This is a genomic window from Mesorhizobium sp. B2-6-4 (assembly GCF_006441495.1).
Taxonomy (GTDB): domain Bacteria; phylum Pseudomonadota; class Alphaproteobacteria; order Rhizobiales; family Rhizobiaceae; genus Mesorhizobium.
Window position 1 is genome coordinate 337,664 of record NZ_VFUE01000002.1, and the last position, 54,949, is coordinate 392,612.

Consider the following 54,949-nt stretch of genomic DNA (forward strand, 5'->3'; position numbering starts at 1 on the left):
GTCCTCAACATCCAGATCGTCAACGCATCGCTAGCCGACATTCAGGGCGCCATCGGCGCGGGCATCGATGACGGCGGCTGGATATCGACCGCCTACCTGGTGGCCGAGATCGTCGTCATTCCGCTCACCGGCTGGCTGTCGCGGGTCTTTTCCATCCGCGTCTATCTTCTGGCCAATGCAATCCTGTTTCTCGCCTTCTCGGTTGCCTGCGCCTTCGCGCAAAACCTTCAGCAGATGATTGTTCTGCGTGCTTTGCAGGGCTTTTGCGGCGGCGTGCTGATTCCGGTCGCCTTCACCATCACCATAACCCTCCTGCCGAAGGCGAAGCAGCCGATCGGATTCGCCCTGTTCGCGCTGTCGGCGACCTTCGCACCAGCCATCGGGCCGACAATCGGTGGCTATCTCACCGAGAACTGGGGTTGGCAGTTCATCTTCTATGTCAACTTGGTCCCCGGCGCGCTGATGGTCGGCATGCTGTGGATGTCGCTCGAAAGGGCGCCGATGCAGCTCTCGCTGCTGCGCCAGGGCGACTGGGCCGGGATCATCACCATGGCGATCGGGCTCGGCTCCTTGCAGACTGTGCTCGAGGAGGGCAACAAGGACGATTGGTTCGGCTCGCCTTTCATCGTGCGGCTGTCCATGATCGCCCTCGTCGGCCTCTCGCTTTTCCTGTGGATCGAGTTGAGAAGCGAAAGGCCCTTGCTTAACCTCAGACTGTTCGCCCGCTGGAATTTCGGGTTCTCCATCCTGGCCAGCTTCCTGCTCGGAATTGCGCTCTACGGGGCGGTGTTCATCCTGCCCGTCTATCTCGCGCGCATCCAGGGTTACAACGCTCAGCAGATCGGCATGGTGCTGGCCTGGACAGGCCTGCCGCAACTGGTGCTGATCCCGCTGGTGCCCCAGTTGATGAAGCGTTTCGACATGCGCATTATCGTTGCCTTCGGCTTTGCGCTGTTCGCGGCGAGCAATTTCATGAACATCGAAATGACGGCGGCCTACGCGTCGGAGCAGTTCTTTTGGCCGAATGTCGTCCGAGCCGTCGGTCAGGCGCTGGTCATGGTACCCCTGGCTGCGGTCGCTACGGCCGGCATCCAGCAGGAGAATGCCGGCTCTGCCTCCGCATTGTTCAACATGATCCGGAATCTCGGCGGCGCCGTCGGCATCGCCATGCTGCAGACTTTTCTGACCAAGCGCGAGCAGTTCCACTCCAACGTGCTGGTGCGGTCGGTGTCGCTGTTCGAAGAGAGCACTCGCGCGCGCATCGAGCATCTGACCCGGTACTTCCTGGCGCATGGCGCCGGCGATCGCGCAGCCGCGATGCACAAGGCCGTCATCGCCATCGGACAGATGGTGCGCAAGCAGGCTTTCATCATGGCTTTCAGCGACGCGTTCTATCTGCTCGGAGCAGCCCTTGTCGTCGCGTTCTTCGCCACGCTGCTGTTGCGCAACCCGGGCCATATCGAGGCGGGTGGCGCGCACTGAAAGATCGGAAAGAAGAACTACAATGATTTCAATCCCGAACTACGCCAGCGCGGCCCCGGAATGTGAGTCTGTCACGTGCACCGCCAGGAAACTCAGCAAATTTCGAATGCTTGGCAGAGACTGTGCCGTTCCAAGTAGGGCACTTTAGCCCATAGTGCGATTTTGGCACCGGCTGCCGCCGTCTTGCCAAAACCGGCTGAATTCCGAAAATCAAGCCAGTGGCGTCGCGCTGGAAACGCCTGGAAGTCTATTGATTTCAATAGGATAAAATGGCGCGCCCGAAGAGATTCGAACTCCTGACCCCCAGATTCGTAGTCTGGTGCTCTATCCAGCTGAGCTACGGGCGCGCATCAGGTCATGCTTTCCATGACCCCGCGATCCGATCCTCGAGGACCGGCCGCGAATGTGTGCAGTTCCCTAGCGACTGAATTCGCGAAAAGCAAGCCGATCCGGCAAAAGTTTTGTCGTCGATGCGTCATCCGCTGGATCCGGCCGGAAATCGGGTTGTTCGAAGCGGCATTCAGGGCGAAGGGGGCCGGACCGGTTTGCGGGCGAAACAGCGCCCAAGCCTGTCAGGCCGGGCGGCGCAGCCCGTTGCGGGCCTGGTCGAGCCGCACCGGCTGGTCGGGAATGGTGACGGCGAAGGTGGTGCGCCCGCCGATCGATTCGACCAGCTCCACCGTGCCGCCATGCGCGCGGATCAGTTCATGCGCGATCGCCAGACCAAGCCCGGTGCCGCCGCTGCGCGCAGAGCCGCGGAACGCCGCGAACAGGTTCTCGCGCGCCTTCGGCGGCAGGCCGGGACCGGTGTCGGTCACGACGATGCGGCTGACGCTGCCCATGCGCTCGGCCGAAACCGCCAGCCGGCGCACCACGGCGCTCTCCGTGTCCGCCGCCATCGCCTGCACGGCGTTGCGGCACAGATTGGTGAGCACGCGGAACAACTGGTCGGAATCGGCGTCCACCTCGAACGCCTTTTCGACCGCGTTGATGAACTCGATGCCTTCCTCGATGTCGAGCAGGCCGTGCACGTCCTCGACCAGCTGGCGCAGCCGCACGCGCCGGCGCGAAGGCGGCGGCTCCTGCGTACGGCCGTAATGAAGCACGCCTTCCGAGTAGGAGACCGCACGGTCGAGCGCACGCAGGAGCTTCGGCGCGAAGGCCTGCACGGTCGGATCCTTGACCTGGCGCAGGCGGTCCGAAATTAGCTGCGCCGAGGCCAGGATGTTGCGCATGTCGTGGTTGATCTTCGACACGGCGAGGCCGAGGTCGGCCAGGTGCTTCTGCTCGGTCAGCATCTTCTGCAGCCGCTCCTGCATCTGCGACAGCTCGCGCTCGGCCACCCCGATCTCATCGGCGCGAGCGGCGGGATGAATGATCCGGCTGGGGTCGTCGGGGGCCTGCGAGAAGGACAGCATGGAGCGCGTCATGTTGCGGATCGGTCCGATCATGATCAGGTCGATCGCGGCATAGACCAGCATGGCCGTGAACAGCGAGATCAGCAGCGAGACGAAGGCGACGTTGCGCGAATAGATAAGCATCGCCTTGCGCAGGCTGTAGTCCGGCATGATCAGCTCGAACTCCTTGTCGCTGTCGCCGACCGGCCCGAAGACGCGCAGCATCCGGTCGCCGCCGAAAAACAGCGTGTCGAGCGCGCCGGTCATGCCCTTGACCATGCCGACGCTGGCGAGGTCGATGTGCTCGTCGACCTGCGGCGGCATATCGGCCACCACAAGCAGCCGCGACACGCCGCCGTCGCGCACCGCGATCGCCTTGGCGCCGATCGCCATAAGCACGTCGTTCTGCGCCGTGCGCGACAGCGAGGTCGGTTCGCCCTGCACCAGCACGATCGATACGGCAGCGGCGGTACTCAGCCGCTCCTTGAGCCAGGCCAGCCGGTAGCTGGCGATCCAGGGCAGGAAGATGAGCACCTCGGCCAAAAGCACGAAAACGATGGTCAACAGCAGCAGTTTTGTCGACAGGCCGCGCGACAAGGGTACGCTGCGGACGGCGGCTGGCGCTGGTCCTGTCCCTTCCTCGGCGTGCGTGGTTTCGCTCATGCGGTCCTGTCTTCACAATCGCTTGATCAGCCCAGATTAGGCGATTGCGGCTTTTTTGCCAATTTCCCCCTTGGTCGGAGAGATATAATTGCCGCCGAAAGTGCGCATCCCGGGCCCGGCGACACCGGCCCGGCACCGGCCCGGCACCGGATTGACTTCCAAAACCCTTCTTTCTATAAGCCCGCTCACGCTTGGGCCATTCGTCCCGGCGCGGTTTCGATCGCGCCAAAGCCGGCCCGGCAAAGCTCCTGTTACAGAGTGACAGAATCAAGAAGGGCCGCACCCCGCGGTATTAAAACAAATGAAGCGTACCTACCAACCGTCCAAACTCGTCCGCAAACGCCGGCACGGTTTCCGTGCCCGCATGGCCACCAAGGGTGGTCGCGGCGTCGTCGCAGCTCGCCGCAACCGCGGCCGCAAGCGGCTCAGCGCCTGAGCGAGACAAGATCGTTGCCCGCAACCGGCAAGCCAGTGGGACAAAATCCCAAGCGGCTTCTGAAACGCGCGGAATTCCTGGCCGTCCGCCGTGGTGAAAAACGTCGCGGGCGGTTTTTCCTCGTCGAGGTCCTCGACCGCGGCGACGGCGGCGCGCCGCGCGTCGGCTACACCGTCACCAAGAAGGTCGGCAACGCGGTCGTGCGCAACCGCGTCAGGCGGCGGCTGAAAGAGGCCGTGCGCACCCATGCGGCCGATGACATGATGCCCGGCAATGATTATGTCATCGTCGGGCGCGATGATGCGCTCCGCGCCCCGTTCGGCCAGTTGAAGGTCGAACTCTCCCGCCGACTTCGCGGAACACGATAGGCCAAGGGCTCTCGATGGAAAACAACCGAAACTTCTTCATCACCATCGCGCTGTCGGTGCTGATCCTGACCCTGTGGCAGGTCTTCTACATGAACCCGCGCGTCGAACAGCAGCGCGAGGCGGCGCGCGTCGAGCAGCAGCGCGTGGAAGAGCAGAAGAAGGCGGCGGAGACAGCCAATCCGGGCGCGGCAACGCCGGCACCGGCCGGCACCGCTCCCGGTGCCATCCCCAACGCGCCCGGCGGAGACACCGTCACCGCGGCCAGCCGCGACCAGGCGCTGGCGGCTTCGAAGCGCGTCAAGATCGACACGCCGAGCCTCGAAGGCTCGATCAACCTGACCGGCGCCCGTCTCGACGACCTCAAGCTCAAGCACTACACCGAAACCGTCGACAAGGATTCGCCCAAGATCGAACTGCTCAACCCTTCGGAGTTGCCCAGCGGCTACTTCGCCGAGATCGGCTTCGTCGGCAACGACAAGACGGGCACGGTACCGGGCGCGGATACGGTGTGGAACGTCGAAGGCAATCCGACGCTGACCCCGTCGACGCCGGTGACGCTGACTTACACCAGTGACAAGGGGCTGACCTTCAAGCGCACCTTCTCTGTGGACAGCGACTACATGTTCACCGTTTCCGACGAGGTGCGCAATTCGGGTTCGGCCCCGGTTACGCTATCGAATTACGGCCGCGTAACGCGCTACGACAAGCCGGCAGTCGCCAGCACCTACGTGCTGCATGAAGGCCTGATCGGCTTCACCGGTGCGGAAGGCCTGCAGGAACACAAATACGCGTCCATCGAGAAGGACAAGGAAGTCAAGCCGGGCAAGTCGACGGACGGCTGGCTTGGCATTACCGACAAATACTGGGCGGTGACGGTGGTCCCGAGCGAGAAGCAGCCGTTCCAGCCGCGCTTCGGCTATTTCGTGGACGGCCGCCACCGCTACCAGTCCGACTTCCTCACCGACCCGATCAATGTCGAGGCCGGCCAGTCGGCAACCGTCGAGACCGAGGTCTTCGCCGGCGCCAAGGAAGTCGCCAAGATCAATGCCTATGCCGAAGACCGCCACATCAAGCGGTTCGACCTGCTGATCGACTGGGGTTGGTTCCACTTCATCACCAAGCCGATGTTCTGGCTGATCGACACGCTCTACAAATTCCTCGGCAATTTCGGCCTGGCGATCCTCGCCACCACCGTCATCGTCAAGGCCATCTTCTTCCCGCTCGCCAACAAGTCCTACGCGTCGATGGCGAACATGAAGAAGGTGCAGCCCAAGATGCTCGAGATCCGCGAGAAATACGCGGACGACAAGATGAAGCAGCAGCAGGCGATGATGGAGCTGTACAAGACCGAGAAGATCAATCCGCTCGCCGGCTGCTGGCCGGTGGCATTGCAGATCCCGGTCTTCTTCTCGCTCTACAAGGTGCTCTACATCACCATCGAGATGCGCCATGCGCCGTTCTTCGGCTGGATCCAGGATCTGGCCGCGCCCGATCCGACCTCGATCTTCAACCTGTTCGGCCTTGTTCCGATCACGCTTCCGCACATGCTGATGATCGGCGTCTGGCCGCTGATCATGGGCGTCACCATGTTCCTGCAGATGCGCATGAACCCGACGCCGCCGGATCCGACGCAGGCCGCCATCTTCACCTGGATGCCCGTCATCTTCACCTTCATGATGGCTGGTTTCCCGGCAGGCCTGGTCATCTACTGGGCCTGGAACAACACGCTGTCGATCCTCCAGCAAGGCGTGATCATGAAGCGCCAGGGCGCCAAGATCGAACTGTGGGACAATCTGCTAGCGCTGTTCCGCAAGAAACCGTCGCCAGCGGAATAGAGGCGCCGGCTCACGATTTCAAAAAACCCCGGCTCGTCCGGGTTTTTTCTTGTGCGCCGGCATCGGTCCACGTCTGCCCGCGATGGGCGAAACTGCAAACGCGCGGCACCGTCCGATCCGGCAAATGCGCTTGTCCACCATCGAAGACTCGCTCCCGGGGCGATTGGTGCTATACGGCGGATTACGCTACTTTGACGAGGTGTGCGCCGACGCGGGACGCGTCCGCCAGCCAATTCCCGGACGAACCGCCATGACCGGACCCAATCCCGACATCAAGCACCCGATCCCGATGCACACGCGCGTCGGCTTCCTCAAGGCGCTGGTGAGCGCGCCCAACATCGAGATCGGCGACTTCACCTATTATGACGATCCGGAAGGGCCGGATAAATTCGCCGAGAAATGCGTGCTGCACCACTATTCCTTCATCGGCGACAGGCTGATCATCGGTAAGTTCTGCGCCATCGCCGAAGGTGCCCGCTTCATCATGAACGGCGCCAACCACGCCATGTCCGGTTTTTCAACCTATCCGTTCAACATTTTCGGCCATGGCTGGGAAAAGGGTTTCGACCCCGTCACATGGTCGAAGGAGGTGCGCGGCGACACGGTGGTCGGCAACGATGTCTGGATCGGCATGGAGGCAGTGATCCTGCCGGGGGTGCAAATCGGACATGGCGCCATCGTTGCGGCGAAGTCCGTGGTCACGCACGACGTGCGGCCCTATGCCATCGTCGCCGGCAACGCGGCCAAGGTCGTCAAGATGCGTTTCGACGACAGGACGATCCGGCGGCTGCTGGCGGTGGCTTGGTGGGATTGGCCGGTGGACAAGATCAGCCGCAACCTCGATGCCATCAGGGGCGCCGATATTTCTCTTCTGGAGACAGCAGCTTGAACGCTCAATACAGCACCACGATCGGCACGGACCTGTTTACCCGCGGGTGGATCTTCATCCGCGGTGTGCCCGCCATGAAGTTCCTGCCGCCGGAAGGGCCGCCGGAAATCGCCTTTGCCGGCCGCTCCAACGTCGGCAAGTCGTCGCTGATCAACGCTCTGGTCAACCAGAAGGGCCTGGCGCGCACCTCCAACACGCCAGGGCGCACGCAGGAACTCAATTATTTCGTGCCGGACGGATTTTCGGGGGAGGGCGCCGACCTGCCGCCAATGGCATTGGTCGACATGCCGGGCTACGGCTATGCCACCGCGCCCAAGGAAAAGGTCGACGATTGGACGAAGCTGGTCTTCGACTATCTCAAGGGCCGTGTCACGCTGAAGCGGGTTTATGTGCTGATCGACGCCCGCCACGGCATCAAGGCCAAGGACGACGAGGTGCTGTCGCTGCTCGACAAGGCGGCGGTTTCGTACCAGGTCGTGCTGACCAAGACCGACAAGATCAAGGCCGCCGGCGTGCCGCGGCTGATTGAGGAGACGCTTGCCAAGATCAAGAAGCGACCGGCGGCGTTTCCTTTCGTGCTGGCGACGTCATCGGAAAAGGCCGAGGGCCTGGAGGAGCTGCGCGCCGCGATCGTGCTCGCGGCCAATGGCGGCTAGCGGCACAAAAAGCCGGGTTAAGCCTTCGCCTCCAGGGCGATCATCTTGTGGCTTTCCTCCGCGGCAAGCATTTCGGTGCCATAGGCCTTCAGGAACATGTCGACGCCCGACCTGACGATATGGTCGATTTCGTCCTGGTTCGGAGCCTTGGCGCGATAGGCGAAGATGCACTGCCGGAAAAGACCGGCCAGGCAGAGTTCTGTGAACTGATAGGCGGCAAGGTCGACATCGTCGATCTTGAGCAGGCCACGGTCGATGGCGGCCTTGAGGAAGGTCACGACCTTGTCGTGGCCGCGTTTGGGGCCGCGTTCGTAAAACCGCGCGCCCATGTCGGGTATCCTGTCGGAGGCGCCGATCACCGTGCGCTGGGCCTGGATGACCTTGGCCGAGGTGATCTTCATGGACAGGACCTTGCCGAATTTCACCAGCGTCTCGCGCAGGTCGTCGGCACGGTCGAGCACGTCATACATGTTCTTGAAGATCGTGCCGCGCTCTTCCTCGATCAGCGCCTCGAACAGCTCTTCCTTGTTGGCGAAGTAGACATAGATGGTGCCTTTCGAAACGCCGGCTTCCCGCGTGATGTCGTTCATCGAGGCCGCCTCGAAGCCCTTGTCGATAAAGACCCGGCGGGCGCCATCGATGATCTGGCTGCGCTTGACCGGATCCTGTCCGGCTGCCGGGCGGCCGCGGCGCAAGCCGTCCAGCAGGTCGCCGCAATTGTCGTTTTCGACGTCGGGCGTTGTGTCGGCCATTAAAGTCACACCTCGAAAATAATTCGAACCAAGCGGTTCGATTGCCTCTTGATATGGTCCTCTTTAGGCGCTATGTCAACGGCCGGATCGAACCGAACGGTTCAGTATTATAACTTAGAGAGATGTCATGTCCTCGAACGCGCCGTCCACCGCCGAAGTCCGTCCTTTCCCCAACGCCAAGGTCGCCCCGGCGACGGAAGCACCGGAAGTTCCCGTCCACCCAGTCGCCGCGCCGCCTCTGGCGGAAACTCCGGCGAAGAAGAAGCGTTCCGTGCGCTCTTTCCTGCTGCCGATCATCGGCGTCGCACTGCTCGGCGCCGGCGCCTGGTACGGCTACGATTACTGGACCACCGGCCGTTTCATGATTTCGACCGACGACGCCTATGTCCAGGCCGACATGGCTTTCATTTCGCCCAAGATCTCCGGCTATGTCGATCAGGTCAAGGTCAGCGAGAACCAGCAGGTCAAGGCCGGCGATCCCCTGCTGACGGTCGATGACGGTGATTACAAAATAGCGGTCGCCCAGGCCGAGGCGCAGATCGCCACGCTGGCCAGGACGCTCGATCGCATCGATGCGCAGACCAAGGCGGCGCAGGCCTCCTTGCAGCAGGCGCAGGCCGCCAAGACCGCCGACCAGGCCGCGGCGGCCAATGCCGCGCGCGCCCAGCAGCGCGCCGCGCAACTGCTCAAGACCCATGTCGGTACGCAGGCGCAACTCGACGACGCCCAGACGGCGCTCGACCAGGCCAACGCCGCTCTCGTCGGCGCCGACGCGCAGATCGCCGCAGCACAGGCCAATATCGGCGTGCTGGAGGCGCAGCGTGCTGAATCGGCAAGCACGCTGGCATCCTTGCAGCTCAGCCGCGACAAGGCCGCGCGCGACCTGTCCTTCACTGTGCTCAAGGCGCCCTATGACGGCGTCGTCGGCAACCGTTCCGTCGAGCAGGGCGACCTCGTGAGCCCCGGCCAGAAGCTCGCCGTCATCGTTCCGATGAACAAGCTCTACATCGTCGCCAACTTCAAGGAGACCCAGCTTGCCCGGCTGGTGCCCGGCGAAAAGGTCAGGATTTCGGTCGATGCCATCGACGGCGAGCCCATCGAGGGCACTGTTTCCTCGCTGGCGCCGGCCTCGGGTGCCGTGTTCTCGCTGCTGCCGCCGGAAAATGCCACCGGCAATTTCACCAAAGTGGTGCAGCGCGTCCCGGTCCGCATCGACGTGCCGGCCGATGCGCTGAAGAGCGGCAGACTGCGCGCCGGCTTAAGCGTCGTTGTCGCCGTCGACAGCCGCACCGCGCCGGCCGCGATCAACTGAGCGCGCTCCGGGGAGCAACGCCATGGCCACCGCAACCCTGACCGCAGGAGCGCCGCCGGCGAGGCCGGCTGTGCCTGACACCATCTCGACGCGGCGCGTCATAGCCTTCCTGGCGATGGTGTTCGGCATGTTCATGGCCATCCTGGACATCCAGATCGTCTCGGCCTCGCTGGCCGAGATCCAGGCTGGCCTGAGCGCCAGTTCCGACGAGATCCCTTGGGTGCAGACGGCCTATCTGATCGCCGAGGTGGTCATGATCCCCCTGTCCGGCTTTCTCAGCCGGATGCTGTCGACGCGTGTTCTGTTCACAATTTCGGCGGCGGGTTTTACCGCTGCAAGCGCGCTCGCCGCGACCGCCACCAACATCGACCAGATGATCGTTTACCGCGCCATCCAGGGTTTTATCGGCGGCGGCATGATCCCCAGCGTCTTTGCGGCCGCCTTCACCATCTTCCCGCCGTCGCGCCGTGCCGTCGTTTCGCCGATGATCGGCCTGGTGGCCACCCTGGCGCCCACCATCGGTCCGACCGTCGGCGGCTATATCAGCCACGCAATGTCCTGGCACTGGCTGTTCCTCGTCAATGTCGTGCCCGGCATTCTGGTGACGACGGCGGCCTGGTCGCTGATCGACTTCGACAAGCCCAACCTGAAGCTGTTCTCGAAGTTCGACTGGTGGGGCCTTGCCGGCATGGCGGCGTTCCTCGGCTGCATGGAATATGTGCTCGAGGAAGGCCCGAACAATGATTGGCTGCAAGATCAGGCGGTGTTCATCTGCGCCGTCGTCATGACCTTCGGCGCGGTGCTGTTCTTCTGGCGGGTGTTCACCGCCGAGGAGCCGATCGTCGATCTCAAGGCGTTCAGCAATATCAACTTCGCCTTCGGCTCGCTGTTCTCCTTCGTCATCGGAATCGGCCTCTACGGTCTCACCTATCTCTACCCCGTGTTCCTCGGACGCATCCGCGGCTACGATTCCATGATGATCGGCGAGGCACTGTTCGTCAGCGGCCTGGCGATGTTCTTCACCGCGCCGGTCTCGGGCATCCTGTCGAACAAGATGGACCCGCGCCTGATGATGATGATCGGCTTCTTCGGCTTCGCCACCGGAACCTGGTGGATGACGCATCTGACCGCCGACTGGGATTTTTACGAGCTGCTCATCCCGCAGATCCTGCGCGGCTGTTCGATGATGCTGTGCATGGTGCCGATCAACAACATCGCGCTCGGCACGCTGCCGCCCGAGCGGCTGAAGAATGCGTCGGGCCTGTTCAACCTGACCCGCAATCTCGGCGGTGCCGTCGGCCTCGCCCTGATCAACACGGTGCTGATCGACCGCAACGCCTTCCACTATGCAAGGCTCTCCGAGCACGTACAGTGGGGAAGTGCGGCCGCGCAGCAGAAGCTGCAGAACATGACGCTCAATTTCGAGCAGACCGCCGGCCTGGACGCGGCCAGCGCGGCGATCTCGAAATTGTCGGGCATGGTCCAGCAGCAGGCGGCGCTGCTGTCCTTCATGGACGTGTTCTACATGCTGACGGTGCTGTTCGCGACGCTTGGCCTGTTCACCATGATGATCCGCAAACCGGCGGCCGCCGGCGGTGGCGGCGGCGGGCACTGACACCGGGAGAAACGGTTTGCGTTCGGTAATGCGCTGAAAGCAAGGAAACACGGGCAGCCGTTTCGGGAAGCTCCCCCAGTCCACGCCCGAAATGACTGACCGCTAAAAAACTCCGGGTCGCAAACCCGGAGTTTTTTCATATCGCGGCCGCATGGTCTCAGGCTGTGGCGGGCTTGAAGCTCAGCGCCACGCCGTTGATGCAGTGACGCAGCCCGGTCGGCGGCGGGCCGTCGTCGAAGACATGGCCCAGATGGCCGCCGCAGCGGCGGCAGTGGACTTCGGTGCGAGTCATGCCGAGCGACCGGTCCTGCGTCTTGCCGACGGCGTTGGCGATCTCCTGCCAGAAACTCGGCCAGCCGGTGCCGGAATCGAACTTCGTCTCGGAGGAGTAAACCGGCAGGTCGCAGCCGGCGCAGGCGAAGACGCCCTTGCGGTGCTCGTTGAGCAATGGGCTGGTGCCGGGATATTCGGTGCCTTCCTTGCGCAGCACGTCGAAGGCCGCGGGAGACAGGATCGCGCGCCATTCGGCATCGGTCTTGGTGACTTCGAAGGTCTCCGCCGCACGTGCATCCTGCGATCCGCCCATGCGCAGCAGAGATGCCGTGCCGGCGACCACGCCGATGGCGGCGGCGCCGCTCAAGAGAAAGTCGCGACGGTTCATGGCCAATCCTCCTGCTATCTGTTTGCCACATTCAACGCTCGGCTGAAAATCAAAAGCCGTTGAGGGCCGAACGTTACCCGCACCAGCCTCCTGGTTGGAGCCACAGTGCGCAGCGGACGCCTGCCGGCGCAACGCGGAGCCGCGCACCGGCAGGAGAGCCTTGCTGCCTGTTCGCCGGCAGCGAGCCGTTCGTTACATCTTCGGCAAAAGAACCTTGTCGATGACGTGGATGACGCCATTGGACTGCCTGACGTCGGCAATCGTCACATGGGCGACGTTACCGTTCTCGTCCGTGACGGTGACCTTGCCCTTGTCGGCCTTGAGCGTCAGCTCGCAGCCGCCGGCGGTCTTGACCACATGCGCGCCGCCATCGGCCTTGGCCATCTTGGCGACGTCGGCGGCCATCGCTTTCGCCGCGATCACATGGCACGTCAGGACCTTGGTCAGCTTGTCCTTGTTCTCGGGCTTGAGCAGCGTTTCGACCGTGCCGGCCGGAAGCGCTGCAAAGGCCTCGTTGGTGGGAGCGAAAACAGTAAAGGGTCCGGCGCCCTGCAGCGTGTCGACCAGGCCCGCTGCCTTGACGGCAGCGACCAGCGTCGTGTGGTCCTTCGAATTGACGGCGTTCTCGATGATGTTCTTCTTGGCGTACATGGGTGCGCCCCCGACCATCGGATTGGCGGCATAGGCGATGGTGCCGAGCGCTGAGAGGCCGATCGTACCGGCGAGCAAAAGGGTGGCGAGTTTACGCATGATGTAAGTCTCCTCGGGTTGTTTTCCCCATCATTGGGAACGCGAGGAGATACGGGCCATGCAAAACTTAGTTTCGCTTTCTATGAAAGAATTATTTTCTTCCGAATGAGGTCCAGTGATTTCGGCGGATAGGCTGATCCAACCACGAGAATTTGGTCCGTGGTTATCCATACAAAAATAGACTTAAATATTTGTAAGGCGACGGTCCGGGCGGGGAGCCATCAGATGCCCTTCAGGTCGCCTGCCGCGACCACCGGTCCCGTCGGCTGGCCGGTCGGCGAACCGCCTGAAGGCTCGAGGCTGACCGCCAGCACGGCGCCCTGCGCAAGTTTCTGCTGCACGGCCGGCGAAACCGCCACATGCGCAGCCTTCCCGGCCGGGATGACGCCCATCGAAACCGGCGCGTTCTTGCCCACGATCACCCACAGTTCGAAGTCCTTGCCGGAGGCCCGCTCACCGGAAACGTGCGACAGGCCGACTTCATGATGCGCCGCGTCATAGACGACGAGGTATCTGACGTCGCTGCCTTCGGCGGCCAGCGAGGCGACAAGCTGTGGTTGTTGGAGCGGCGGGTTGATGAAAGGCAAGGCGATGTAGATCGCCAGCGCCGCGATGGCGGCGGCGGCAAGGCCGCGCCAGAAGGCAAGGCTCGACCATAGGCCGGCGCGAGGCCGCGAGGCGAACAGCCGGCGATCGATCGCCTCCTTGACCCTGATCGGAGGTTCTGTCCCGGGATAGGCGACGGCCAAGGGCGAAAAATGGGCCTCCCAGGCATCGACAAGCCGAGCGAATGCGGCGTCGCCATCGATGCGGCGGGACGCGATCTGGCGTTCTTCCGCTGTCAGGACGCCAAGAACGTATTCGGCGGCGAACAGGTCGTCGCCTCCACGTTCCGGTCCGTCGTCGTCTACCAGCGTCATCTTTCCAGACACTCTCTGAGCTTCAGCAGGCTGCGCCGCAGCCAGGTTCGCATCGTGTTCAGCGGCACGCCATGGCGCTCCGCCAGTTCGGCATAGCTCTCGCCGTTCAGATAGGCGCCCCGGACAGCCGCTGCCCGGCCCTTCTCCAATTCCTCGAGACAATGGTAGATGCGCTCGGACTCGCCACCTGCCACGGTCATGGCCTCCGGTCCCGGCGCCGGATCGGCCACATCGAGCGCGGCATCGATATAGGCGGCAGGTTCCCGCCGCGCCCTGATACGATCGATCGCATGGTTGCGCGCGATGGCCACCAGCCAGGAAATCGGGCTTAGATCCGAGACGGCGAAACGGTCCGCCTTCGTCCATATCTTGACGAAGACCTCCTGAAGCGCCTCTTCGGCATCTCCCCGGTCCTTCAATACACGAAGGCAGACACCGAAAAGTTTCGCGCTGGTCTGCCGGTACAGCAGATCGAACGAAGCCCGGTCCTTCATCGAAGTCCGGACAATCAGATTGCTGATCTCCTGTGGCGTCATGTCGGCAAATTAGGGGATTGCGATGTATTTGCAACGGCGCAAATTTCCGTGCACCCAAAGCTTTCCGCACCGCGCCGCACTCGTTCATCGCTCGATTGCCAACGGATTGGCCGCTGGTTACCTTGCCTGGATCGGGGGAGCGCGCATGTCGGTCGAACGAGTGCTGTGGGAAGAAGACGCCACCGGCCTTGCCACGTTGGTGCGCAAGGGCGAGGTTTCGCCGGTCGAACTGGTCGACGCTGCGATCGCGCGCGCCGAGGCCAGCCGGCCTGAAATCAATGCCACGGCCGAGACACTCTACGATGCGGCGCGCAGCCGGGCGAAGGGCATCGATCGTTCCCTACCGCTGGCCGGCGTGCCCTTCGCCATCAAGGATCTCGGCATCGCCATCAAGGGCGTGCCGTCACATGGCGGCAGCCGCATCCCCGCCTGGGTGCCCGAGGTCAGTTCGGTGCTGACCGAACGCTATCTCGCCGCCGGACTGACACCCATCGTCACCTCGACATCGCCCGAACACGGGCTGCGGCTGATGACCGAATCAAAAGCCTTCGGCATCACCCGCAATCCCTGGAACACCGGCCACACCAGCGGCGGCTCGTCCGGCGGCGCTGCGGCACTGGTCGCCGCCGGCGTCGTGCCGGTGGCGCATGCCTCAGATGGCGGCGGCTCGATCCGCGTGCCTTCTGCCTGCACCGGGCTGGTCGGCCTCAAGACCTCGCGCGGCCGCGTCCCGCTGTCGCCATTGGTGAGCGAAAGCTGGTACGGCATGGTGGTCGACCATGCCGTCACCCGCTCGGTGCGCGATTGCGCCCTGCTGCTTGACCTCACCCATGGCCCCGACCCGCTCGCGCCCTATGCCGCGCCGCCGCCGAAGGGTGCGTTCGCCGCGGCTGCCGCGCGCGATCCCGGCAAGCTCAAGCTCGCAATGTACCGGAACTCTCCGCTTGGCCTGCCGATTTCGGCCGAGACGCTGAAAGCGCTCGATACCGCGGTGGCGCTCGCTCGCGAGGGCGGCCACAGCGTCGAGGAAATCGATTTGCCCTCCATCGGTCGCGACTTCTTCGCCGATTTCTGCAGAACGGTTGCCTCGGCCGTCGCAGGCATGTTGCGGGCCGAGGCGGTGCGCGTCGGCCGCACCGTCACCGGCGACATCGAGCGCGCGACGCGGGTGCTCGGCCGATTGGGCGAAATGGTCTCGGCCGGCGAGACCTATGCAGGCTTGCAGCGGCTGCATGCCGCCTCGCGGCAACTGATTGCGGAGACGGCGCGTTACGACGCCGTGCTGATGCCTGTTATCGCCCACCCGCCGCTCGCTTGCGGCGCGATGGACCCGAAGGGCGCCGACGAGCTCATCGAGAATATGCTCGACAAGCTTCGCCTCACGGCGCTGCTCAGGATCGAACCGCTGTTCGGCCAGCTGATGGACAAGAGCCTGTGGTTCACCCACTGGCCGGCGATCCAGAATATCAGCGGCCAGCCCTCCATCGCGTTGCCCATCCACGTCACCGAAGCCGGCCTGCCGCTTGGCATCCAGGCCGCGGGCCGGCCCGGTGACGAGGAGACGCTTTTGTCCCTGGCCGCGCAGATGGAGAAGATCTCCGGTTGGCTGGGCCGCAGGGCACCGCTTATGGTGCCATAAGTGATGACGAGGTCGTGAGCCGCCCGAATATGACAGCAAAGCCGTTTGCGGCCCGCGCCAATTCCCGCTAAGACGCCGCCGTCTTTACCTGATGCATGTCGCCAAAAATGCGCAGCGGTTTTGGGGCAACGACAGGCATGAAATCAAAAGCCAGGGAACCACGCCGATGACGGACATCGCCGCCACCGCCGAAATGCAGGCCGCCCTGCTGTCGCGGGCGCTGCCCTACATGCAGCGCTACGAGAACAAGACGGTGGTGGTGAAATATGGCGGCCACGCCATGGGCGACAGCGAACTCGGCAAAGCCTTCGCGCGCGACATCGCGCTGTTGAAACAGTCCGGCGTCAACCCGATCGTCGTCCATGGCGGCGGGCCGCAGATCGGCGCCATGCTCAACAAGATGGGCATTGAATCCAAATTCGAGGGCGGCCTGCGCGTCACCGACCAGAAGACGGTCGAGATCGTCGAGATGGTGCTGGCGGGCTCTATCAACAAGGAGATCGTCGCGCTCATCAACGCCGAGGGCGAATGGGCGATCGGCCTGTGCGGCAAGGACGGCAACATGGTGTTCGCCGAAAAGGCGCGCAAGACCATGATCGACCCGGACTCCAACATCGAGCGCGTGCTCGATCTCGGCTTCGTCGGCGAGCCGGTCGAGGTCGACCGCACGCTGCTCGACCTTCTGGCGCGCTCCGAGATGATCCCGGTGCTGGCGCCGGTGGCGCCCGGCCGCGACGGACACACCTACAACATCAATGCCGATACCTTTGCCGGCGCCATCGCCGGCGCCTGCAAGGCCTCGCGTCTTCTGTTCCTCACCGATGTGCCGGGCGTGCTCGACAAGGACAAGAAGCTGATCGACGAGCTGACGGTCGCCGAGGCCAAGGCGCTGATCAAGGACGGCACGGTGTCGGGCGGCATGATCCCGAAGGTCGAGACCTGCATCGAGGCGATCGAGCGCGGCGTCGAAGGCGTCGTCATCCTCAACGGCAAGACGCCGCATTCGGTGCTGCTTGAACTGTTCACCGAGCACGGCGCCGGCACGCTGATCGTGCCCTGATATTTGTGGGCTGCCGCGCCGGACGCTAGTCCGGTAGAGCGGCGATCGCCACGATCTCGATGACGAGATCGGGATGCGCAAGTGCGGCAACCCCGATTACCTCCGATGGCGGCGGATTGTTGTAGCTGCAGTGCTTCGGGCAGTGCGCGGCGAAGAATTCGTCCATGACGTCCAGCCGGAAATTGGGGGAACTCAGAACGCCGCCGTCCGGAAATGGTCCTTTGACATATTGGGTGATCTTGACGAGATGCTCGAGCGAGCTGCCAAGCTCCTCCAGGTCCGATTTGATGGTCGTCAAAATGGAGCGCCATTGCGTCGCCGCGTCCCCGACGGCGCCACCTTTGCCCGTCGACGGGTCGTAATCTTCGGCCGTGCCCGTATTGCCGGCGAGAAAGACATAGCCCCTGGCGCCGCTGACGACGGTGCCTTTTCCCCAAGGCATCAGCCGGCCCTCTTTCATCTTTTTATGGGTGACAAGCTCCATCGCTTCCTCCTGCCGGACACCCTCTGCTTCCAGGAAGTAGCGCGCAGCCTGGTAACGGCCAGCGTGAAAAAGTCAGGCGCGGTGCGAATGCATGGCCGCGAGCACGGCAGGTTTCCATGCCGTCCGTTCGAACACCATCGATTGCTCTTCCGCGTCTGTGGCGCGCTCCGGAAATCGGCCATCTTTCATCCGGCCATCGCGCGTCATCCCCAGACTCGCGGACCAGAGCCGCCGTCCATCTGCGTATACCAGCGCATGGAGAACGAGCTTCATGGCGGGACCTCTTCATGGGTGATCCGCCCATGCTGGCCGGCGCCATCACCGCCGCAGATGTCCGAGCGGCACGTGGCCGGGTCCCTTGATGTTCTGCAGCACGAGCTGCGTGTGGACGTCGCGCACACCGTCGAGCCGCATCAGCCGGTGCATGACGAAGGCGTTGAGTTCGTCGACCGACGGCACCATGACATGCAGCAGGAAGTCGTGGTCGCCGGTCATCGTCCAGCAGGATGATACCTCGTCCATGCGCTGGACCGCGGCGATGAAACTCTCGGGCGAACCGTCGCTGTGGCTGACCAGCCGCACCTGGATGAACACCTCGACCGTCAGGCCGACGGCACGGCGGCTGAGCACGGCGGCAAAGCCCTTGATGATGCCGGCCTCCTGCAGCGCCTCGAAGCGCCGCGCGCAAGGTGTCGTCGACAGGCCGATCTCCTGCGCCAGTTCGGAGACCGGCTTGCGTCCGTCGCGCTGGAGGATATCGAGCATCTTGATCTCGAAATCGTCGAATTGAGGCATTTTCACTCCGCTATGGCATATTCCGAGTGGATGTTATCCAAAAATCCTCATTCCGGCCATCACCAAAACCGATTTGCCTCCGCAAGTCCGGTTAACTTCGGGCACATCCGGAATTCAAGATTGGCGAGGAGAAAACCATGACGACAATGAGCGTTGCCGAATATGCCCGCGACTGCGCGGCTCAAGGGTTGCGCGGCGACTACTCGGTCTGCCGTGCCGATTTCACCGTGGCGCAAAGCTATGACTACAGCGCCGAGGAACAGGCGGTCTGGCGCACGCTGTGCGACCGCCAGACGAAACTGACGCGCAAGCTCGCCCTCCATTCCTATCTCGACGGCGTCGACAAGCTCGGCCTGCTCGACCGCATCCCGGACTTCGACGAAGTCAGTGCCAAGTTGCGCAAGCTGACTGGCTGGGAGATCGTCGCCGTGCCAGGGCTCATCCCGGCCGCGCCCTTCTTCGACCATCTCGCCAGCCGCCGTTTCCCCGTCACCAACTGGCTGCGGACGCAGCAGGAGCTCGACTACATCGTCGAACCCGATATGTTCCATGATTTCTTCGGACATGTGCCTGTGCTGTCGCAGCCGGTCTTCGCCGACTTCATGCAGATGTATGGCCAGAAGGCCGGCGACATCATCGCGCTGGGCGGCGACGAAATGATCAGCCGGCTCTACTGGTACACGGCCGAATACGGCCTCATGCAGGAGAGTGGTCAGCCGCTGAAGGCCTTCGGCGCCGGTCTGATGTCATCCTTCACGGAGTTGCAGTTCGCGGTCGAAAGCAAGGATGCGCACCATGCGTCTTTCGACCTGGAAACGGTGATGCGCACGGGCTACGAAATCGACAAGTTCCAGCGCGTCTATTTCGTGCTGCCGTCCTTCGACGCGCTGCGCGACACATTCCAGACCGCCGATTTCGCGGCGATCGTCGCTCGCCGCATGGGCGAGCCCGCACTCGACCCAGCGACTGTCTAGAGCAGTTCCAGGAAAAGTGTGCACGGTTTCCCCGGGAAAAGCGCGCAGCGCTTTCCCTTGGGAATTGCGCAAAAACAAAGAGATAGAGCAGTTTAGCGTTCCATGGAACGGTGAATTGCTCTAGCCGGATTTGGATGGGCAGGGGCGAGCGAAACCTCGCCCTTTCTACAGTGCGGCATAGATGTTGCGATTGAACTTCGTCTCCATCACCACATGCGATGCGGTTTTGACGATGCCGCTGATTTCGTTCAGCGCATTCACTTCCCGGTTCAGCTTCTCGAGCGTCTCGGCCGCGACATGGATGATCAGGTCCCACTCTCCGGTTATGGCATAGACCGCCTGGATCGAAGGCATCGCCTTGATCTTCCTGGAGACGTCCGGGTAGCTCTTGTTGTTCAGGGCGGCGAAGGTGAAACAGTGGACGGAGTTCTGAGCCGCCTCCTTGGTCAGCCGCACCGCGTAGCCTTCGATGACGCCGCCCGCCTCGAGCTTTTGTATGCGCTCCTGCAAGGCAGTCCGGGATACGCCGAGCTGACGCGCCAGTGATGCGACCGGCTCACGCGCGTTCTTCTGCATCAGCGCAAGCAGCTGGCGATCTTTTTCGGTCAATTCCACAATCAATCCTCTCCTTCGATCCGCCCTGCAACCGTCAAATCCCTCGGCGCGATCCTATCGGCTGAACCACCTCCGCGACAATCCTGAGGAACCGCCGGTGCAGGCTGCGCAAGGCGCAAATATCCGGCATTTTGCCGCCTCACGGCACGTAATGACTGCATGGCTGCCATTATCCGGCATTTCGCCGGGTGGAACCCTGCTTTTCGCGACCTGAGTGTCAACTGTCACAAACGCCAGTCCATGAGGGGGAACAGCTTCGGCTGCGATGGACGCAAATCGACACCGAGCCGCGTTGAACTTGCATCCGCAAGCCGAACGCCACGGCACGCCGCGGAGAGGTCGCGGACGAGGCCGATCGCAACAACCACTGGTGCCCGACGCAGGCACCGTCATTTCAGCTGCATCCATAAGGGAGGATAACCTTGAAAAAACTGCTCGATTTCGCCATTCTTGCCGCCGCGACATTCGCGATCACGACGGCGGCCATGGCCGGAGAAACTTTGGATCGCGTCACGTCGAAGAAGGCGATGGTCGTCGCCACCAACGCCGCCTGGCCGCCGCAAAGCTTTCTCAATGACAGCAACGAGCTCGCCGGCTTCGACATCGACGTCTCGCGCGAGATCGGCAAACGGCTGGGGGTCGAGGTCTCGTTCGAGACGCCCGACTGGGCGACCCTGACCGGCGGCCGCTGGCAAGGGCGCTACGACCTCGGCGTCGGCTCGGTCACGCCGACCAAGGCCCGTTCCAAGGTGATCGATTTTGTCGGCATCTATTACTACAGCCCCTATGTCTACGTCGTGCACAAGGACAGCACCGCGAAGTCGGTCGCCGATCTCAACGGCAAGGTGATCGGCGTCGAGACGGCCACCACCTCGGAGGATTTCATCCGCCGCAAGCTTGAGATCGACGCGCCCGGCCTGCCTCCCGTCGAATACAAGCTGGAGCCCGGCGAGATCCGCACCTTCGCCGATTCCATGCTTCCCTTCGATGACCTGCGGCTTGGCGACGGCGTTCGCCTGAATGCCGTGATCGCGCCGGAGCAGACGGCGCAGAACGCCATCAAGAACGGCTATCCCGTGAAGATCCTCGAAGGGGAATATGCCTTCCGGGAACCGCTCGTGGTCATCGCCGAGAAGAACGATCCCGAGTGGACCGCAAAGGTTTCGGGCATCATCGCCGAGCTGAAGAAGGACGGCACGCTCGCCGCGCTGACCACGAAATGGTACGGCAAGGACTACAGCGCCAAATGACGTTGGATTGCCCGCCGGCCGCCGCTCGGCGACCGGCGGGCATCACGTGTCAGATGCCGGAGCGGTGCAGCGTTTGAAACAATCGCCACCCCTCTCTAAACCTTTGTTCTTGCGCAATTCCCCAGGGAAAAGCGCTACGCGCTTTTCCTGACGAGCGGGATGCAGTTGAAAGTCGCCGATGGCCTATCCGGACACCTACTACGCCCGCACCATGATCGACCGGAAGATCAGGCCCCCGCTCCGCGGCGAGGCGCACTGTGACGTGGCCGTCGTCGGCGGAGGACTGGCCGGCCTGACCACGGCGTTGCAGCTGTCGCGCTCCGGGCTGCGCGTCGCTGTGCTGGAGGCCCACGTCGTCGGTTTCGGCGCCTCCGGCCGCAATGGCGGCTTCGTGACGCCTGGCTTCGCCACCGGCGGCGACACCATTGCCGCGCGTGTCGGCAAGGAGGCCGCCCGGCAACTGCACCGGCTGTCGATCGAGGGCGTCGAATTCGTGCGTCACACCATCGAGGCGCTCGACATATCGGCCGCCATGCCGCGCGACGGGCTGGTCAGCGTCCTGCGCTACGACGATGGCGACGCGCTCAAGGCCTATGCCGACCAGACGGCGCGCGACCACGGATACCAGCTTCAATATCTGCGCAGAGAAGACGTCCGTTCGGTGCTGAAATCGGCTCGCTATTACCAGGGCCTGCGCGACCCGAAAGCCTTTCACATCCATCCGCTTAATTATCTGCGTTCCGTGGCCGATGAGATCGAGCGGCTTGGCGGCAGCATCCATGAGAGCTCCGAAGTCGTGCAATGCGATCTGTCGGGGCCGCAAAAGATGCTGCGCACGCGAGAGGGCACGCTTCGGGCACCGCGCGTCGTGCTGGCTACCGGCGGCTACACCGGCCCGGTATTCAGTCAGCTCCACCGCGCCTTCCTGCCCATCGCGACCTATGTGATGGTTTCCGAGCCGGCGCCGCGCCTGATCGCGCAAGCCGTTGCGACCACGGACGCGGTCGGCGACAACCGACGGGCCGGCGACTATTATCGGCTGGTCGATGGCGGCAATCGCCTTTTGTGGGGCGGGCGCATCACCACGCGCGCCGCTTCTGCCTACGCGCTGGCGCGCGAATTGCGCCGCGAGATGATCGGTACCTATCCGCAGCTTGCGGACCTCAAGACCGAACTGGCCTGGTCCGGATTGATGTCCTATGCCCGTCACCTGATGCCCCAGATCGGCGAATTGCAGCCGGGCGTCTGGTATTGCACGGCTTTCGGCGGCCATGGTCTCAACACCACGGCCATCGCCGGAAAAATCGTTGCGGAAGGCATTCTGGGCGTTTCGGACCGGTACCGGCAGTTCGCGCCATTCGGATTGAGCTGGGCCGGCGGCGCCGCCGGCCTGGCGGCCGCGCAGCTCACCTACTGGAAATTGCAGGCGCAGGACTGGTGGCGAGAACGTCATGCCGCCACGAAAGACAAGGTGACGGCATGATCGGCAGGCTGATGCTCTTCTATCCGGGGATCACCCGCCGCGCAGTGGGGGCGCTCGTGCTGGCGCTGTTGGCCGCCGGCCTTTACGCGATGGGCATCAAGTCAAGCTGGATCGGCTCGGTGATTCCAGTTGCATCCGGCTGGCTGCAGGCCAACCCTGCCCTGTCGCGCGCGCTTTCCGCAGTGCTGATCGCGCTCATTGTGCTGGTGAATTGCAAGCTGCTGCTGCTTTTGCCCCGGCGGCAGCAGATCGTCGGCGTCTGGATCGAACTGTTCGTGCTCCTGATGCTGTTCTTCTATTCCTTCGACCTGTCGCTTGCCTTCATCGCCAGGAAGATCGGCTTCCTGATCACCCAGGGCGTCACCACCACGCTCTACATTTCGGCGATCTCGATCCTGATCGCGACAGCCATCGCACTTGTCGGCGCCATCGCCAAACTGACCGGAAACGGCATTGTGTACGGGCTGGCCACTTTCTACACCTCGTTGTTCCGCGGCCTTCCTTTGCTGATGCAGATCTACATCATCTATCTCGGCCTGCCGCAGGTCGGTTACGTGATCGGCGCGGTGCCGGCCGGCATTCTGGCGTTGTCGCTGTGTTATGGCGCCTACATGACCGAGATCTTCCGCGCCGGCATCGAAAGCATTCCGCGCGGACAGAGCGAAGGCGCCACTGCGCTTGGACTGAGCCCCGGCCAGACCATGGCGCTGGTCATCCTGCCGCAGGCCATGCGCGTCATCATCCCGCCGACCGGCAACCAGTTCATCGCCATGCTGAAGGACTCGTCCCTGGTGTCGGTCGTCGGCGTCTGGGAGATCATGTATCTCGCCCGCACCATGGGCCAGACGGAGTTCCGCCATATCGAGATGCTGATCACCGCCTCGATGATCTACTGGATCCTGTCGATCACGCTGGAGTTCGGCCAGGCCTATCTCGAACGGCGTTTTGGCCGGTCGGAGCGGCGGGCGTAGGACAATTCCAGGAAAGCTGCGTCGCCGCCGTGCCGGTGCGCATCTCCACGGCTTTTAAGCCGCTCCGGCGGCCGCGCCATTATGTGACGCGGCTTTGTCGGGATGAGATGATTTAGTGGGGACTGCGGAACCCTCAGGCGGCTACCACCTTGCCGAGATGCTCGCCGAGCCGGCAGGCCAACGCCGTGATCGTCGTCGTCGGGTTGCATTGGCCCGCGGTGCAGAACACCGAGGAGCCGCCGACATAGAGATTGTCCATGCCGTGCACCTTGCAGTTGGCATCCACGACGCTTGTGGCGACATCGGTGCCCATGCGCGTGCCTCCCATGTGGTGGTGGCCGGCCGTCTCCTCGTCCGTCGGGTAGTCGCCGCCATTCGAAATCCAGTCGGCTATACGCACCCGGCCCAGGTTCTTCTGGGCTAGCGTCGTCCCGAAAAGCCTCAGCCCTTCGAGCAGCGTGCGGCGTTCCAGGTCCGATTTCTTCCAGTGCAGCTCGATGCGCGGCACGCCGGCGTGGTCGACCACGGTCTTCGACAGCTCGACCTGGTTCGAGGCCAGCGGCGCCTGCTCCCAGGCGACATAGAGCTGGGCCGCGCAGCGCAGGTTCTGGTTGAGTTTGCCCGATAGCCACTCCGCCATGTTGGGCGCCGTACAGGCGAGATTCGCGATCAGGTCCTTGACGCCGGGATAGGGCGTCTCGATCAGCCTGATGCCGAAATTCATGATCCGCAGCCGCTCCATCGCGGCCGGCATCGGCGAGAAGAAGGCCTCGTTCATCGCATCGACCTCGAATGCGCCATAGTCGGACAGGATGGCGTTGCCGCCCTGGAAGGTCGGGTGTTCCATCCAGTAGCGGCCAAGTGCCGTCGCGTTCGGCACGACGCCGCCATTGGAGCGCTGGTTCGACCATAAAAGCAGCCGCGAATTCTCCAGCCCCCCGGTACTGACGATAAAATAATCGGCGCTAAAGAAGCCGGCATCCTGCCCCTGCGACCACAGCCTGGCGCCGGTCACGCGTCTGCCGTCGCCGGCAAGCTCGGCGGCGCAGGTGTTGAGCACGACAGCGATGTTCCTGCTCTTGTCGAGCTCGTCGGCGTATTTTTCAGCGAAGCGCACCGCACCGCTCTTGATCAGCTGCACCCAGCGGATGTCGTCCGAGATCGGCGCGTCCGGCCGGAAATCCGGCAGTTCCAGGATTTCGCGCACTTCGCGCAGATAGGGTTCGATGTCGCTGCGCCGGATCGGCCAGCCCGTGTCCGGCACCCACGCCTTCGGCTCGAAATCCTGTTTGTCGAGCACGCGGCACCAGCCGGCCCAGTGGTTCGAGCTGCCGCCCATGAACCGCAGCCGGGTGATATCGAGATCGAAATAGAGATCGCCGACCGTGGTGCCGCGGTAGAAATCCTGCGAGGTGTCGCTGAACTCCCTGCCGCCGGCCTCCAGCACCACGACCGGTATGCCGGCGGCGCCGAGCTTTCTGGCGATCGTGGTGCCGGCCGGGCCGGAGCCGAGAACGCAGACCCTGGGCGTGAAATTCGCGGCGCGAAACGCCTCATAACTGTCGAAGATCATGCCAGGTCGCTCCGCTTCAGGATCCAGCCATTGACCTCGACGATCTCATCGGGGGCGGCTTCGGAAGAACCCGCATCGGGCAATTTGCGGAACAGCGACAGGGCAGGCACCGCGATCAGCGTCTGCATGATCATTCGGCGGGATATCTTCTTGATAAGGAAACTCATGACAGGTCTCTCGACGGGGTCTCTATCCAGGCATGTTCCCTGAACATCCAGGCATGTTCCCTGAACGGCACATGCTTCATCATCGAAGCCAGAAGCGTGCCAAAACTGGTTGCAAGCCGGAACAATGCGCAGCCGAGTGCAAACAGGGTTAGAGACTTCTTAACAAGCCGATATGCTGGATCAGCCCGTTCAGGCCGCCTCGGAGATGTCGGTGTCGAGGATCACCAGGTTGCGTCCCCGATGTTTGGCCTGGTAGAGGCGCCGGTCGGCGGCCCGCATCAGCTCCGACACGCTGGCGCTTTCGTCGCAGAGGGTTCCGCCGATGCTGACGGTCAGCGGAATGGTCCGCTCGTCCACGGGCCGGAAGCGGATCAGCTCGACCTCGCGGCGGATGTGCTCGGCGACGCGCTTGGCTTCCCGTTCCGTGGCTCCGACCAGCAATGCGCCGAACTCCTCGCCGCCGATGCGGCCGAGGACGTCGCCGTCCCGCACCCCGCGCTTGATCGCGCTGGCGATCAGGAGCAGCGCGTCGTCGCCGGTCAGATGGCCGAAGCTGTCATTGATCATCTTGAAATGGTCGGCATCGATGATCAGCAAGGCGCCGCGATCGGGCTTGTGCCGGGATCCGTTGAGCACGGCAAAGAAGCTTTCCCGGTTGAGCATGCCCGTCATGTCGTCGCGGCTGGCCTTTTCCGCCAGCCGGCGATGTGCTGCGGCAAGCTGGGCATGGGTGCGGGCAAGGTCGCGATGCGCCGACTTCAGCCTGTCGCTGTGCCAGAACGTGCTTGCGCAGGCCGCCCATGCAAGAACCAGCGGACACAATGTCGAGGTCAGCCAGATCATGCGGTTGACCGGGAATCCCATGGCGGGGACGATGATCAGGGTCAGAAGGAGCGAAACCGCGACGGAGACGAAAGCAATGGTGGCGGACTTCAGAATTATACTGCTCATCGCTGGCTCCCACTGGACCGCCTCTGTGCCAGCAAGCCCTGAAGGCCACCTTTCCAGGATGCCTAAAATTTGAACGGTGAGACTGTTCTGCCACTTTCGGCGCGTAGAAGTTGTGGATAAAGCCCCTTCAAGATCGTCCGTTTCGTGCCATAAGGGGCGCATGGCTACACACCCCGACCCCGCTCGCTTCGCCCATGTCACCGACTGGGTGTTCGACCTGGACAACACGCTCTATCCGCATCATTCGAATCTGTTCTCGCAGATCGACGTCAAGATGACCGCCTATGTCGGGGAACTGCTGTCGCTGCCGCGCGAGGACGCGCGCAAGCTGCAGAAAGAACTTTATCGGGAATATGGCACGACGCTGAACGGGTTGATGACGCGCCATGGCATAGACCCCGACGATTTCCTCGAGAAGGTCCACGACATCGACTATTCCTGGCTGGTGCCGGATCCCGTCCTCGGCACCGCCATTCGCCAGCTTCCCGGCCGCAAGTTCATCTTCACCAACGGCGACCGCAGGCATGCCGAGCGCACTGCGCGCCAGCTTGGCATCCTTGATCATTTCGACGACATCTTCGATATCGTCGCTGCCGGGCTCAACCCCAAGCCTGCGCGCCAGACCTACGAGAAATTCGCCGAACTTCACGCCGTCACCGGCCACAATGCGGTGATGTTCGAGGATCTCGCGCGCAACCTGTCCGTGCCGAAGTCACTGGGCATGACGACGGTCCTGGTGGTGCCGCGCAATTTCGAGCCGACATTCTCCGAAATCTGGGAGCGCGATCCGGCGCAGGAAGATGATGTCGACTTCGTCACCGACGATTTGGCCGGGTTTCTGACGGAGATAGTTGTGGGGATAAGACAGTAGTGAGTAGTGAGTAGTGAGTAATGGAAATTGATCGGCGAGTAGAGGCTGCAAGCGGCTTATTCTCTCACTCACTACTCACTACTCACTACTCACTACTCACTACTCACTACTCATTATTCCCCTAACTTATAGAACCGGCTGACGATGCCCCAGGCCTCGTCGGCGGTGTCGACGAAATCGATGATGTCCTGGTCGCCGGGACTGATCGTGCCTTGCTCGGCGAGGAAGTCGAGATCGATCGCCCGTTTCCAGAAGGATTTGCCGAACAGGATCACCGGCACGCGCTCCATGCGCCCGGTCTGGATCAGCGTCAGCGTCTCGAAGAATTCGTCCATCGTGCCGAAGCCGCCGGGAAACACCGCGACGGCCTTCGCGCGCATGACGAAATGCATCTTGCGGATGGCGAAATAGTGGAAGTTGAAACAGAGTTCCGGCGTCACATAGGCATTGGGCGCCTGCTCGTGCGGCAGAACGATGTTAAGGCCGATAGAGGGCGCGCCGACATCGTCGGCGCCGCGATTGCCCGCTTCCATCACGCCGGGCCCGCCGCCGGTCACCACGACATATTCGCGGTAGTATGAACTGGCCGATTGCTGCGAGCAGAGGCGGGCGAATTTGCGCGCTTCCTCGTAATATTTGCTGTTTTCCTCAAGGTTCTTCTTCTGCGTCTCGTTTTTGGCCGCCCAGGCCTCGCCGCCGGGTTCCGGCAGCCGCGCGCCCCCGAACAGGACCACGGTCGAGCGGATACCGCGCTCGGCCAGGATCATCTCCGGCTTCAGGAGTTCGAGCTGCAGCCTGACCGCGCGCAATTCGCGCCGCGTCATGAAGTCGGGATCGTTCCACGCCAGGCGGTAGGTCTCGGCGCGCGTCTGCGGCGTGTCCGGCACGCTCCTGGCCCGCTCCAGATCCTCGTCCGAATGCGGCAGCGGCGTCCAGCCCGCCTTTTCCATGGGTGTCATGATGTCAGGTCCGTCCATTTCATTCACTTGCGCCGTCCCATGGCGCAGTCGCGATTGACCCCTACTCTGCCTTCACATAGGGTCCGCGCGATTTTCAAAACAGGTTAAGGCTCAGCCCCTTAACAGCCTGGTAATGGAGCGAATTCATGTCGAAGCCGGATCTGGCGAGCCTCGAAAAGACCATCGACAAGGCCTTCGAGGAACGTGACGCGATTTCGACGGCGACCAGAGGCGAGACACGCGACGCCATCCAGTCGGCGCTCGATCTGCTCGACCGCGGCACCGCCCGCGTTGCCGAGCGCCAGGCCGATGGCCAGTGGCATGTCAACCAATGGCTGAAGAAAGCCGTCCTTTTGTCCTTCCGGCTGAACCCGATGGAGATCATCAAGGGCGGTCCCGGCCAGGCCGTGTGGTGGGACAAGGTGCCGTCGAAGTTCGACGGCTGGAGCGCCGTCGATTTCGAGAAGGCCGGTTTCCGCGCCGTGCCATCGTCGATCGTGCGCCGCTCGGCCTATGTCGCGCCGGGCGCCGTGCTGATGCCGTCCTTCGTCAATGTCGGCGCCTATGTCGATTCGGGCACCATGGTCGATACCTGGGCTTCGGTGGGCTCCTGCGCCCAGATCGGCAAGAATGTGCACCTGTCGGGCGGCGTCGGCATCGGCGGCGTGCTGGAGCCGATGCAGGCCGGTCCCACCATCATCGAGGACAATTGCTTCATCGGCGCGCGCTCGGAAGTGGTCGAAGGCTGCATCGTGCGCGAGGGCTCTGTGCTCGGCATGGGCGTCTTCATTGGCCAGTCGACCAAGATCGTCGACCGCGCCACCGGCGAGATCTTCTACGGCGAAGTGCCGCCGAATTCCGTCGTCGTAGCCGGTTCGCTGCCGGGCAAGCCGTTTCCGAACAATGAGCCGGGCCCAAGCCTCTATTGCGCGGTCATCGTCAAGCGGGTCGATGCCAGGACCCGGTCCAAGACCTCGATCAACGAATTGCTGCGCGATTGATCTTTTTGGAAAGCGGGCGCACCTTCCGCCGGCGCGACGATCGGTCGCGCCGGTTCAACATGGAGGGTGGCATGGACTGGAGATGTCTGCTGACGAGCTTCGACGGCCGCATCGATCACGCCAAGTTCTGGGCCGGCATCGATATATTCATCGTCATCGGTATTGTTGCCTTCATTCTCGATGCGATTCTCGGCACGCGCTTCACGACCGCAGGCGGCGGCAGGATCGGCATCATCGGCATGCTCGTCGCGCTGGCGTCGATCTATTTCGCGATTGCTCTCTATGGAAAACGCTGGCACGACCGCGACAAGTCGGGCTGGTGGACGCTGATCGGTCTCAGCGTTCTCGAAGGCGCCCAGGGTGTCAATCAATATGGACGGGACCCGCTTGCCTGACAGATCCAACCTTACTTGGCTTTTCTTCAAGACATCGGGCCGCGTCAGCCGCGCGGCCTATTTTCTTGGTGGGCTGCTCGTGGCCATCATCCAGGCCTTCCCGCTCTATCGTTTCACGCTGGTGCCGGAAGGCTCGCCCGAGAGCAACATGTGGTCGTTCGTCTTCTTCATCGCCTTCGTCGCCTCGCTGTGGTCGAACATCGCACTGGCGGTGAAGCGGCTGCACGACCTCGACAAGCCCGGCATCGCGGCGTTGATCCTGTTCGTGCCGGTCGTCTCGATCGTCGCCTTCGTCGTGCTTTGCCTGTTTCCGGGCAAGCCCGGACCCAACCGCTATGGCAAGCGCACCAATGCACCGGCCGAACCCTGAGCGCCCATCATCGCGATGCGCTACTGACGGTATGCATGAAAATGAAGGCCTGATCCGCGTCGCCTGAATTCATTCAGACGCGACGCGCTTCAGGCGCGGCGACCTGATCCGCGCCGAAACCGGGCGATCCGCGGCCGGCCGCTTCCGCTTCACGCACCAGGGCGATGATTCGTCGGACCGTCGGCGCCGGCGTGCCCGCTTCTTGCGCCAGGCGAAGAACGGCGCCTTGCAAATCGCCGATCTCCGTCGGCCGGCCGCGCTGCAGATCGTCCCACATGGAGGAACGCGCCTCCGGGTCGATGGCCAGCATCCGCCGCGCCAGCAGCCTGAATAGCCAATCGGGGAGGCGGAGCACTATCGGCAACAGCGCCGGCCGCAAGCCGGCGATCCGCGCCGGCTCGATGCCCGACGCCTTCATGGCCTGGAGCGCCTCGTCGATCTGTCTTGCCAGGATCAGCCGCCAGCGCCGGTCGGCAAGCTCGCTCGCCAGCGGCAGGCCCGAAAGCGCCACCAGCGCATTGTTCAAATTCATCAAAAGCTTGCCCCACAGCACGGCTTTCATGTCGGCATGGACTTCAACCCGGAACCCTTCGACGCCGAGAAGGCTGATCAGACCGGCATCGCGGTCCTCGATCATGACCTTGCCGTCGCTGGCGCGGTGGACACGAAGCGGCAATTCGCCGTCGGCCGATTGCACGACATTGAACGGCACCATGCCCGCCAGCACTGTTCGCCCGTCGACACCGGCGCGCAGCCTGTCGGCATTGTCGATGCCGTTCTGCAGGCTCACCACCACGGCGTCCGGCGGGGCATGTGCGGCGATGAGCGCAGCCATCTCCCGCGTCGCGCCGCTCTTGACGGTGACCAGGATCACGTCCGCCTGCGGCAAGGCGGCGGCTGGATCTGTGGTGACGGCAAGCGCTTGCCGCTCGAGGCCCCGGTCGCGGCCCTCAAGGTCGCTGACCCGCAATCCGCCTTGCCGCAGAGCCGCCTCGATGCGCGGCCGGGCAAGCAGAATCACCTGGCGCCCGGCGAGCGCCAGGCAGCCGCCGGCATAGCAGCCGATGCTGCCGGCGCCGGCAATGACGATTCTCTTGTCCCCGTTTGCCATCCAGTCGCTCCGCACCGGGCCCACGACTATACGACATGAAAACCATAATGTCGGCGGTATCGCCGGTCATAGGACTGGCCCCTACGTCTGGCCGTGACAGGCCTTCAGCTTTCGACTATCGCTTTTGCCATGACGCTGCCGACCGATCCCGCCGCAAACCTCGCCGCCCTCATCCGTTGCGCCTCCGTGACGCCGGCCGAAGGCGGTGCGCTGACCGCGTTGCAGACGATGTTGGAACCGCTCGGCTTCCTCGTCGATCGCCCGATTTTTTCGGAAGACGGCACGCCCGATATCGAAAACCTTTATGCCAGGCGCTCAGGCAATGGCCCGCATCTGATGTTCGCCGGACACACCGACGTGGTGCCGGTCGGCGACGAAGCCGCCTGGACGCATCCGCCCTTCGGCGCCGAGATCGCCAATGGCGAGATGTATGGCCGGGGTGCGGTCGACATGAAGGGCGGCATCGCCTGTTTCATCGCCGCGATAGCGCGCCATGTCGAGACGAATGGCGGCCCGAAGGGCTCGGTCTCGCTGCTGATCACCGGCGACGAGGAAGGCCCGGCCATCAACGGTACCACGAAGCTGCTCGAATGGGCGGCTTCCAGGGGCGAGAAATGGGATGCATCGATCGTCGGCGAGCCGACCAACCCGGCTGCGCTCGGCGACATGATAAAAATCGGCCGGCGCGGCTCGCTGTCGGGCGACGTCATCGTCAATGGCCGCCAGGGCCATGTCGCTTATCCCTTGCTTGCCGACAATCCGGTACGCGGGCTGATGAGCCTGGTCGATGCTTTGCTGCATCCCGTCTTCGATGAGGGCACGAAGGATTTCCAGCCGACCAATCTGGAGGTGACATCCATCGACGTAGGCAACCCGGCCACCAACGTCATTCCAGCCAAGGCAACCGCCACCTTCAACATCCGCTTCAATGACAGCTGGACCGCCGAGACCATACAGGCCGAAATCCACAACCGTCTCGACCAGGCGGCGGGCCGCAGGAAATATCGGCCCGGCAAGGAGATGCCGGTCGACTACGAACTCGTCTGGCGCGACCGGCCGAGCCATGTCTTCCTGACCCGCGACGACAGGCTGATCGAGACGTTGAGCGGCTCGGTCAAGGCGGTGGTAGGCAGAGAACCGGCGCTATCCACCTCCGGCGGCACCTCGGATGCGCGCTTCATCAAGGACTATTGCCCGGTGGTCGAATTCGGCCTGGTCGGCAAGACCATGCACATGGTCGACGAGCGCGTTGCCCTTGCCGATCTCGAGACGCTGACGCAAATCTATCAGCGCTTCATCGAAGACTGGTTCGGACAGGACTGAGCAGCATGCTTTCGGCGGACGAGACCCAAGTTTCGCTGACCGGCGCCTGGCGACTGATGCTCGGCAGGGCCGATGGCCTGCGTCTGCTCGACCTGTCTGCCGATGGTTTCTGGAATTCCTTTTTCGCCATCGTCGTCGCGGCGCCGGCATTGATCGTCGGCTGGGTCGGCATCGCCAACGAGATCGGCGATCCCGATGCCTTCGCGGGCCGCTTCAGCATGCTGTTGCGGCTGGCGACAGTCGATATCGGTTCCTGGGTGCTGCCTCTGGTCGCACTCGCTCTGGTCGCGCCGCGCGCCGGCATCGGCGGCCGCTTCGTCCACTATGTCGTGGCCTCGAACTGGGCTTCGGCCATCACCGCCTGGCTGATGCTGCCGTCCGCGCTGATCAGGCTTTTCCTGACCTCGGCAAGCCAGATCTCCAGCCTTGTGTCGCTGCTGTTGTTCGCGCTGTCGATGGTGCTGACCTGGCGCATGACCAACGCGACCATCGGCAGGGGGGCCGCAATCGGGACCGCTGTCTTCGTTGGCATGTTCATCGCTTCGCTGATCGTGCTGTTCGGGCTGCAGGCGCTGCTTGGCATCACGGTTCCGGACACCGGAGCTCAGAGCCTTTCGAGACTCTATCCGGGATAATCGACGCCGACCAGAAAAAGCCCGTCGGGCGGCGCCACCTGGCCGCAGGCGGCGCGGTCGTGCGCCTCGAGCGCCGCCTTGAGATCGCCGGCCGTCCATGCGCCTTCGCCGACGCGCTTGAGCGAGCCGACCATCGAGCGCACCTGGTTGTGCAGGAAGGAACGCGCCGAGGCTCTGACTTCGATCATGTCGCCCGAACGGCTGACGTCAAGACGGTCGAGCGTGCGCACCGGGCTCTCGGCCTGGCATTGCGTGGAACGGAAGGTGGTGAAATCGTGCCGTCCAAGCAGCACTTTGGCGGCTTCGTGCATGGCAGTGGCGTCGAGCTGCTTCGGCACCCACCATACCTTGCCCTTTTCCAGCGCCGAGGGCGCGCGCCGGTTGAGGATGCGGTAGAGGTAGTGACGGCCGATGGCCGAGAAGCGGGCATCGAAGCCGTCGACGACGGTCGTTGCTTTCAAGATCGCGATGCGGTTGCCGGCGGCCTGCAGATGCGCGTTGACGGCGTCGCGCACCTTGTCGTCCGGCCAGGCCTTGGCCAGGTCGACATGCGCCACCTGGGCCGTCGCATGCACGCCCGCATCGGTACGGCCGGCAGCGCGCAAGCGGACCTGTTGGCCGCAGAATTTTTCGATCGCCTGCTCGATCGCCTGCTGCACCGAAGGCTGGTCCGCCTGGTGCTGCCAGCCGGCAAACAGGCTGCCGTCATATTCGATGTCGAGGCGAAAACGCGGCATGCCGGGCGGCTATACGCCTAGGCGGCGAGTGCGGTGAAGGCTGAGGCGTAGACCAGCCGGCCGGTTTCGGGAGCGTCGCCCCAGGCCAGCGCCTGCAGCGCCTCGCCCTGGTATTCGCTCTCGAATCCTTCGGCGCGCGCGTGGCTGTAGCCGAAACGGCCGTAGTAGGTGGGGTCGCCCAGCACCACGGCCAGCATCTCGCCGGCGTCGCGCAGGCGAATGTGAGCCTCGCGGATCAGCGCGCCGCCAATGCCGGTGCCGTGAAAGGAGGGCTCCACCGCCAGCGGCGCCAGTGCCACCGCCGGGAAATCCTTGCCGCCGGTGCGGGCGAAAAGCCGCGAAAACAGGATGTGGCCAACCACTTGCCCGTCTTCTTCCGCCACCAGTTCGACAACGGCGTCGCCGCCGGAAACCAGCGCGTCAACCAGCCCGGCCTCCGCCTGCTGGCCGAAAGCGTGTTCCTCGACGAGGCGGATGGCCTCGCGATCCCGCGGCGTCGCCGCGCGTATCGACATCATGCTCATGACAATTTCATTCCTTTTTCGATCTTGGTCCCGCGCAGGAATTCTTGCGCGGCGGCGGGCCTTCCGCCCGCCCGTTGAACTTCGACCAGCCGGATCGCGCCCGCTCCGCAGGCGATCGTCAGGCGGTCGTCGAGAATTCCTCCCGGTTCGCCCACACCTTGCGCAAGCGTCGAGCGAAGCAGTTTCAGCCGTTCCACCCGGCCACCAATTTCAACCTCGCACCAGGCGCCGGGGAAGGGCGACAGGCCGCGAATGTTATTGTGGACTTCGGCCGCGGGTCGCGTCCAATCCACGTGCGTCTCGGATTTACCGATCTTTTTGGCATAGGTCACCCCCTCAATCGCTTGGGCGGTGAAGGCCAGGCCATTCCTTTCCAGCCGCGCCAGCGCTTCCACGATCAGTGCGGCGCTGACGCTCATTAATCGATCATGCAGATCGCCGGCGGTCATATCGGGTTCGATGACGCATTTTTCAACCAGCCCCACCGGGCCGGTGTCGAGGCCTTCTTCCATGCGCATGACCATCATGCCGGTTTCGCTGTCTCCCGCCATGATCGCCCGCTGGATGGGCGCCGCACCGCGCCACCGCGGCAACAGCGAGGCATGGCCGTTGATGCAGCCCAGTTGCGGCGCCTCAAGAACCGCCCTGGGCAAAAGCAGGCCATAAGCCACGACCACGCCGATATCGGCTTGCAGCGCGCGAAAAGCTGCCTGTTCGGCCCCGCCCTTGAGCGACGTCGGCGTGCGCGTCTCGATGCCCAGCCGTTCCGCCTCGCGCTGTACCGGCGACAGTGTCAGCTCAAGGCCGCGCCGGCCGGCGGCTCGCGGCGGCTGGGTGTAGACGGCCGCGACCTCATGTCCGGCATCGGCAATCGCGCGCAATGTCGGCACCGAAAACTCCGGCGTCCCCATGAAAATGACGCGAAGGGGCATTGTCCCCTATCCCACCAGCTTGCCCGGAGCCTTGTCCTTGGCCAGCTTCTTGAACTTCTTCACCACCATGTCGCGCTTCAGCTTCGAAATGTGGTCGATGAACAGCACGCCGTTGAGATGGTCGATCTCATGCTGCAGGCAGGTTGCCATCAGCCCCTCGGCCTCCATCTCCTGCAGCTTGCCGTCGCGGTCGAGATACTTGACCCGCACGGAAGCCGGGCGTTCGACCTCGGCATAATAGTCGGGAATCGACAGGCAACCTTCCTCGTAGACGGAGCGCTGGTCGGCGCTTTCCAGGATTTCGGGATTGATGAAGACATGCGGCGCCGGCGTCTCGTCCTCCTTGGCGAGGTCGATCACCAGCATGCGCAGCGGCTCGCCGATCTGGATCGCGGCCAGCCCGATGCCGGGCGCGTCATACATGGTCGCCAGCATGTCGTCGGCCAGTTTGCGCAAGGGCGCGTCGACGCGCTCCACCGGCTTGGAAACCTGGCGCAGGATGGGGTCGGGAAGGATGATGAGCGGCTTGATCGGCATGGCGTCTCACCTAAGACCTTGAATAAAGGGCGTCAACCGGTACGCCGGGGGATCGTTCACGTTTTGATCTGTGCTGGCCGGCCGAATCGTCTATGCTGTGTGCATGAACGACCTGACATCCATCCTTTCGGAACCTGTCGCCCGGCTTGGCGCGACCACGATCACGCTCGGCCATGCGCTGGCGTTCGGGGCCTTTGTGTTTCTTGGCCTGTTCGTGGCGCTTGTCGTCGCGCTGTGGCGCTCGGCCAAGGCGCGCGCCGTGGCCGCTGCCGAAGCCGCCGACCATGCCCGCGACGCCGAGGCGCGGATGGCCGGCATATTGCAAAGCCAAGCCGAGATGCAGGGCCGCATGGGCGCCATCGCGGAAGTCTTCGGCGCGCGGCAGGCGGAACTGACGCAATCGATCGGCCAGCGCCTCGATGCCATGACCGGCCGCCTCGGCCAGACCATGACCGAGCAAACCAAATCCACTCATGAGAGCCTGGCCAAATTGCAGGAGCGGCTGGCCGTCATCGACACCGCGCAAGGCAACATCCAGTCGCTCGCCGGCCAGGTCGTGCAATTGCAGGCGATCCTCTCCAACAAGCAGACGCGCGGCGCCTTCGGCCAGTCGCGCATGGAAGCGATCGTCGCCGACGGTCTGCCGCACGGCGCCTACGAGTTCCAGGCGACCTTGTCCAACGGCAGCCGTCCCGATTGCCTGGTGAAGATGCCCAACGGCGCGCCGGCGCTTGCCGTCGACGCCAAGTTTCCGCTGGAAGCCTGGAACGCCATCCGCGCCGCCGAAGGCGCCGAACAGCAGAAGGTCGCGTCGCAGGCCTTCCGCCGCGACATCGAGGTGCATGTCCGCGATATCGCGGATAAATATCTGATCCAGGGCGAGACGCAGGATACCGCCTTCATGTTCGTGCCGTCGGAATCGGTGTTTGCCGAGATCCACGAAAATTTCGAGGCGGTGGTGCAGAAGGCGCACCGCGCCCGCGTCGTCATCGTCTCGCCGTCGCTCCTGATGCTGTCGATCCAGGTCATCCAGGCGATCCTGAAGGATGCCCGTATGCGCGAGCAGGCACACCTGATCCAGGGCGAGGTGATCCGGCTGATGGAGGATGTTTCGCGCGTCGACGAGCGGGTGCGCAAATTGCAGGGCCATTTTGCCCAGTCGGCCAAGGATATAGACGACATCCTCGTCTCGACGTCGAAGGTGACCAAACGCGGCCAGAAGATCGAAGCTCTGGAGTTTGGGGCGCAGCCCGGAGGCGATGCCGACCCTGACATGGCGTCACCAGCCCCTGCGAAGCCGGAACCCGGCCCGCGCGTTGTCGATTCCCCACGCGTTGCCGATTCAAAGACCGGCCAGCTCAGGCTGAGGGTCGTCGAAGGCGACGAATGAGGCGCCGCACCGGACGGCGCTACTGCTCCTCCACTGTGGTCATGCCGTGAAATTCAGGTAGCCAGTGAAGCGCCGAGCGGTGCCATTTTTGCAGTGTCGGAATCAAATCCTGGCGTTGCCGCGCGGTTCCCACTCGAATGCCGTAGACCTTTGGGCCATCTCCGACCGACGTGGCGTAAAGGTGCGAACCGCAGTCGGCGCAAAAGGCCTGGACGCGCTTGGCGCCGCTTGCCACGGTCTTGATGTAGACCTTCGGTGTACCCTTTGTGATCCGGTAGTGATCTTCAGGCGCCGGAGCGGTGACGCGAAAGGCCGTACCGGTCAAATGTTGGCAATCGGTACAATGGCAGATCGAGGTCTTTTCCGGTTCGACCTCCGCCTCATAGGTGATGGCACCACAATGACAGCCGCCGTCGATCTTCATAATCAGTCCTCCAAAACTCGATCGGCTGATTTTAGCGGCGCAGCGTCGCAAGGCAACGACGCGACGCTGGTCCAAGACATAATCCCGAGGAGTGGAATGTGGTTTCGAGACCTGCTCAAAACTCTACTCGGATGCCGATTCGATCAGCTTGCGCCGCTGTTCCCAGGTGCCTGTCGTCTGCGGCTTGACGAACAGCCGGGTGATCTCGGGCATTTCCTTCCTTAGCCGCGCTTCGAGGCGCTCGACGCAGGCTTCGATTTCCGGCGCGGACAGATGGTCCTCGAATTCGATGCTCAGGCCGGCAACGATTTCTTCCGGCCCCAGGTGGACCGTCAGGACGCCGTTCGCCCGCTGCACCGCCGGATCCTGCTGCGCGATCGCCAGCACTTCTTTCTGCACCGCAGGCGAAGCAGGCTCGCCGATGAGCAGCCCCTTGCTCTCGCGCGCCAGGAAGGCCGCGGTCGCACCCAGGATCAGCGCAATGCCGATCGAGGCGGCGCCGTCCAGTTCCGGCATCTCGAAAATCTCCGCCGCCAAATATGCCGGCAAAGGCGACGATCAGGCCGAGAAGCGCGGCACTGTCCTCGAACAGCACTGTGTAGACGCTTGGATCCTTGCTCGATTGCACGGCCTGCAGCCAGCCCTGCTGGCCCTTCTGCCGGCGGAATTCCCTCAGCGCCACCAGCCATGAGCTGCCCTCGAACAGAAACGACAGGCCGAGCACGATGTAATTGACCCTGACATTGGCGGCCGGTTCGGGCGCAATGATGTGCGTCACGCCTTCGTAGAACGATACGCCGGCGCCGAGCGCGAAGACGAGAAGCGCCACGATGAAGCTCCAGAAGTAGAGCTCGCGGCCATGGCCGAGCGGATGCGCGCGGGTGGCCGGGCGTGCGGCGCGATGCATGCCATAAAGCAGCAGGCTGCCATTGCCGGTATCGACCAGCGAATGCACGCCTTCCGAAAACATCGCCGAACTGCCGGTGAAGAAGGCTGCGACGAATTTGGTCAGCGCGATCGCGAGATTGCCGGCGAGCGCCGCGTAGATGACCGTTCGAGAGCCGCCATGCCCCGCCATTGCTTCCCTGTCGTCCTGTCCGACACGCGAAGTCTAGAGCAATTGCAGGAAAAGTGGGAGCCGATTTCCTTGAGATCATGCTGCGGGCCCGCCGAAATTCCGCGGCCATCGCGACGCACCAACACCCCGTCCGTTCAAGTCGCTGCGCGCCGGTTCGGATTCATAAGGCCGCCGAAACAGGTTGCCGGTTTTCGCGGCCGTGACCGCGAACGGCCCTTGCCTAGAGGCATTTCTCTTGTTTCACTTCACTTCCCGCAACTGGAGGAACGAATCATGGCAAAAGGTGCGATGAAGGCAGGCAAGGAGGCCCGCAAGCCAAAGAAGGACGCCAAGAAGCCGGCCGCTGCTCCCACGCTCAAGGCGCCGCCGGTCAAGGCAACGAGGCTCAAGGAAAAATAGTCGCGTGCCTCGGATGGAGTTCGCCGGCGGCGTTCGGACACCGCCGGCAGTTTGTTGATCGGGCGTTAAGACACCCTATATCTGGTGCGGGGACGACCCCACATCTCCTGAAATCCGGTCGGGACGACCCGCCCACTGTCTGATAGGGCATCGGCTGCCGCGATGCTCGGTCGATCGCGCATTGCATCGTCTTGAAACGGACATTGGTGCGATGCTTGGATGGAGCGTTCCCCATGTCATGGATTTTTCTGTTTTTCGCCGGCCTGTTCGAGATCGGCTGGGCAATCGGCCTCAAATACACCGACGGATTCACCCGGCTCGTCCCGACCGTGCTCACGGTCGCCTCGATGATCGTCAGTCTCTCGCTGCTTGGACTGGCGCTGAAAGCGCTGCCCGTCGGCACCGCCTATGCGGTGTGGACCGGCATCGGCACGGTCGGCACGGCGCTACTCGGTATCTGGCTGCTCGGCGAGCCGGCGACCGTGATCAGGCTCGCCTGCATCGCACTCATCGTCTGTGGCATTATGGGGCTGAAATTCGCGGCGTAAAGCAATCCAGGAAAGGTGCGAAGCGGTTTTCCGTCCGGAATTGCGTCGAAGCAAACAGAGCAATTCCGCGAAAGTCGTATCACGAACGGCGTCGGCAATCGCATGAATTGGCGCGCGGACAAACGCATGCAGGGCCGCTTCGCAGCGACCCTGATCCTCGAAGCAGATTGCTCCGGCGGTCTGAGGCTAGCGGCCGGTAAAGCCTGGCGGTGTCCTGCCGGTGCGCGCCTTGCGCGCCGCATAGCGCGCGTCGCGCTTCGCCTTGCGCTCGGCCTCGTCGGCCAGCAGACGCGCGATGCGCTCGGCCTCTTCGGCTTCCCGAATCCTGGCTTCCGCCTGCGCCGCCTCTTCGGCCGCGACCCGTGCGGCTTCGGCTGCGGCCTCGCGCTCGGCCTTCTCGATTGCCTCGCGTGCCAGCCTTTCCTGCTTCAGCCTCGCCTTCTCGGCCTCGCGTATCTCACGCGCCGCAAGGATAGCCTTGCGTTCGGCCTGTCGCGCCAGCACCGCGGGATCGTCCGCCGCCGGCTTCGACTTGAAGCGCTCCAGAAGCGCCTTCTTTGCCTCGTTCGCGGCGTTGCGCCGCTCGAAAATGTCTTTTTCCCTGTAGATAGCCAAGTCCACTTCCCTGAAGTCAATTCGCGACGCTTACATACGCGCGAAAACCGGGAGTTCAAGCGCCAAAACGGTATGCCAGCCATGAAATTCCGTGCTGTTGCAGCCGGGAGACGCCTTCGCGGCCGAAACGGACACGCACTGTTCGCAGTCAGACCCTCTGGTGGTGATACGGGCTGATCGCTACCTCTAGCGCGAAAATCAAACGCCAGGATGACACCAGATGGAACTCGGTCTCTACACTTTCGCCGACGTCAGCCCGCAGCCGGGCCCCGGCGCAATCGGCCCGCACGAGCGGCTGCGCAACCTGATCGAGGAGATCGAACTGGCCGATCAGGTCGGCCTTGACGTTTTCGGCCTTGGCGAGCATCACCGGCCGGACTATGCCGCGTCCGCGCCTGTCGTGGCTCTGGCCGCGGCGGCCGAGCAAACCAAACGCATAAAACTGACCAGCGCCGTCACTGTCCTGTCTTCGGACGATCCGGTCCGCGTCTTCCAGCAATTCGCCACGCTCGACCTTCTTTCCGGCGGCCGGGCCGAGATCATGGCCGGGCGCGGCTCGTTCATCGAATCCTTTCCGCTGTTCGGCTACAATCTTGAGGATTATGACGAGCTGTTCGCCGAAAAGCTCGACCTGCTGCTCGCCATCCGCGATCAGGTGAAGATCACCTGGTCCGGCAATCTGCGCGCGCCGATCAACGATCGCGGCGTCTACCCACGCCCCTTGCAGGAAAAACTGCCGATCTGGATCGCCATCGGCGGCACGCCGCAGTCCGCCGCCCGCGCGGGCGCGCTCGGCCTGCCGCTGGCGCTCGCCATCATCGGCGGCGAGCCGGCGCGGTTCGCGCCGCTGTTTGACCTCTATCGCGAGGCCGCCAGGCGCGCGGGCGCCGATCCGAAGGGTCTTGCCACCAGCATCAACGTCCACGGCTTCATCGCCGACACGACCGAGAAGGCGGCCGACGATTTCTATGGCCCACAGGCCGAGGTGATGAACCGCATCGGCCGCGAGCGCGGCTGGGGTCCGACCTCGCGGGCGCATTTCGACCAGTCACGCGGCCCGGGCGGCGCCTTGTTCGTCGGCAATCCCGAGCAGGTGGCCGAGAAGATCGTCGCCCAGCACAAGATCTTCGGCAATGACCGCTTTTTGCTGCAGATGGCGATCGGCATCATGCCGCATGCCAAGGTCATGAAGGCGATTGAACTCTACGGCACCAGGGTGGCGCCGATCGTGCGCAAGGAAACGGCTGACGCCGTCCCGGCCCCGGCGCCTGCCGCGTAGTATTGCACTTCCGCGAAAAATTGCGCGGGAACAGTAACCGCGACGGCGGGCCTCGTGGGCTCGCCGTCAACGCCGGCTAACGGAACTTTGGACCGGCAGGGGCGTTTTCTCAGCGGTTGCGCCAATTGCGGTGCGCCGCCGAGGGACCGTGATGAAAGCTGACCCCACCGCTTCGGTCGCGGGCGTTTCCGAAGCAGAAGAGGCGCGCATCGCCGCCCGCGCCGACACCCATATGATACGCTCGCTGCTCGTCGGCATCTTCATTTTCATGGCCATCTATGCGCTCTATTTCGCCCGTGCCTTCTTCATGCCGGTCATACTGGCTTTTCTGCTGGCATTGACGCTGACGCCGATCGTCAGGCTTCTGCGCAAGCGCGGCATCCCCGAGGTGATTTCGGCGACGCTTCTGGTGCTTCTGTCCCTCTGCCTCTTCGCCAGTGCCGGCTACCTGCTGAGCGGCCCGGTGATCGATCTCATCAACAACACCTCGTCGATCGGCCAGCGGCTGACCGAGCGGCTGGCGCATTTGCGGCCTCCGCTCGAGAGGATCATGGAGGTTACACATCAGATCGAAGGCCTCACCGAGACGTCGCAGGAGCCGGGCATACAGAAAGTCGCGGTAGCCCAGTCTGGCTTCCTGTCGTCGGCGGCCTCGAACATTCTTTCGGCGGGAACAAGCCTGACCATCATCTTCGTGCTGTCGCTGTTCCTGCTCGCTTCAGGCACGATGTTCTATGAAAAGATCATCCAGTCCTTCGCCAGCCTTACCGAGAAGAAGCGGGCGCTGCGGGTCGTTTACGACGTGGAACGGGAAATCTCGCACTATCTGCTCACCGTCACCATCATCAATATCGGCCTCGGCACGATCATTGGCCTTGGTCTGTGGGCACTCGGCATGCCCAACCCGCTCGTCTGGGGCGCCACGGCCGCTCTGCTTAATTTCCTGCCCTATGTCGGCGCCATGATCACGCTCATCGTGGTCACGATCATCGCGCTGATCAGCTTCGACACGATCTCCTATGCGTTGTTGGCGCCTGCCTTCCTGCTTTTGTGCGACATCGTCGAAGGCCAATTCGTAACGCCGATGGTTGTCGGCCGGCGGCTCGAGATCAACGCCGTGGCGATCTTCATCGCCATTGCCTTCTGGTCATGGCTATGGGGCTTTGTCGGCGCGCTGATGGCGGTGCCGCTGCTGGTCCTCATCAAGGTGTTCTGCGATCACTTCGACGGTCTGAGCCATGTCGGCAACTTCCTGGCGGCACAACATCTCTCGGCGGTGGAAGATGAGGCCACCGAGGAAGGTAAGGCTCCGGCATAAAGCCGCGCGTCTGGTTTGCGGCGCCTGGCTCGAATGCCTATATCCGGCCGGTCCAATGGCCGGTGCCCTTCCCATGAGCGATGCTTCCTTCGACCTCGACGACTGTTTCGCTCGCATCGGCCATGCCGGCTTGCGCGATGCGCCGCTGGGCGCGTCGCCAACATTTGCTGTCGACAGATCCGGGCTTGCATTTCCTGTCCATCATCGCGGCAGCCCCGCCGAGCAGAAGCGCATGGCCGCGGCCAGCGGATTTGGCGATGCGCTCGGGGGCGGCTTGGCATCCTCATTCCCGACCGCACGGCCTTCGAGGCAGGGTGCTTGAGATAAACCTCGTGGAGACCTGACATGGCAGCCCTTTCCGTCCTCGACCTATCGCCGATCGTCGAAGGCAGCGATGCCTCGCAGTCGCTGGCCAATTCGCTCGATCTTGCCTGCCATGCCGAGCGGCTGGGCTACAAGCGCTATTGGCTGGCCGAGCATCATAACATGCCGGGCATCGCAAGTGCCGCCACCTCGGTCGTCATTGCCCATGTCGCGGGCGGCACCAAGACTATTCGCGTTGGCGCCGGCGGCATCATGCTGCCCAATCACTCGCCGCTGGTCATCGCCGAGCAGTTCGGCACGCTGGCCGCCTTGTTCCCCGGCCGCATCGATCTCGGCCTCGGCAGAGCGCCCGGCACGGACATGAACACGGCGCGCGCCTTGCGCCGCAATCTCGAGGCAGGTGCCGACAATTTCCCGCAGGACGTCGTCGAGCTGATGGGCTATTTCCTGCCGGCGGAAGAGGGCCAGCGGCTGCGCGCCGTGCCGGGCGAAGGCCAGACCGTGCCGGTCTGGATCCTCGGCTCCAGCCTGTATGGCGCCCAGCTTGCCGCCATGCTCGGCCTGCCCTACGCCTTCGCTTCGCATTTCGCGCCGGCCGAGCTAGACCATGCGCTGGACATCTACCGCTCGCGCTTCCAGCCGTCGGAACAGCTCGACAAACCCTATGTCATGCTCGGCCTCAACGTCTTTGCGGCGCCCACCGACACTGAGGCGCGGCTGCTGTTCACCTCGCTGCAGCAGGCTTTCGTCAATCTGCGCACCGGCCGCCCCGGAAAATTGCCGCCACCGGTCGAGAATTATGACCGCGACCTCGATCCGATGGCCAAGTCCATGCTCGGCCAGGCGCTGTCCTGCGCCGTCGTCGGCTCGCCGGAAACGGTGCGGCAAGGCATCGACGCCTTCGTTCGCCGCACCGGCGCCGACGAATTGATGGTCACCGCGCAGATATTCGATCATGCGGCTCGGGTGAGGTCCTTCGAAATCCTGGCCGACGCCCACAAATCGCTGTCGCAAGCGGCGTGAGATTTCCAGCTCGGCGCTTGCCGATAGCGATTCAACCACTGAACCGCTCTACGCACCCACGCTCTGCGCCACCGCTCCCAGCGGTCGGCATGAATTGCGGATCATCAGCCGGCCCTTGAGCACCAGCTTGCGCGGCGGCGCGTCGCGATTTCCGGCAAGGCGGTCGAGCAGCAAATTGGCCGCCTGTTCGCCGATCGCCTGCACCGGCTGTGCCACCGTGGTCAGTTGCGGGACAAACACGTCCGACCACGGAAAATCGTCGAAACAGGCGATCGAAACATCTTCCGGGCAGGACAGGCCGATATCGCGGATCGCCTTCATGGTGCCGATCACCATCGGATTGTTGGCGGAGAAGATCGCGCTCGGCCTGTCGTGCAGCGACAACAGCTGCATGGCCGCGTTATAGCCGTCGATCTCGTGAAAATTGCCGGAACGTACCAGCTCCTCGGCGACCGGCAGGCCGGCTGCCTGAAGCGCTTCGCGATATCCGGCCATGCGATCATGCATCGGTGAGATATCCGACGTTCCGGTGATGTAGCCGATGCGCCGGTGCCCGAGATGTATCAGGTAGGTGATGGCGTCGAACACGGCGCGCTGGTTGTCGAGCACCACGGCATCCGTGTCGACACCGTCGCAGATGCGGTCAAGCAGGACGACCGGCACGTTGGCGTCGTCGACGATGCGCTTGAGGATCGTCCCATCGCCGACGCGCGCCACGATCAACCCGTCGACCATACGGTCGAGCAGCAGCCTGATCTGGTCGTCCTGGGTGTTGAGGTCCTCGTCCGTGCAGCACAGCATGACCGCATAGCCGGCGCGGTCGAAGGCCTGCTGGATGACTGACACGACATCGGTGAAGAACGGATTGGTGATGTGCGGGACAGTCAATCCGATGGTGCGCGTGGTGCCCATTTTCAGGCTGCGGGCGATCGCATTGCGCTTGTAGCCGATATCGCGGATCGCCTGCTCGATGCGCTGGCTGAGCTCCGGGCTGACGGTCGCCGTGCCGTTGATCAGCGCCGAAACCGTGGCGACCGACACGCGCGCCGCTTCGGCCACGTGAAGCATGGTCGGCGCCGTCGACTTTCGCTGCCTTGTCTTGCTTGGCCCTGCCATTTCGAAACGTTTCGCCGCCTCTCTATGCATCATATCTACGGAATATCGCGGTTTTTCGCAAGAATTGAAATGAGGTAATCTCGCGTGACCAGATAGAAGCTTGACAGGATCGAAACGTTTAGAATAGCGTTCATGAGGTCAGACGACGACGGAAGGGAGGCCGCCTTTGTCATGGAGCACGGAAATTCCATCGCTCGTGGGGATGTTGCGGCGGCGGACCGTTCGGATGTCGTCCTGAGCGCCGAACGCGTTTCCAAGAGCTTCGGCGGCATTGCCGCCTTGGTCGATGTCGGTTTCGAGCTGCGGCGCGGCGAAGTCCATGCCTTGATGGGTGAGAACGGCGCCGGCAAGTCGACGCTGATGAAAATCCTTTCCGGTGTCTACACGGGTTATGAAGGCACGGTTCGCGTCGACGGCGTAGCCGCGAATTTCGCCGGCGTGCGCGACGCCGAGGCCGCCGGCATTGCCATCATCCACCAGGAGCTCAATCTGGTTCCCGAACTCAGCGTCGCCGACAACATCTTTCTCGGACGCGAGAAGCTGATCGCCGGGCTGATCGTCGACCGCAAGGCGAGCAGCCGCGCCGCCAGCGCCCTTCTGCAGCGGCTGGGCATCGAGCTCGACCCGGAAGCCCGTGTCGGCGCCTTGCGCGTCGGCGAACAGCAACTGGTCGAGATCGCCAAGGCGCTGTCGATGTCGGCGCGCATCCTGATCATGGACGAGCCGACCTCGGCGCTTTCTCCAGCCGAATGCCAGAGGCTGTTCCGCATCATCCGCCAGCTTGCCGACAGCGGCGTCGCCATCGTCTACATCTCGCACCGCATCGACGAGGTCATGCACCTGGCGGGCAGGGTCACGGTGTTTCGCGACGGACGCCACGTGCTGACGCGGCCCATGGGCGAGCTCGACGAGAACGCCATCATTTCGGCAATGGTCGGGCGAGACCTGCTGGCCTCCTCGGAAGAGGAGCGCCGTTCCGGCGGCGAAGTCGTGCTTTCCGTCGAGAACCTGTCGCTGACGAAACCCGACGCCCATGGCTGGCGCACCGTGATCGACGGCGTCAACTTCGAACTCGCCGAAGGCGAGATCCTTGGCATTGGCGGGCTGCTGGGTTCAGGGCGCACCGAGATCCTGGAGGCGATCTTCGGCTCGAGCGATGGCCGCACCGGCGGCGAGATCCGGCTCGACGGCGCGCCGGTCGAGATCCGCTCGCCGCGCGATGCCAGGCGCCTCGGCATTGCGCTGGTGACCGAGGACCGCAAGACCCAAGGCCTGCATCTCCAGGCTTCCATTACAGACAACGTCGCATTGCCGCTGGTCGGATCGCTGGCGCGCTTCGGCATCCGTTCGCTGGCCGGCGAACAGGAGCTGGCGCGCCACGCGGTCCGGGCGCTCGGCATACGCTGCGAGGACATCGACCAGCCAGCCGGCACGCTGTCGGGCGGCAACCAGCAGAAGGTCGTCATCGGCAAATGGCTGGCGACACGGCCGCGCGTGCTTCTTCTCGACGAGCCGACGCGCGGCATCGACGTCGGCGCCAAGCGCGAGATCTACGATCTCATCTTCAAGCTTGCGCGCGACGGGCTGGCCATTGCCGTCATCAGCTCCGAATTGCCGGAACTGCTGCACCTCTCCGACCGCATTCTGGTGATGGCCGATGGCCGCCAGACCGGCATCCTTTCCCGCGATGCGGCGAGCGAGGAGGCCATCATGCGTCTCGCCGCGCCGCGCCGCACGATTTCGAGACCTGCCGCATGACCGCCTTGAAACTCCTGTCCCGCACCAAGCTCTATTGGGGCCTGATCGCCATCTTCCTGATCGGCGTGCTGGGCTCGCCGGTCAGCTCCAAGGGCAACAACATCTTCCTGTCCTACGGCAATCTGCTCGACGTGCTGCGCCAGGTGTCGACCACCGGCCTGATCGCCACCGGCATGACGGCGGTGATCATCACCGGCGGCATCGATCTTTCGGTCGGTTCGCTGATGGCAATCTGTTCGGTGGTCTGCGCCATGCTGCTGACGGTTCCGGGCGTGACGCCGGGAGTGGTGCTTGGCGTGCCCACCGTCGCCGTGGTGGCGCTCTGCCTCGGCTTCATCGTCACCCGCTTCATCTTCCTCAATCTCGAAAAGTCGCGCGCCGGCGCCGATGCCTCGCGCGACGCAAGGCTGGGCCGCGCCCGCGGCCTGGTCACGCCGGCAATCGTCGGCGTGGTCCTGTGCTGTCTTTCCCTGTGGTACCTGCTGCCGCAGGTCGAGCCCAAATTCGGCGTCCTCGGCGTGCTGCTGGTCGCGCCATGCGTGGGCCTGCTGTTCGGTGCGCTCAACGGCTTCATCATCGTTGCCGGGCGGCTGCAGCCCTTCATCGTCACCCTGGCGATGATGGTGACGGCGTTGGGCATCGCCCGGCTGACCGCCGGCCAGAACAATGCTGTGCTGCCGGTCTATACCGGCTCGAACGCCACCGAGGATTTCGAGCTGCTGCGCTCGATGGTGTTCGGCGTCATTCCGATGCCCGGCCTGTTCTTCCTCGGCGCCATCCTGATCTATGGCGCGGTGCTGCGCTTCACGCCGTTCGGCCGCTATGTCTACGCCATCGGCGGCAATGAGGAGGCGGCCAGGCTTTCCGGCATCGCCGCCGGCCGGGTCAAGATCGTCACCTACGCCGTTTCGGGCCTGCTCGCCGGCATTGCCGCGGTGCTCTATGTCGCGCAGTACCGGCAAGGCAAGCCCGATGCCGGCGCCGGCCTGGAGCTCGACGCCATCGCCGCCGTGGTCATCGGCGGCACCAGCCTGATGGGTGGGCGCGGCAGCCTCACGGGGACGTTCTGCGGCGTGCTGATCTTCGGGCTGCTGTCCAACATATTGCAGCTCCACAACATCAATTCGAACCTTCAGCTGGTGCTGAAGGGGATGATCATCATCGGCACAGTGCTCGTGCAGGAGCGCAATGCCGGTGATCTCCTAGCCTATCTGCGCCTGCCCGGAGCGGCGCACAAGGAAACGGCCGCGGCAAAACGGCCGTCGCAAGAGACCCGGTCTCTCAATCTCGGAGGAAACAAGAAATGAAACGACGTGACACGCTGAAGCTTGCCGCCCTTGGCGCGGCATTGCTGACCACCACCGCGCTGCTCTCCACCGGCCACGCCTTGGCCCAGGACAAGAAGTGGAAGATAGGCTTCTCGCAGGTGACGACCATCGAGCCTTGGCGCGCGCAGTTCAACAAGGACATACTGGCCGAGGCCGCAAAGCACCCCGAGGTCGAGCTGATCATCACCGACGGCGAGGACAAGACCGAGAAGCAGGTCGCCGATGTCGAGAACCTGATCCGCCAGGAGGTCGATGCGTTGCTCGTGTCGCCGAAGGAATCGGCCGGCCTGACCGGCGTCGTGCAACAGGCAATCGACGCCAAGATCCCGGTCTTCGTGCTCGACCGCAATGTCGACACCAAGGACTACACCCAGTTCGTCGGCGGCGACAACAAGCTGATCGGCCGCGCGGCCGGCGAATATGCCGTCGAGCTGCTCGGCGGCAAGGGCAAGGCATCGGGCAATGTCGTCGAGATCTGGGGCGGCATGGGCACCCAGCCGGCGCATGACCGCCATGACGGCTTCCATGAGTTCACCGACAAGGAGCCGGGCATCAAGTACCTGCTCGACCAGCAGTCGGGCGACTGGAAGCAGGACCAAGCCTATAATCTGATGGCCAACGCGCTGAAGAGCAATGAGAAGATCGATCTCGTCTACGGCCACAACGACCCGATGGCCTATGGCGCCTATCTTGCCGCCAAGGATGTCGGCCGCGAGAAGGACATCAAGTTCATCGGCATCGACGGCCTGCCCAACGAAGGCGTGCAGATGGTGAACAAGGGCGAGCTGACGGCGACCTTCACCTATGTCACCCCGGGCGCCGAGGGCCTTCGGCAGGCGATCAAGTTCCTCAATGGCGAGAAGGTGGAGAAGACCATCACCTTGCCGACGCAGAAGATCACCAAGGAAAACGCCGCCCAGGTGCTGAAGGACAACGGCCTCTGAGATTTCGCCGGAGATAAGCGCCGGCCCAAGGTCCAGGTTCTTCGTCCCAGGACAGCTTGGCGCCCTTCCTCTCCCCCGTCGATCGGGGGAGAGGTGTCGAGCGAAGCTCGACGGAGTGGGAGTCGACCCTTGGGGCGGTGCAGGAAGGTTCTTGCGCCCTGGTCCCCTTTCAATATCCGTCGGCGGCGGTGGCCAGGTGGTTCCCGTCCGGAGGGAGAGGAAAGGACCTCGTCGCCGGCCTACGCCAATTTCGCCAGCAGCTTCATGAAGGTGGCGATCTCCCTGGCCGTGAGCGGTGCCAAGGTTTCCTCGGTAATCTCGCGCGCCAGCGGGATCAGGCGTTCGATCGCCTCGCGCCCTTCGGCGGTCAAATTGACCAGCAGCCGCCGCTTGTCGCCCTCGTGCTTGGAGAGCTCGACAAGGCCGCGCGCCTTCAGCCGGTCGATCACGCCCTTCACCGTCGCCGCATCCATGGCGATCAGCGTGCCGAGCTGGTTCTGCGAAGTCTCGCCGACATCGCGCAGCTTGGCCAATGCCGCGAATTGCGGTGGCGTCAGGTCGCCGATATGGGCAGCGAAGATCGAGACGTGGCGCTGATGCGCCTTGCGCAGGATGAAGCCGACCTGCTCCTGCAGGTGGTAGTCCTGATCGTCCGCCTCCTCGACCTCGACCAGCTTCAGCAGATTGTCCTCGCCGCTCACCGCAGCCCGTCCCATGCCTTGATGTCGTCGGCGGCCAGGCCGCCCATGCGATTGTGCACGCGCGGACCGCAGGTCATGGCGAGGCAGAACAGGATCTCGTCGGGACGCGGTCCGTCGCTGACGCCGACTTCCATCGCATCGAAATGGCTGCGCACATAGGCGGCGTTGATGTGGCCGAGAGGCACATCCAGCCGCGAGCCGAAGGCGCCAACCTTCTTGGCCGACGGCACGATCGCCTTGGCGTCGCCGAGCCGCTCGCGCATGGCGTAGCCGCCCGGCACATGCCAAAGCGCGCCATGCTCGAGTTCGCCCGATATGCCGACGATGGCGCCTTTGCCATAGCCGTCGATCTGCTTCACGTCGCCACCCAATGCCGCGATCAGCTGGTCGGCGAGCAGCAGGCCAAGCGGCTTCAGATCGTCCATGGCGCTCTGCAATTCCTCGACATAGCGCCCGGCGAACGGGTTCTTTACCAGCGCCATGGCGGCGGCACGGCGGCGCGGCACCTTGGCCTCCGGCCCGCCCTCATGAAAGATCTCTTCGGTCAGCACCACGATCTTGCGGATCGGAAACTCAGGCATGGGCAACTTCCTTCCCTGGACTTTTGTCGGGCGCGGCAAGCGCCATTGAGCCCTCGATGCGGGTCTGGCCGGCGAGGAACAGCGCCGATGCGGCGATCACTCCCCTACGGCGGAAATCTTCGGCGACGGCAAGTCCGCTGTCCAGCGCCGTGGCAATCTCTTTGGCAGAAAGCGGCCCGACCTCCTGCGTCACCAGCCTGTCGCCAAGGTCGTTGTCCGGTGCCAGATCATGCGCGGGCACACGCCGAATAGCGGGATGGTGGGCCAAGTCGACGGCATTGGCGATCAGCGTCGCCGCGGCATCGGCCTCTGCGCCGGTCCTCGCCAGCACGGTGACGGCGTCCGCGATGCCCAGGGAAAACGAGCGCCCGCGCCAGCCGCTGGTGGCCACGCCTTGCACGCCGTCCTCGGCGCGGATGACGATGCGGTCGGCAAGGCCATGGCCGGTGCCGGCAATGGCAAGAGTGATCGACTGGCCGGTACCGAGATGAAGCGCGCTGTCGCCGCCATTGTTCACGTAGGCGCGATCGAGTTTTCGCCCGGCAATCAGAGCGGCAAGTATTTCGTCGGCTACCGAACCGGCGACGGCTGCCATCGGCGTGATGAAGTCGTCCGCCAATGGGGTAACTGCCGCTTCCATGCGCCGCGCCGTCGGGCCGGCGAAGGCGCGCGGGCGCAACGCGGCCGGCCGGCGCAACTCGGGCAATTCCTCCACCAGTTCCGGCAGAATGGTCTGGAACCGCGCCACGGCCTGCTCACAAGCCCGCCGACATTCGCCTGGCGTCCCAAAGGCCTCGACGATCAGGTCGATCGGCCCGTGGTTGAGGTGCAGCCGCCTGCCGTCCCCGAGCCAATGCGCTTGCGGGCCGTTCATCGTCATCCGGCCCCGTTCGCGGGCGCGCGCCGCAACTGCGCCAGCGGCGGCCATGGGTTGCCGGCCGGCGCACCGTCGCCCCGGCGCGCGTTCAGATACTCGCCGCCCTTGGCGACGACATCCTCTACGCTGCGGATCTCGGCTTCGTAGCCGCCGAGCCTGATATAGTCGTCGCGGCGCAGCGTGAATTCGATGGGCGCCACCAGCGCCGGCGTAGGCACATAGCCGAAGGCGCCTTCCGGCACGCGCGTCACATCCACCATCAGCGTGATGCCGCCGCCCGGCCAGACATAGACCGGCGCGCCGCCGACCGTCACATAAGTGGTCAGGCCCTGCACGGAACGCGTCAGGTTGACGGGGTTTTCGGTGACGCCGGCGCGCAGCGAACCGCCGGCGCCGCCGATGAACAGCACGGTGCACAGCGCCGGTTCGCAATTGTCCTCGATCAGCCTGACCGACTTTTGCAACCGTTCCGGGAACGGCTTTTTGACAGGCTTCAACTGGTCGTCGAGTTCGTAATAGGCGAACTGCTCGCCGGTGGTCGAAACCATCAGCAGCGACAGGCCGGGCCGCGCGCCCTTCTTGGCATTCCATTCGCCCAGGATCGACAGCGGGTCAGATATGCTGGTGCCGCCCCAGCCGAGGCCGGGCTCGGAGACCTTGAAATAGCGCCCAGGCGTCGAGCGGCGGCCGATGATCTTTATCCCCGTGTCCTGCCAGCCCAGCACCTTGCCGGCCTGATGCTCCGAGACGACGCCGGTTATGTGGTCGTCGACCACCACCACCTCGTCGACCAGCCCGCGCCATTGGGTGGCGAACATGCCGATGGTCGCCGAGCCGCAGCCGACCCGCATGCGGTGCTCCTGCTTGCCGTCGATGACGGGCGGTTTGCCGGCTTCGACTGTTATGGTGGCGCCGCCATCGATGGTCAGTTCCACCGGCTTGCGGTTGCACAGATCGAGCAGCGCATCGCAGGTGGCGCGGCCTTCGGCCTTGGAGCCGCCGGTCAGATGATGCACGCCGCCCAGCGACAGCATCTGCGAGCCATATTCGCCTGTCGTGACATGACCGATCGCCTCGCCTTGCGACCGCACGACAGCCGTTTCGGGTCCGATATGACGGTCGGTGTCGATCTTCACCTTGACGCCGCAATAGGAGAAGATGCCCTCCGTCACGACGGTGACGAGATCGACGCCCTCGACCTGCTGGCTGACGATGAAGGGCGCCGGCTTGTAGTCGGGATAGGTGGTTCCGGCGCCGATCGCCGTGACGAAGCGGCGGCCGGTGTTGACCAGTTCGCCGTCCCAGGCCTCGCCCTCTGCGATGAAGGGCACGACCGCGCCGCCGATCTCGGCGGTATGATCGAGAATGGTCAGCGGGTCCATGCGCACGATCCGGCCGCCGGCATTGCCGTAGCGGTCGCAAGCGCCGGTGCGGCCATCTGATATGTAGCACATGACAGGGCAGGCATCGCAGCGGATCTTCTCCGCCACCAGCTTCTCGCCGGGATCATGGGTTTCGAAGCGTTCGGCAAGCTCGCTCATCGGCATGCCTCCTTCTCGCGGATGGCGGCGCGGATGGCGGCGCGGATGCGAGTCGGCGTCGCCGGAACTTTGGTGATCGCAATACCGGTCGCATGGCGGATGGCGTTGAGGATCGCCGGCGCGGTCGGGATCAGCACATGTTCGCCCAGGCCCTTGGCGCCGAACGGCCCCTCCGGGTCTGGCACCTCGATCAATATCGTCTCGATCGGCGGCACGTCGCCGATGGTCGGAATGAGATAATCGTGCAGATTCTCGGTGCGGCCGGGAATATACTCTTCCATCAGCGCCATGCCGATGCCTTGCGCGATGCCGCCCTCGATCTGGCCCTCGGCCAGCAGAGGGTTGATCGCCTTGCCGACATCGTGCGCGGCTGTGATCTTGACCAGCTTGACCGTGCCGAGCTTGAGGTCGACCTCGAGCTCGGCGATCTGCGCGCCGTAACCATAGACCGCATAGGGCTTGCCCTGCCCTTTGCCGTCGAGCGGCAAGGTCGGCGGGTCGTAAGTCTCCTCGGCGCGGAAGACGAAGCCGTCTGCATCCGCTTCGAGGGCGCCAAGATGGACGCGGCGGATCGCTTCGCCCTCGCATATGATAATCGTCGGCCCGTCGAGTTGAAGCGACGCCTTTTGCGAGACATTGGCAAAACGCAGGATCTCATCGCGCAAGGCACGGCCGGCCTTCTCGGCCGCCTTGCCGGTGACGAAGGTCTGGCGCGAGGCCGAGGTCTTGCCGGCATCGGGAGTGATCGCGGTGTCGGCGCCCTTGAGCCGGAAATTCTCCAATGGCAGGCCGAGCGCGTCGGCGCAGATTTGCGTGATGACGGTGTTGGAGCCCTGGCCGATGTCGACGGCGCCCTGGTGCAGGATGATCTCGCCTGACGCCGCAATGCCGACCCGGATGGTCGACGGATTGGGCAGCGAGGTGTTACCGCAGCCATACCAGCAGGAGGCGATGCCGACGCCGCGCTTTTTATCCACGTTGGCACCGTTGAAGGCATCCGCGTCAGCCACTGCACGCGCCCAATGCGGACGCAGGGCATCGAGGCATTCGGCGATGCCGACTCCCGACTCCAGAAGCTGTCCGGTGACTGTTTCGGATCCGTTACGAAGGCAGTTTCTCAAGCGGAAGTCGAGCCGGTCGATGCCGAGCTTGCCGGCCAGCTCGTCGTACAAGGTCTCCTGCATGATGGTCGCTTGCGGCACGCCGAAGCCGCGGAAAGCGCCGGAAATCGGCCCATGCGTATGCACGGCGCGGCCTTCGGCGCGGTAGTTCGGGGTCGCATAGGGACCCGAGGCATGCACCGGCACGCGGTTGGCCACGGTCGGTCCCCAGCTCGCGTACGCCCCGGTGTTGAAATCGCCTGAGAAAATCATGCCCGTGACATGGCCCTCGGCGTCGGCGCCGATGGTCGCTTTCATCTGCGCCGGGTGGCGCTTGGTGGTCGACATCATCGATTCATTGCGCGTGTAGGCAAGCGCCGCCGGCCGCCCGGTCCTCATCGCCACCAGGCCGACCAGCGGTTGCAGGGACACGTCGAGTTTGGAACCAAAACCGCCGCCCGTCGCGGTCGGCACGATGCGCACCTTGTCGACGGGCAGGCCCAGCACCTTCGCCGTGTCGTCGCGGTCCATATAGGGCGCCTGCGTGCAGGCGACGACGACCAGCGTGTCGCCATCCATATAGGCATGGCCGGCTTCCGGCTCGATATAGGCATGCTCGACATAGGACGTCTCGATCGCACCGGTCACGGTGACAGCGGCATCGGCAAGCGCCGTCTCGGGATCGCCGCGTTCGACGAAGCCCTTGGTCAGAAGGTTGGCCGGGCGGTTCACATGGATCAGCGCCGCTCCTTCGGCCTGTGCCTCGCAAGGCTGCAACAGATGTGGCAATTCGGTCCAGCGGATCGGGAAATCCGACAGGTCGAGATCGAGCATCGCCTCGCGCTCGCCGGCAACAAGCGCCACCGCCTCGCCGCGAAACCGCGCCAAGCCTTCGGCGAGAGCCGGCTGGTCGGCGAACGGACCGATGACGCCGAAACAGTTCTTTCCCGGGATATCGGCCGCCGTGAAGACGCCG

Annotated in this window: 56 protein-coding genes, 1 tRNA gene and 1 pseudogene (2 of these 58 cut by a window edge); 29 read left to right on the forward strand and 29 right to left on the reverse strand. The window is 63.7% G+C overall.

The window, feature by feature from the left end; genetic code table 11:
- Positions 1-1,482 carry the 3' portion of an MDR family MFS transporter gene (locus tag FJ426_RS04055; RefSeq protein ID WP_140824757.1) on the forward strand. The gene continues 102 nt to the left of window position 1, outside the view, so 1,482 of the gene's 1,584 nt are visible here — the last part of the coding sequence; its start codon lies off the left edge, out of view; its stop codon occupies positions 1,480-1,482.
- Between the two features lie 270 nt (positions 1,483-1,752).
- On the opposite strand, the gene FJ426_RS04060 is transcribed toward FJ426_RS04055, so the two are convergent.
- Positions 1,753-1,829 (reverse strand) — tRNA-Arg (locus tag FJ426_RS04060).
- A 225-nt stretch (positions 1,830-2,054) separates the two neighbouring features.
- A complete protein-coding gene (locus FJ426_RS04065; RefSeq protein ID WP_140491502.1) occupies positions 2,055-3,542 on the reverse strand; it encodes a HAMP domain-containing sensor histidine kinase in 1,488 nt (495 codons plus the stop codon).
- A 301-nt stretch (positions 3,543-3,843) separates the two neighbouring features.
- Between FJ426_RS04065 and rpmH the strand changes: the two genes are divergently transcribed.
- From rpmH to yihA, 5 genes are all read left to right on the forward strand, one after another.
- Positions 3,844-3,978, forward strand: a complete 135-nt coding sequence (gene rpmH, locus FJ426_RS04075; protein ID WP_008833937.1) for a 50S ribosomal protein L34 — start codon at positions 3,844-3,846, stop codon at positions 3,976-3,978.
- A gap of 14 nt (positions 3,979-3,992) precedes the next feature.
- Positions 3,993-4,346 (forward strand): ribonuclease P protein component, encoded by a 354-nt coding sequence (rnpA, locus tag FJ426_RS04080; protein ID WP_140491500.1) that lies wholly within the window; start codon positions 3,993-3,995, stop codon positions 4,344-4,346.
- Between the two features lie 14 nt (positions 4,347-4,360).
- The gene (yidC, locus tag FJ426_RS04085; protein WP_140491498.1) at positions 4,361-6,181 is read left to right on the forward strand and encodes a membrane protein insertase YidC; all 1,821 of its coding nucleotides are present in this window, start codon (positions 4,361-4,363) and stop codon (positions 6,179-6,181) included.
- Between the two features lie 250 nt (positions 6,182-6,431).
- Positions 6,432-7,070 (forward strand): CatB-related O-acetyltransferase, encoded by a 639-nt coding sequence (locus FJ426_RS04090; RefSeq protein WP_140524238.1) that lies wholly within the window; start codon positions 6,432-6,434, stop codon positions 7,068-7,070.
- Positions 7,067-7,726, forward strand: a complete 660-nt coding sequence (gene yihA / locus FJ426_RS04095) for a ribosome biogenesis GTP-binding protein YihA/YsxC (protein ID WP_140491494.1) — start codon at positions 7,067-7,069, stop codon at positions 7,724-7,726. The genes FJ426_RS04090 and yihA overlap by 4 nt, the downstream gene beginning before the upstream one ends.
- Before the next feature lie 17 nt (positions 7,727-7,743).
- Here yihA and FJ426_RS04100 read toward each other — a convergent pair whose 3' ends face one another.
- The gene (locus tag FJ426_RS04100; protein ID WP_140491491.1) at positions 7,744-8,478 is read right to left on the reverse strand and encodes a TetR/AcrR family transcriptional regulator; all 735 of its coding nucleotides are present in this window, start codon (positions 8,476-8,478) and stop codon (positions 7,744-7,746) included.
- A gap of 127 nt (positions 8,479-8,605) precedes the next feature.
- On the opposite strand from FJ426_RS04100, the gene FJ426_RS04105 reads away from it, so the two are divergent.
- Positions 8,606-9,790 carry an HlyD family secretion protein gene (locus FJ426_RS04105; protein ID WP_140491489.1) on the forward strand — a complete coding sequence of 395 codons (1,185 nt, stop codon included), beginning with the start codon at positions 8,606-8,608 and terminating at the stop codon, positions 9,788-9,790.
- A gap of 22 nt (positions 9,791-9,812) precedes the next feature.
- On the forward strand, positions 9,813-11,405 hold the full coding sequence (locus FJ426_RS04110; protein WP_140491487.1) for a DHA2 family efflux MFS transporter permease subunit: 1,593 nt from the start codon (positions 9,813-9,815) through the stop codon (positions 11,403-11,405).
- A 157-nt stretch (positions 11,406-11,562) separates the two neighbouring features.
- Here FJ426_RS04110 and msrB read toward each other — a convergent pair whose 3' ends face one another.
- The 4 genes from msrB to FJ426_RS04130 form a co-directional block, all read right to left on the reverse strand.
- Positions 11,563-12,066, reverse strand: a complete 504-nt coding sequence (gene msrB / locus FJ426_RS04115) for a peptide-methionine (R)-S-oxide reductase MsrB (RefSeq protein ID WP_140491485.1) — start codon at positions 12,064-12,066, stop codon at positions 11,563-11,565.
- 192 nt (positions 12,067-12,258) lie between these two features.
- Positions 12,259-12,816 (reverse strand): fasciclin domain-containing protein, encoded by a 558-nt coding sequence (locus tag FJ426_RS04120; RefSeq protein WP_140551640.1) that lies wholly within the window; start codon positions 12,814-12,816, stop codon positions 12,259-12,261.
- Positions 12,817-13,037: 221 nt separating this feature from the next.
- Positions 13,038-13,736, reverse strand: coding sequence for an anti-sigma factor (locus FJ426_RS04125; RefSeq protein ID WP_140559076.1), 699 nt, complete (start codon positions 13,734-13,736; stop codon positions 13,038-13,040).
- Positions 13,733-14,272: a sigma-70 family RNA polymerase sigma factor gene (locus FJ426_RS04130; RefSeq protein ID WP_140491478.1), complete on the reverse strand. Its 540-nt coding sequence runs from the start codon at positions 14,270-14,272 to the stop codon at positions 13,733-13,735. Before FJ426_RS04130 ends, FJ426_RS04125 begins: the two co-directional genes overlap by 4 nt.
- A 145-nt stretch (positions 14,273-14,417) precedes the next feature.
- Between FJ426_RS04130 and FJ426_RS04135 the strand changes: the two genes are divergently transcribed.
- On the forward strand, positions 14,418-15,911 hold the full coding sequence (locus tag FJ426_RS04135) for an amidase (RefSeq protein ID WP_140824738.1): 1,494 nt from the start codon (positions 14,418-14,420) through the stop codon (positions 15,909-15,911).
- A 166-nt stretch (positions 15,912-16,077) separates the two neighbouring features.
- Entirely contained in the window at positions 16,078-16,971 is an 894-nt protein-coding gene (gene argB / locus FJ426_RS04140) for an acetylglutamate kinase (protein WP_140491474.1), read from the forward strand.
- A 25-nt stretch (positions 16,972-16,996) separates the two neighbouring features.
- Here the strand turns inward: argB and FJ426_RS04145 are convergent, their stop codons facing one another.
- From FJ426_RS04145 to FJ426_RS04155, 3 genes are all read right to left on the reverse strand, one after another.
- A complete protein-coding gene (locus FJ426_RS04145; protein WP_140559074.1) occupies positions 16,997-17,455 on the reverse strand; it encodes a RidA family protein in 459 nt (152 codons plus the stop codon).
- A 72-nt stretch (positions 17,456-17,527) separates the two neighbouring features.
- Positions 17,528-17,728, reverse strand: a complete 201-nt coding sequence (locus FJ426_RS04150; RefSeq protein WP_140559073.1) for a hypothetical protein — start codon at positions 17,726-17,728, stop codon at positions 17,528-17,530.
- A gap of 45 nt (positions 17,729-17,773) precedes the next feature.
- Entirely contained in the window at positions 17,774-18,250 is a 477-nt protein-coding gene (locus tag FJ426_RS04155; protein WP_140491470.1) for an Lrp/AsnC family transcriptional regulator, read from the reverse strand.
- Positions 18,251-18,387: 137 nt separating this feature from the next.
- Here FJ426_RS04155 and phhA point away from each other — a divergent pair, with 137 nt between their 5' ends.
- A complete protein-coding gene (gene phhA, locus FJ426_RS04160) occupies positions 18,388-19,224 on the forward strand; it encodes a phenylalanine 4-monooxygenase (RefSeq protein WP_140824740.1) in 837 nt (278 codons plus the stop codon).
- 165 nt (positions 19,225-19,389) lie between these two features.
- On the opposite strand, the gene FJ426_RS04165 is transcribed toward phhA, so the two are convergent.
- Positions 19,390-19,839, reverse strand: coding sequence for an Lrp/AsnC family transcriptional regulator (locus tag FJ426_RS04165; RefSeq protein ID WP_246674887.1), 450 nt, complete (start codon positions 19,837-19,839; stop codon positions 19,390-19,392).
- A gap of 485 nt (positions 19,840-20,324) precedes the next feature.
- On the opposite strand from FJ426_RS04165, the gene FJ426_RS04170 reads away from it, so the two are divergent.
- From FJ426_RS04170 to FJ426_RS04180, 3 genes are all read left to right on the forward strand, one after another.
- On the forward strand, positions 20,325-21,089 hold the full coding sequence (locus FJ426_RS04170; protein ID WP_224519058.1) for a transporter substrate-binding domain-containing protein: 765 nt from the start codon (positions 20,325-20,327) through the stop codon (positions 21,087-21,089).
- Positions 21,090-21,267: 178 nt separating this feature from the next.
- Positions 21,268-22,572, forward strand: coding sequence for an FAD-binding oxidoreductase (locus FJ426_RS04175; RefSeq protein ID WP_140559071.1), 1,305 nt, complete (start codon positions 21,268-21,270; stop codon positions 22,570-22,572).
- Positions 22,569-23,543, forward strand: coding sequence for an amino acid ABC transporter permease (locus FJ426_RS04180; protein ID WP_140559070.1), 975 nt, complete (start codon positions 22,569-22,571; stop codon positions 23,541-23,543). The genes FJ426_RS04175 and FJ426_RS04180 overlap by 4 nt, the downstream gene beginning before the upstream one ends.
- Positions 23,544-23,676: 133 nt before the next feature.
- Here FJ426_RS04180 and FJ426_RS04185 read toward each other — a convergent pair whose 3' ends face one another.
- The 3 genes from FJ426_RS04185 to FJ426_RS04190 form a co-directional block, all read right to left on the reverse strand.
- Positions 23,677-25,116 (reverse strand): GMC family oxidoreductase, encoded by a 1,440-nt coding sequence (locus tag FJ426_RS04185; protein WP_140559069.1) that lies wholly within the window; start codon positions 25,114-25,116, stop codon positions 23,677-23,679.
- The gene (locus FJ426_RS31235) at positions 25,113-25,283 is read right to left on the reverse strand and encodes a hypothetical protein (protein ID WP_181165184.1); all 171 of its coding nucleotides are present in this window, start codon (positions 25,281-25,283) and stop codon (positions 25,113-25,115) included. The genes FJ426_RS04185 and FJ426_RS31235 overlap by 4 nt, the downstream gene beginning before the upstream one ends.
- Before the next feature lie 189 nt (positions 25,284-25,472).
- Positions 25,473-26,234, reverse strand: a complete 762-nt coding sequence (locus FJ426_RS04190) for a GGDEF domain-containing protein (RefSeq protein ID WP_140491457.1) — start codon at positions 26,232-26,234, stop codon at positions 25,473-25,475.
- Between the two features lie 160 nt (positions 26,235-26,394).
- Between FJ426_RS04190 and FJ426_RS04195 the strand changes: the two genes are divergently transcribed.
- Positions 26,395-27,105: a pyrimidine 5'-nucleotidase gene (locus FJ426_RS04195; RefSeq protein ID WP_140491455.1), complete on the forward strand. Its 711-nt coding sequence runs from the start codon at positions 26,395-26,397 to the stop codon at positions 27,103-27,105.
- Positions 27,106-27,218: 113 nt separating this feature from the next.
- Here the strand turns inward: FJ426_RS04195 and FJ426_RS04200 are convergent, their stop codons facing one another.
- Positions 27,219-28,064, reverse strand: a complete 846-nt coding sequence (locus tag FJ426_RS04200) for an LOG family protein (protein WP_140491453.1) — start codon at positions 28,062-28,064, stop codon at positions 27,219-27,221.
- A 146-nt stretch (positions 28,065-28,210) separates the two neighbouring features.
- Here FJ426_RS04200 and dapD point away from each other — a divergent pair, with 146 nt between their 5' ends.
- The 3 genes from dapD to FJ426_RS04215 all read left to right on the forward strand — a co-directional run bounded on the left by dapD (position 28,211) and on the right by FJ426_RS04215 (position 29,830).
- A complete protein-coding gene (gene dapD, locus FJ426_RS04205) occupies positions 28,211-29,065 on the forward strand; it encodes a 2,3,4,5-tetrahydropyridine-2,6-dicarboxylate N-succinyltransferase (RefSeq protein WP_140491451.1) in 855 nt (284 codons plus the stop codon).
- 71 nt (positions 29,066-29,136) lie between these two features.
- The gene (locus tag FJ426_RS04210) at positions 29,137-29,460 is read left to right on the forward strand and encodes a DUF805 domain-containing protein (protein ID WP_140559068.1); all 324 of its coding nucleotides are present in this window, start codon (positions 29,137-29,139) and stop codon (positions 29,458-29,460) included.
- Positions 29,453-29,830, forward strand: coding sequence for a DUF805 domain-containing protein (locus FJ426_RS04215; protein ID WP_224519055.1), 378 nt, complete (start codon positions 29,453-29,455; stop codon positions 29,828-29,830). The genes FJ426_RS04210 and FJ426_RS04215 overlap by 8 nt, the downstream gene beginning before the upstream one ends.
- A gap of 73 nt (positions 29,831-29,903) precedes the next feature.
- Here FJ426_RS04215 and FJ426_RS04220 read toward each other — a convergent pair whose 3' ends face one another.
- Positions 29,904-30,941 (reverse strand): 2-dehydropantoate 2-reductase, encoded by a 1,038-nt coding sequence (locus FJ426_RS04220; protein WP_140559066.1) that lies wholly within the window; start codon positions 30,939-30,941, stop codon positions 29,904-29,906.
- 129 nt (positions 30,942-31,070) lie between these two features.
- On the opposite strand from FJ426_RS04220, the gene dapE reads away from it, so the two are divergent.
- A complete protein-coding gene (gene dapE / locus FJ426_RS04225) occupies positions 31,071-32,264 on the forward strand; it encodes a succinyl-diaminopimelate desuccinylase (protein WP_140559065.1) in 1,194 nt (397 codons plus the stop codon).
- A 5-nt stretch (positions 32,265-32,269) separates the two neighbouring features.
- Positions 32,270-32,899, forward strand: a complete 630-nt coding sequence (locus tag FJ426_RS04230) for a transporter (RefSeq protein ID WP_140559064.1) — start codon at positions 32,270-32,272, stop codon at positions 32,897-32,899.
- Here FJ426_RS04230 and truA read toward each other — a convergent pair.
- From truA to def, 4 genes are read right to left on the reverse strand one after another with little or no spacing between them, the layout of a single operon-like run.
- Positions 32,887-33,636 carry a tRNA pseudouridine(38-40) synthase TruA gene (gene truA, locus FJ426_RS04235; protein WP_140559063.1) on the reverse strand — a complete coding sequence of 250 codons (750 nt, stop codon included), beginning with the start codon at positions 33,634-33,636 and terminating at the stop codon, positions 32,887-32,889. The genes FJ426_RS04230 and truA overlap by 13 nt on opposite strands.
- A gap of 17 nt (positions 33,637-33,653) precedes the next feature.
- Positions 33,654-34,160, reverse strand: a complete 507-nt coding sequence (locus FJ426_RS04240) for an N-acetyltransferase (protein ID WP_140514323.1) — start codon at positions 34,158-34,160, stop codon at positions 33,654-33,656.
- Entirely contained in the window at positions 34,157-35,092 is a 936-nt protein-coding gene (fmt, locus tag FJ426_RS04245) for a methionyl-tRNA formyltransferase (protein ID WP_140559062.1), read from the reverse strand. The genes FJ426_RS04240 and fmt overlap by 4 nt, the downstream gene beginning before the upstream one ends.
- Before the next feature lie 6 nt (positions 35,093-35,098).
- Positions 35,099-35,629: a peptide deformylase gene (gene def, locus FJ426_RS04250; RefSeq protein ID WP_056573548.1), complete on the reverse strand. Its 531-nt coding sequence runs from the start codon at positions 35,627-35,629 to the stop codon at positions 35,099-35,101.
- 103 nt (positions 35,630-35,732) lie between these two features.
- Between def and FJ426_RS04255 the strand changes: the two genes are divergently transcribed.
- Positions 35,733-37,019 carry a DNA recombination protein RmuC gene (locus FJ426_RS04255; RefSeq protein ID WP_140491433.1) on the forward strand — a complete coding sequence of 429 codons (1,287 nt, stop codon included), beginning with the start codon at positions 35,733-35,735 and terminating at the stop codon, positions 37,017-37,019.
- A 19-nt stretch (positions 37,020-37,038) separates the two neighbouring features.
- Here the strand turns inward: FJ426_RS04255 and FJ426_RS04260 are convergent, their stop codons facing one another.
- Positions 37,039-37,443 carry a GFA family protein gene (locus tag FJ426_RS04260; RefSeq protein ID WP_140559061.1) on the reverse strand — a complete coding sequence of 135 codons (405 nt, stop codon included), beginning with the start codon at positions 37,441-37,443 and terminating at the stop codon, positions 37,039-37,041.
- A gap of 123 nt (positions 37,444-37,566) precedes the next feature.
- Positions 37,567-38,521, reverse strand: a pseudogene (locus FJ426_RS04265) (cation diffusion facilitator family transporter).
- A gap of 632 nt (positions 38,522-39,153) precedes the next feature.
- Here FJ426_RS04265 and sugE point away from each other — a divergent pair.
- The gene (gene sugE, locus FJ426_RS04275) at positions 39,154-39,468 is read left to right on the forward strand and encodes a quaternary ammonium compound efflux SMR transporter SugE (RefSeq protein ID WP_140524218.1); all 315 of its coding nucleotides are present in this window, start codon (positions 39,154-39,156) and stop codon (positions 39,466-39,468) included.
- Positions 39,469-39,654: 186 nt separating this feature from the next.
- Here the strand turns inward: sugE and FJ426_RS04280 are convergent, their stop codons facing one another.
- Complete coding sequence (locus tag FJ426_RS04280; RefSeq protein ID WP_140491421.1) at positions 39,655-40,083, reverse strand: DUF6481 family protein; 429 nt, start codon at positions 40,081-40,083, stop codon at positions 39,655-39,657.
- A gap of 220 nt (positions 40,084-40,303) precedes the next feature.
- Here FJ426_RS04280 and FJ426_RS04285 point away from each other — a divergent pair, with 220 nt between their 5' ends.
- The 4 genes from FJ426_RS04285 to FJ426_RS04300 all read left to right on the forward strand — a co-directional run bounded on the left by FJ426_RS04285 (position 40,304) and on the right by FJ426_RS04300 (position 44,027).
- Positions 40,304-41,362: an LLM class flavin-dependent oxidoreductase gene (locus FJ426_RS04285; protein ID WP_140491419.1), complete on the forward strand. Its 1,059-nt coding sequence runs from the start codon at positions 40,304-40,306 to the stop codon at positions 41,360-41,362.
- 151 nt (positions 41,363-41,513) lie between these two features.
- Positions 41,514-42,680: an AI-2E family transporter gene (locus tag FJ426_RS04290; RefSeq protein WP_140514329.1), complete on the forward strand. Its 1,167-nt coding sequence runs from the start codon at positions 41,514-41,516 to the stop codon at positions 42,678-42,680.
- A 73-nt stretch (positions 42,681-42,753) separates the two neighbouring features.
- Entirely contained in the window at positions 42,754-43,002 is a 249-nt protein-coding gene (locus FJ426_RS04295) for a hypothetical protein (RefSeq protein ID WP_140514331.1), read from the forward strand.
- A 23-nt stretch (positions 43,003-43,025) separates the two neighbouring features.
- Positions 43,026-44,027 carry an LLM class flavin-dependent oxidoreductase gene (locus FJ426_RS04300; RefSeq protein WP_140559060.1) on the forward strand — a complete coding sequence of 334 codons (1,002 nt, stop codon included), beginning with the start codon at positions 43,026-43,028 and terminating at the stop codon, positions 44,025-44,027.
- Between the two features lie 48 nt (positions 44,028-44,075).
- On the opposite strand, the gene FJ426_RS04305 is transcribed toward FJ426_RS04300, so the two are convergent.
- Positions 44,076-45,095 (reverse strand): LacI family DNA-binding transcriptional regulator, encoded by a 1,020-nt coding sequence (locus FJ426_RS04305; RefSeq protein ID WP_140559059.1) that lies wholly within the window; start codon positions 45,093-45,095, stop codon positions 44,076-44,078.
- A 219-nt stretch (positions 45,096-45,314) separates the two neighbouring features.
- Here FJ426_RS04305 and FJ426_RS04310 point away from each other — a divergent pair, with 219 nt between their 5' ends.
- Genes FJ426_RS04310 through FJ426_RS04320 form a run of 3 tightly spaced genes read left to right on the forward strand, consistent with a single transcriptional unit; the run spans position 45,315 to position 49,173 of the window.
- Entirely contained in the window at positions 45,315-46,901 is a 1,587-nt protein-coding gene (locus FJ426_RS04310) for a sugar ABC transporter ATP-binding protein (protein WP_140559289.1), read from the forward strand.
- Positions 46,898-48,208, forward strand: a complete 1,311-nt coding sequence (locus FJ426_RS04315; protein ID WP_140559058.1) for an ABC transporter permease — start codon at positions 46,898-46,900, stop codon at positions 48,206-48,208. The genes FJ426_RS04310 and FJ426_RS04315 overlap by 4 nt, the downstream gene beginning before the upstream one ends.
- On the forward strand, positions 48,205-49,173 hold the full coding sequence (locus tag FJ426_RS04320) for a substrate-binding domain-containing protein (RefSeq protein ID WP_140551609.1): 969 nt from the start codon (positions 48,205-48,207) through the stop codon (positions 49,171-49,173). Before FJ426_RS04315 ends, FJ426_RS04320 begins: the two co-directional genes overlap by 4 nt.
- A 239-nt stretch (positions 49,174-49,412) precedes the next feature.
- Here the strand turns inward: FJ426_RS04320 and FJ426_RS04325 are convergent, their stop codons facing one another.
- The 5 genes in view from FJ426_RS04325 to FJ426_RS04345 are tightly spaced (at most 2 nt apart) and all read right to left on the reverse strand, a layout consistent with a single transcriptional unit that may run on beyond the window.
- Positions 49,413-49,874 (reverse strand): MarR family transcriptional regulator, encoded by a 462-nt coding sequence (locus tag FJ426_RS04325; protein ID WP_140493433.1) that lies wholly within the window; start codon positions 49,872-49,874, stop codon positions 49,413-49,415.
- Positions 49,871-50,455: an amino acid synthesis family protein gene (locus FJ426_RS04330; RefSeq protein ID WP_140559057.1), complete on the reverse strand. Its 585-nt coding sequence runs from the start codon at positions 50,453-50,455 to the stop codon at positions 49,871-49,873. Before FJ426_RS04330 ends, FJ426_RS04325 begins: the two co-directional genes overlap by 4 nt.
- Positions 50,448-51,329: a UPF0280 family protein gene (locus tag FJ426_RS04335; protein WP_140559288.1), complete on the reverse strand. Its 882-nt coding sequence runs from the start codon at positions 51,327-51,329 to the stop codon at positions 50,448-50,450. Before FJ426_RS04335 ends, FJ426_RS04330 begins: the two co-directional genes overlap by 8 nt.
- Positions 51,330-51,331: 2 nt before the next feature.
- Positions 51,332-52,873, reverse strand: coding sequence for a 6-hydroxynicotinate reductase (locus FJ426_RS04340; protein ID WP_140559055.1), 1,542 nt, complete (start codon positions 52,871-52,873; stop codon positions 51,332-51,334).
- On the reverse strand, positions 52,870-54,949 hold the 3' portion of the coding sequence (locus FJ426_RS04345) for a molybdopterin-dependent oxidoreductase (protein ID WP_140559053.1). Its footprint extends 752 nt past the window's final position; the window shows 2,080 of its 2,832 coding nt (coding positions 753-2,832); its start codon lies beyond the right edge, outside the window — the gene reads right to left on this strand; it ends in the stop codon at positions 52,870-52,872. The genes FJ426_RS04340 and FJ426_RS04345 overlap by 4 nt, the downstream gene beginning before the upstream one ends.

Coding starts and splice junctions, on each gene's coding strand:
- FJ426_RS04065 (WP_140491502.1), bottom strand. CDS start 3,542: ATGAGCGAAACCACGCACGCCGAGGAAGGGACAGGACCAGCGCCAGCC.
- rpmH (WP_008833937.1), top strand. CDS start 3,844: ATGAAGCGTACCTACCAACCGTCCAAACTCGTCCGCAAACGCCGGCAC.
- yidC (WP_140491498.1), top strand. CDS start 4,361: ATGGAAAACAACCGAAACTTCTTCATCACCATCGCGCTGTCGGTGCTG.
- FJ426_RS04090 (WP_140524238.1), top strand. CDS start 6,432: ATGACCGGACCCAATCCCGACATCAAGCACCCGATCCCGATGCACACG.
- FJ426_RS04100 (WP_140491491.1), bottom strand. CDS start 8,478: ATGGCCGACACAACGCCCGACGTCGAAAACGACAATTGCGGCGACCTG.
- FJ426_RS04105 (WP_140491489.1), top strand. CDS start 8,606: ATGTCCTCGAACGCGCCGTCCACCGCCGAAGTCCGTCCTTTCCCCAAC.
- FJ426_RS04110 (WP_140491487.1), top strand. CDS start 9,813: ATGGCCACCGCAACCCTGACCGCAGGAGCGCCGCCGGCGAGGCCGGCT.
- msrB (WP_140491485.1), bottom strand. CDS start 12,066: ATGAACCGTCGCGACTTTCTCTTGAGCGGCGCCGCCGCCATCGGCGTG.
- FJ426_RS04120 (WP_140551640.1), bottom strand. CDS start 12,816: ATGCGTAAACTCGCCACCCTTTTGCTCGCCGGTACGATCGGCCTCTCA.
- FJ426_RS04125 (WP_140559076.1), bottom strand. CDS start 13,736: ATGACGCTGGTAGACGACGACGGACCGGAACGTGGAGGCGACGACCTG.
- FJ426_RS04130 (WP_140491478.1), bottom strand. CDS start 14,272: ATGACGCCACAGGAGATCAGCAATCTGATTGTCCGGACTTCGATGAAG.
- FJ426_RS04135 (WP_140824738.1), top strand. CDS start 14,418: ATGTCGGTCGAACGAGTGCTGTGGGAAGAAGACGCCACCGGCCTTGCC.
- argB (WP_140491474.1), top strand. CDS start 16,078: ATGACGGACATCGCCGCCACCGCCGAAATGCAGGCCGCCCTGCTGTCG.
- FJ426_RS04145 (WP_140559074.1), bottom strand. CDS start 17,455: ATGGAGCTTGTCACCCATAAAAAGATGAAAGAGGGCCGGCTGATGCCT.
- FJ426_RS04150 (WP_140559073.1), bottom strand. CDS start 17,728: ATGAAGCTCGTTCTCCATGCGCTGGTATACGCAGATGGACGGCGGCTC.
- FJ426_RS04155 (WP_140491470.1), bottom strand. CDS start 18,250: ATGCCTCAATTCGACGATTTCGAGATCAAGATGCTCGATATCCTCCAG.
- phhA (WP_140824740.1), top strand. CDS start 18,388: ATGACGACAATGAGCGTTGCCGAATATGCCCGCGACTGCGCGGCTCAA.
- FJ426_RS04170 (WP_224519058.1), top strand. CDS start 20,325: ATGGCCGGAGAAACTTTGGATCGCGTCACGTCGAAGAAGGCGATGGTC.
- FJ426_RS04175 (WP_140559071.1), top strand. CDS start 21,268: ATGGCCTATCCGGACACCTACTACGCCCGCACCATGATCGACCGGAAG.
- FJ426_RS04180 (WP_140559070.1), top strand. CDS start 22,569: ATGATCGGCAGGCTGATGCTCTTCTATCCGGGGATCACCCGCCGCGCA.
- FJ426_RS04185 (WP_140559069.1), bottom strand. CDS start 25,116: ATGATCTTCGACAGTTATGAGGCGTTTCGCGCCGCGAATTTCACGCCC.
- FJ426_RS31235 (WP_181165184.1), bottom strand. CDS start 25,283: ATGAGTTTCCTTATCAAGAAGATATCCCGCCGAATGATCATGCAGACG.
- FJ426_RS04190 (WP_140491457.1), bottom strand. CDS start 26,234: ATGAGCAGTATAATTCTGAAGTCCGCCACCATTGCTTTCGTCTCCGTC.
- FJ426_RS04195 (WP_140491455.1), top strand. CDS start 26,395: ATGGCTACACACCCCGACCCCGCTCGCTTCGCCCATGTCACCGACTGG.
- FJ426_RS04200 (WP_140491453.1), bottom strand. CDS start 28,064: ATGACACCCATGGAAAAGGCGGGCTGGACGCCGCTGCCGCATTCGGAC.
- dapD (WP_140491451.1), top strand. CDS start 28,211: ATGTCGAAGCCGGATCTGGCGAGCCTCGAAAAGACCATCGACAAGGCC.
- FJ426_RS04210 (WP_140559068.1), top strand. CDS start 29,137: ATGGACTGGAGATGTCTGCTGACGAGCTTCGACGGCCGCATCGATCAC.
- FJ426_RS04220 (WP_140559066.1), bottom strand. CDS start 30,941: ATGGCAAACGGGGACAAGAGAATCGTCATTGCCGGCGCCGGCAGCATC.
- dapE (WP_140559065.1), top strand. CDS start 31,071: ATGACGCTGCCGACCGATCCCGCCGCAAACCTCGCCGCCCTCATCCGT.
- FJ426_RS04230 (WP_140559064.1), top strand. CDS start 32,270: ATGCTTTCGGCGGACGAGACCCAAGTTTCGCTGACCGGCGCCTGGCGA.
- truA (WP_140559063.1), bottom strand. CDS start 33,636: ATGCCGCGTTTTCGCCTCGACATCGAATATGACGGCAGCCTGTTTGCC.
- FJ426_RS04240 (WP_140514323.1), bottom strand. CDS start 34,160: ATGAGCATGATGTCGATACGCGCGGCGACGCCGCGGGATCGCGAGGCC.
- fmt (WP_140559062.1), bottom strand. CDS start 35,092: ATGCCCCTTCGCGTCATTTTCATGGGGACGCCGGAGTTTTCGGTGCCG.
- def (WP_056573548.1), bottom strand. CDS start 35,629: ATGCCGATCAAGCCGCTCATCATCCTTCCCGACCCCATCCTGCGCCAG.
- FJ426_RS04255 (WP_140491433.1), top strand. CDS start 35,733: ATGAACGACCTGACATCCATCCTTTCGGAACCTGTCGCCCGGCTTGGC.
- FJ426_RS04260 (WP_140559061.1), bottom strand. CDS start 37,443: ATGAAGATCGACGGCGGCTGTCATTGTGGTGCCATCACCTATGAGGCG.
- sugE (WP_140524218.1), top strand. CDS start 39,154: ATGTCATGGATTTTTCTGTTTTTCGCCGGCCTGTTCGAGATCGGCTGG.
- FJ426_RS04285 (WP_140491419.1), top strand. CDS start 40,304: ATGGAACTCGGTCTCTACACTTTCGCCGACGTCAGCCCGCAGCCGGGC.
- FJ426_RS04290 (WP_140514329.1), top strand. CDS start 41,514: ATGAAAGCTGACCCCACCGCTTCGGTCGCGGGCGTTTCCGAAGCAGAA.
- FJ426_RS04295 (WP_140514331.1), top strand. CDS start 42,754: ATGAGCGATGCTTCCTTCGACCTCGACGACTGTTTCGCTCGCATCGGC.
- FJ426_RS04300 (WP_140559060.1), top strand. CDS start 43,026: ATGGCAGCCCTTTCCGTCCTCGACCTATCGCCGATCGTCGAAGGCAGC.
- FJ426_RS04305 (WP_140559059.1), bottom strand. CDS start 45,095: ATGCTTCACGTGGCCGAAGCGGCGCGCGTGTCGGTCGCCACGGTTTCG.
- FJ426_RS04310 (WP_140559289.1), top strand. CDS start 45,315: ATGGAGCACGGAAATTCCATCGCTCGTGGGGATGTTGCGGCGGCGGAC.
- FJ426_RS04315 (WP_140559058.1), top strand. CDS start 46,898: ATGACCGCCTTGAAACTCCTGTCCCGCACCAAGCTCTATTGGGGCCTG.
- FJ426_RS04320 (WP_140551609.1), top strand. CDS start 48,205: ATGAAACGACGTGACACGCTGAAGCTTGCCGCCCTTGGCGCGGCATTG.
- FJ426_RS04330 (WP_140559057.1), bottom strand. CDS start 50,455: ATGCCTGAGTTTCCGATCCGCAAGATCGTGGTGCTGACCGAAGAGATC.
- FJ426_RS04335 (WP_140559288.1), bottom strand. CDS start 51,329: ATGAACGGCCCGCAAGCGCATTGGCTCGGGGACGGCAGGCGGCTGCAC.
- FJ426_RS04340 (WP_140559055.1), bottom strand. CDS start 52,873: ATGAGCGAGCTTGCCGAACGCTTCGAAACCCATGATCCCGGCGAGAAG.